Origin of the sequence: Streptomyces cyaneofuscatus (genome assembly GCF_033109485.1) — a bacterium.
In the GTDB taxonomy this organism is placed as follows: Bacteria; Actinomycetota; Actinomycetes; order Streptomycetales; family Streptomycetaceae; genus Streptomyces; species Streptomyces cyaneofuscatus.
Map to the genome: position 1 here is coordinate 1145473 of NZ_CP137002.1, position 55887 is coordinate 1201359.

Sequence of the window (55887 nt, forward strand, 5' to 3'; positions counted from 1 at the left end):
TTCCTCGCGCGGATGCTGGACGGGCCGGACGCGGCGTACACGGTGGGGCTGCCGGAGCCGGGCGAGGCGCGGCGGGCGATCCTGGACACGTACACGAAGGAGCACTCCGCCGAGTACCAGGCGCAGGCGGTCATCGACCTGGCGCGGCGGCTGCGGGAGCGGACGGGCCCGACGGAGAAGATCCGGTCGATCGTCCTGCACACCAGCCACCACACGCACCAGGTGATCGGTTCCGGTTCGGGCGACCCGCAGAAGTACGACCCGGCGGCGAGCCGGGAGACGCTGGACCACTCGGTGCCGTACATCTTCGCGGTGGCGCTGGAGGACGGTGTCTGGCACCACGAGCGGTCCTACGCCCCCGAGCGGGCGCAGCGGCCGGGGACGGTCGAGCTGTGGCAGCGGATCTCGACGGTGGAGGACCCGGAGTGGACCCGGCGCTACCACGACCCGGACCCGGAGCGGCGGGCCTTCGGTGGGCGTGCGGTGGTCACGCTGGTGGACGGCACGGTGATCGAGGACGAGCTGGCGGTGGCCGACGCGCACCCGGCGGGGGCGCGGCCGTTCGACCGTACGGGGTACGTGGCGAAGTTCCGTACGCTCACGGAGGGCATCGTCGCAGCCAAGGACCAGGACCGTTTCCTGGCGGCGGCCGAGGGGCTCGCGGAGCTGCCGGCGGACGGGCTCGACGCACTGTTCCCGGCCGTGGACACGGCGGCGGTCGCCGCCTTCGACGCGGGGCTCCCGAAGGGGCTGTTCTGATGCTGCACACGCGTACGACACCGGCCGAGCGCCGCCGCTCGTTCCGCGAACAGCTGGCCTCCGGGCGGCTGTTGCGGATGCCGGGCGCGGTCAACCCGTACTCGGCGCGGCTGATCCAGGAGGCCGGGTTCGAGGCGGTGTATCTGTCGGGGGCGGTCCTCGCCGCCGAACTGGCCCTCCCCGATATCGGTTTGACGTCCTCCACCGAGATCGCGGCGCGGGCCCAGCAGATCGCCCGGGTCACGGATCTGCCCGCGTTGATCGACGCGGACACCGGGTTCGGTGAGCCCATGAACGCGGCGCGCACGGTGCAGTTGATGGAGGACGCGGGGTTGGCCGGACTGCATCTGGAGGACCAGGTCAACCCCAAGCGGTGCGGCCATCTGGACGGCAAGACGCTCGTGGGGCGCGAGGAGATGGTCCGTAAAGTACGGGCCGCCGTGGACGCCCGCCGCGACCCGGACTTCCTGCTGATGGCCCGTACGGACGCGCGGGGCCCCGAGGGGCTCGACGCGGCGATCGACCGCGCGAAGGCGTACGTCGACGCGGGCGCGGACGCCGTCTTTCCCGAAGCTCTCGCGGACGAGGCCGAGTTCGAGGCGTTCCGGGCGGCGGTCGACGTACCGCTGCTGGCGAACATGACGGAGTTCGGCAAGGGCCCCCTGCTGGACGTGGCGACGCTGGAGAACCTCGGCTACAACATCGCCCTCTACCCCGTCACCCTCTTCCGCCTCGCGATGGGCGCGGTGGAGGACGGGCTGGCGGCCCTGGCCGCCGACGGCACCCAACAGGCCCTGCTGCCCCGGATGCAGACGCGTTCGCGGCTGTACGAGGTGCTCGGCTACGAGGAGTACGGCGCGTTCGACTCGGCGGTCTTCGACTTCACCCTGCCGCCGGGCGCCTGACCGCCAAGCCCCTCATCCACATACGCCCGGAGGTTCACCATGCCCGCACCCGCACCCGCCACCCCCGAGATCCACCGCGGTCTCGCCGGGGTCGCCGTCGACACCACCGCCATCTCCACCGTCATCCAGGAGACCAACTCTCTGACCTACCGGGGCTATCCGGTCCAGGATCTTGCCGCCCGCTGCTCCTTCGAGGAGGTCGCGTACCTCCTCCGGTACGGCGAGCTGCCCAGCCCCGCCGAGCTGACAGCCTTCGAGGCCCGTGAGCGCGCGCTGCGGCCGCTGGACCGCACCACCGCCGAGCTGCTGGCCCGGCTGCCGGAGACCTGCCACCCGATGGACGTGCTGCGCACCGCGGTGAGCTTCTTCGGCTCGGAGGACCCCACCGAGGAGGACGACAGCACCGCCGCCCACCACGCCAAGTCCCTCGCTCTGCTGGCCAAGTTGCCGGTCGTGGTCGCCGCCGACCACCGCAGGAGGCACGGGCTCGCCCCCGTCCCGCCAGACCCGTCGCTGGGGTACGCGGAGAACTTCTTCCACATGTGCTTCGGGAGCGTGCCGGATCTCGAAGTGGTGCGCTGCTTCGAGGTCTCGCTGATCCTCTACGCCGAACACAGCTTCAACGCCTCGACGTTCACCGCCCGGGTCGTCACCTCCACCCTCTCCGACCTCTACAGCGCGGTGACGGCGGCGATCGGGGCGCTGAAGGGGCCGCTGCACGGCGGGGCCAACGAGGCCGTGATGCACATGCTCAACGAGATCGGCGACCCGGACCGGGCGGAGGAGTGGCTGGACGGGGCGCTCGCGGACAAGCGGAAGATCATGGGCTTCGGGCACCGCGTCTACCGGCACGGCGACTCCCGCGTACCGATCATGCAGGAGGCCACCGACCGGCTGGTGGCGCGCGCGGGCGACCCGGACGTGACCCGGCTGGCGACCCTGCACGCCGCGCTCCGCCACGCCATGATCAGCCGCAAGGGCATCCACCCCAACCTGGACTACCCGGCCGGGCTCGCGTACCACCTGATGGGGTTCGACATCGCGGCCTTCACCCCGATCTTCGTGATGAGCCGGATCACCGGGTGGACCGCGCACATCAGCGAGCAGCTGGAACACAACGCGCTGATCCGCCCGCTCGGCGTCTACAACGGACCCGACCAGCGAGCGGTGCCCCCACAGAGCGGGGGTGATCGGAGCGAGGGATGATCGACGCCCCCGCGCGCGTTATAGCCGGATGTGTCCGGCTCATCGCCGAGCCGGGCCGAGGCAACTGGAGCTGGAGGCGGCGCTGTGCACGGTGAGTACAAGGTTCCCGGCGGCAAGCTGGTCGTGGTGGACCTGGACGTGGAGGGCGGGGCGCTGCGGAACGTCCGCGTGGCCGGGGACTTCTTCCTCGAACCGGACGAGGCGATCCTCGCGATCGACGCGGCGCTGGAGGGCGCCCCGGCCAACACCGACACGGCCGGGCTCGCGGCCCGGATCGAGGCGGCGCTGCCCGACTCCACGGTGATGCTCGGGCTGAGTGCGGAGGGCGTCGCCGTCGCCGTACGCCGGGCGCTGGCGCAGGCCACGGAGTGGAGCGACTACGACTGGCAGCTCATCCACGACGCGCCGCAGTCACCCGCGCTGCACATGGCGCTGGACGAGGTCATCACCGCCGAGGTGGCGGCGGGGGTGCGGCCGCCGACGCTGCGGGTCTGGGAGTGGGACTCCCCCGCCGTCATCATCGGCAGCTTCCAGTCGCTGCGCAACGAGGTCGACCCGGCGGGTGTGGAGCGGCACGGTGTGAACGTCGTACGCCGGATCTCCGGGGGCGGCGCGATGTTCGCCGAGCCGAGCTCCACCATCACCTACTCGCTGGCCGTCCCGCAGTCCCTCGTCTCGGGGCTCTCCTTCGCCGACAGCTACGCCTATCTGGACGACTGGGTCCTCGAAGCGCTGGCGGACATGGGCATCAAGGCCTGGTACCAGCCGCTCAACGACATCGCCACCGAGGTCGGCAAGATCGCGGGCGCGGCCCAGAAGCGGGTGGTGGGGCCGGACGGCGGGCCGGGGGCCGTGCTGCACCACGTGACGATGGCGTACGACATCGACGCCGACAAGATGCTGGAGGTGCTCCGCATCGGCAAGGAGAAGATGTCGGACAAGGGCACCCGGTCGGCGAAGAAGCGCGTCGACCCGCTGCGCCGCCAGACCGGCCTGCCGCGCCAGGTCGTGATCGAGCGCATGATCGAGTCGTTCCGCAAGCGCCACGGCCTCACGGACGGCAGCGTGACGGCGGCGGAGTTGGCGCGCGCCGAGGAGCTCGTACGGACGAAGTTCGCGACGGAGGAGTGGACGGCCCGGGTGCCGTAGCCCGGGTGCCGTAGGGGGTGTCACGCGGGCCCGCATACTGGGAGGCATGGACAGAGCGCAGCCAGGCTCCGGGGTACGGGAACGGCTCGGCCGGTCCCTGTTCTCCCGGGTGGCGGGGCCCTCCGGGCCGGAGAACCGGGCCCGGATCCACAACACCCCCGGCCCCCGCTGGTTCGGCCCGGACCGGCCGGTGCGCCGGGTGCACGGGGACGCGTCCATGTTCATCGGCGGGCTGCGCGCCCTGCTCCTCCAGTCGCTGCACCCCCTCGCCATGGCCGCCGTCGCGGGCCACTCGGGGTTCAAGGGCGATCCGTGGGGGCGGCTCCAGCGGACCAGCACGTTCCTGGCGGTGACCACGTTCGGCACGGCCGACCACGCCCAGGAGGCGGTCGACCGCGTACGGTCCGTGCACGAGCGGGTACGCGGGACCGCGCCCTCCGGGGAGCCGTACCACGCGGCCGACCCGCACCTCCTGTGCTGGGTGCACATCGCCGAGGTGGACAGCTTCCTCCGCGCCCATCAGCGGTACGGGGCACGGCCGTTGGACGGCCCCGGCTGTGACGGGTACATCCACGACATGGCGACCGTGGCCCACGCCCTCGGAATCCCCGACCCGCCGCACGACCGGGCGGAGCTGGCCGAGCGGATCGCCGCCTACCGCCCGGAGCTGCGCGCCACCCAGGAGGCCCTGGACGCGGCCCGCTTCATCCTTCTGCACCCGCCGCTGCCCTGGACGGCCCGTCCCCCGTACGCCGTACTCGCCGCCAACGCCGTCGCCGCGCTCCCGCCGTGGGCCCGGGAGCCGCTGGGGCTGCCACGGGTGCCGGGGGTCGAGGAGGTCTGCGTACGCCCTGCCGGGAAGGCTCTGACCCGGACCATCCGGTGGGCGATGACCCCGCCGCCTCCGTCCGCCTGACCCTCCGGGTGCCGAGGTCGGCCGGTGGCAGGACGATGGAGGGGACCGTACGCAGGGGGGCTGACCTGCGGGAGGCCCCCGGTGGCACGCAGCGCATCGACCGACGTACTCATCGCGGGCGCCGGCCCGGTCGGACTGACCCTCGCCGCCGAGCTGCGGCGCTCGGGCGTCTCCTGCCGGATCGTGGACCGGCTGCCCGCCCGGCTGCCGTACGCCAAGGCGGTGGGGATCCAGCCGCGCACCCTGGAGCTCTTCGACCGGATGGGCCTGGTGCGGGACGTGCTGGACGCGGCGGTCCCGATGCGTGGACAGCTGACGTACGTGAACGGGGCCGAGCAGGGCCGGATCGAGCTCGTCCTCCCGCCCGAGGTGCCGTACGGCTTCGCCGCGCTGCCGCAGTACGAGACCGAACGCGTCCTGGAGGAGTTCCTCGGGCGGTTCGGCACCCGGATCGAGCGCTCGACGGAGCTGGTGGCGTTCGCCCAGGACCCGGCGGGGGTGACCAGCCGGCTGAGGTCGTCGTCCGGCGGCGAGGAGGAGGTCCGGTCCCGGTTCCTGGTGGGGTGCGACGGGGCGCACAGCGTGGTCCGCAAGGCGCTCGGACTCACCTTCGAGGGCGGTGCGTTCCCCGAGGAGTACATGCTGGCCGATGTGGAGGTGGGGTGGGGGCTGCCGCCCGGGTACGGGGTGCGGTCCATGCACCGCGGGGAGGACGGCGCGGTCGACGACCTGCTGGTCTGCATCCCGCTGCCGGGCCGGGGCCGCTACCGGATGTCGATGCTGGTGCCGCCGGAACTGTCGGCATCCCGTCCTTCGGAGCCGTCGGCCGGGGACGGTGTGGCGCACGGCCTCGAAGGCGGTACGGCGCCCGCCCTCGCCGACATCCAGAAGGTCCTGGACCGGCTGGCGCCGGAGCCGGTCACCGCGTCCGCGCTGCGCTGGTCCTCGGTGTTCCGGATCAGCCACCGGCTGGTGGACCGGTACGGGGAGGGCCGGGTGTTCGTCGCCGGGGACGCGGCGCACATCCATCCGCCGACCGGGGCCCAAGGCATGAACACCGGGGTCCAGGACGCCTGCAACCTGGCGTGGAAGCTGGCCCTGGCCGTCGGGGACGCGGCCCACCCGCGCCTGTTGCCGAGCTACGACGCCGAACGGCACCCGGTGGGCGAGGAGGTGGTGGGCCGGACGGTCCGCCACGCCGCCGAGGGGGTCCAGGCCGATCCGGCGGACCCGGAGACGCTGATGCTCCGCGAGGCCCAACTCCTCGTCAACTACCGGGAGAGCCCGCTCGTGACGCCGCTGCCCCCGGGGGACGAGGCCGCGCTCCGGCCCGGCGACCGGGCCCCGGACTGCGGGGGCCTCACCGGGGACATCGCCGCGTATCCGGTGCGGCTGTTCGACCTGCTGCGCGGGCGCGGCCACGTCCTGTTGGTGTACGGGCACCACCCGGCCGGTGACGCGCCCGGCGATCTCGCGGCGGCGGCACGGGAGTTGACCGGCGGCCGGATGGAGACGTGCCGGATCCTGCCCGCCGGCGCGCCGCCGGACGAGGCGACGGGGATTCCTCATCACCACGACAGCCGGGGCGAGTTCGCGCGGCAGTACGGGGTGGAGGAGGGCGCGGCGTTCGTCGTACGCCCGGACGGCTACCTCGGCGCCTGCCTCCGGCCGCCCACGGTCGGGCAGTTGAAGGAGGCGCTGGGGAGGGTCTTCGCCTGGTGAGGGCAGGAGCTCCGCTGCGGGAGGGTGGCCGCCCTCCCGCAACGGAGCTGTCTTCTGCTACTTCGGCATCAGCACCGTGTCGATGATGTAGACGGTGGCGTTGGCGGTCGGCACGTTGCCGCAGACCACGCTGGCGCTGTCGTTGACCTTGTACGACTCACCGGAGCCGGCCGTGGTCAGCGTGCTCTTCTGGAGGGTGTCGAAGGTGCCGCTCTCCAGCTGCTGCGGGGTGAGCTTCTGACCCACGACGTGGTAGGTGAGGATCTCGGTGAGCTTGGCCTTGTCATTGAGGACGGCGTCCAGGTCGGCCTTCGGGATCTTGGCGAAGGCGTCGTTGGTCGGGGCGAACACCGTGATGTTCTCGGCGTTGTTGAGGGTGTCGACGAGGCCGGCCTTCTGCACGGCGGCGACGAGCGTGGAGAGCGCCGGGTTGTTGGACGCGGCGGTGGCGACCGGGTCCTTGGCCATGCCGTCGAAGCTGCCCGCACCGTCCTTCGGGACGCCGGCACAGGCCGGGCCGAACGGCTTGTCCGTCATGGCGTCGTCACCGGCGGCCGGCTTGGACTCCTCGGGGGTGGAGCCCGCGGCGGAGGAGCTGTCGGAGGCCTTGTCCGAGCCGGAGTCGGAGCAGGCGGTCAGCGTGAGGGGGAGCATCACGGCGGCGGCGACGGCGACGGCTGCACGGCGGTGGCGAAGGGCGTTCATGGAGTTCTCCTGGTTCGTACGTAAGGGGAAAGGGGAAGGAAGTGCTGCTGCTGAGAGGTCTGCTGACGTGTGATCAGTCCACGGTGACCACCACCGAGTGCCAGCCGCTGGCCCCGTCCGGGACCGTCTTGGTGCGCTTCTCGGTCTGGACCTCGCCCGTGCCGTCCGTGGCGCGGACAGTGAGGGTGTGGCCGCCGGGAATGGCCTTCCAGGGGTAGGACCACTGGCGCCAGGTGTCGACGGTGTCCTGCTCGGCCAGCTGGGCCGGGCGCCACGGGCCGTCGTCGACGCGGATCTCGACCTTCTCGATCCCGCGGTGCTGGGCCCAGGCCACTCCGGCGACCATGACCGTGCCGGCCTCGGGGCGCCCGAAGGGCTTGGGGGTGTCGATGCGGGACTGGGTCTTGATGGGGGCCTTGCGGGCCCACTTGCGCTTCACCCAGTAGGCGTCGTAGTCGTCGAACGTGGTGAGCTCGATGTCCTCGATCCACTTGCAGGCCGAGACGTACCCGTACAGGCCGGGGACGAGCATGCGGACGGGGAACCCGTGGACGAAGGGGAGCGGTTCGCCGTTCATGCCGACGGCGAGCATCGCGTCCCGGCCGTCCATGACGTCCTCGACGGGGGTGCCGAGCGTCATGCCGTCCACGGAGCGGGCGATGATCTGGTCCGCCTTTCCGCCCCGCGACGGCGGCTTGACACCCGCCTCCTTGAGCAGGTCGGCCAGGCGTACGCCGATCCACCGGGCGTGGCCGATGTAGGGGCCGCCGACCTCGTTGGAGACGCAGCAGAGGGTGATCTCGCGCTCGATCAGGGGCCGGTCCAGCAGGTCCTGGTAGGTGAACTCCAGGTCCCGGCGTACGCCCTTGCCGTGGATGCGCAGCCGCCAGGAGTTGGCGTCGACCTTGGGGACCACCAGGGCGGTGTCCACCCGGTAGAACTTGCTGTTGGGGGTGGTGAACGGGGGGAGGCCGGGCACCCGCAGCTGCGCCCCGGCCGGGATGGGCTTCGCGGGCGAGGCCGGGGCGGGGAGCCGTGCCGCCTCACGGGAGGCGACGGCGTCCTGGGCGCTGCGGCCGTTGAGGGTCCGGCCGACCGCTCCCGCCACGGTGGAGGCGGCGGCCGCGGCGGTGGCGGCGACGAGGAAGCCCCGCCGGTCCCAACCACTCTCGTCGCGAGCCTCCTCCTCCCCCGCGACCCGGCGCGGCCGGGTGAGCCGACCGATGAGGACGTACAGGAGGACAGCCCCGGCCACCGCGCCGACCAGCGACGGAAGTCCGTCGACGACGCCGGTGGAGTCGGGGCGGCTGACGGCCGAGGCGGCGCCGACCACACCGAAGGCCAGGACGGCGGCAGAGCCCGTACGACGGTGACGCAGCGCCAGCACGCCGACGACGACGGCGAAGAGGGCGAGCGTGACGACGATGCCGAGCTGCAGGACGAGCTTGTCGTTCTCGCCGAAGTTCCGGATCGCGAAATCCTTCACCGCGGCGGGGGTGCGGTCGATGGCCGCCCCGCCGACCGCTGTCACGGGGCTCGCCTCGGGCCTGACGGCGGCCGAGACGAGTTCGGCGACGGTCAGTGCGGCGAATCCCGCCAGCAGTCCGCTCAGGGCTGCGAGCGTTCCGCGGGTCAGGGCTGTCCGGGTGATCCTCACGGTCGTCATTCGGAGCCGTGGGGCGGACGGATTGGTCGATCACCCGATCACGTGAAACTCAGGCGATCACCTGCGGCGGGTACGCGTACCGGCGTAAGGGGGTGGAACGCGAACCGCCCCGGCAGGCACGGGGCCTACCGGGGCGGAGCGGAGTGAGGGCGGATGCGGCCGCCCTCACCTCACGTCAGGCGAGGCTCGCGATCGCCTTGTTGAACGTGGCGGACGGGCGCATGATCGCCTCGGCCTTGGCCGGGTCGGGCTGGTAGTAGCCGCCGATCTCGGCCGGGGAGCCCTGCACCGCGACCAGTTCGGCGACGATGGTCTCCTCCTGCTCGGCCAGCGTCTTGGCGAGCGCCGCGAACGCCTCGGCGAGCTTGGCGTCGTCGGTCTGCTGCGCCAGCTCCTGGGCCCAGTAGAGGGCCAGGTAGAAGTGGCTGCCGCGGTTGTCGATACCGCCGAGGCGGCGGCTCGGGGACTTGTCCTCGTTGAGGAACGTGCCGGTGGCCCGGTCCAGGGTGTCGGCGAGGACCTGGGCCCGCGCGTTGTCCGTGGTGGTGGCCAGGTGCTCGAAGCTGACCGCGAGGGCCAGGAACTCGCCCAGGCTGTCCCAGCGGAGGTAGTTCTCCTTGACGAGCTGCTGGACGTGCTTGGGGGCCGAGCCGCCGGCGCCGGTCTCGAAGAGGCCGCCGCCGTTCATCAGCGGGACGACGGAGAGCATCTTCGCGCTGGTGCCGAGCTCCAGGATCGGGAAGAGGTCGGTCAGGTAGTCACGGAGCACGTTGCCGGTGACGGAGATGGTGTCCTCGCCGCGGCGGATGCGCTCCAGGGAGAAGGCGGTGGCCTCGACCGGGGACTTGACGGTGATGTCCAGGCCGTCCGTGTCGTGGTCGGCGAGGTACGTCGTCACCTTGGCGATCAGGTTGGCGTCGTGCGCGCGGGTCTCGTCCAGCCAGAACACGGCCGGGTTGCCGGTGGCGCGGGCGCGGGTGACGGCGAGCTTGACCCAGTCCTGGATCGGCGCGTCCTTGGTCTGGCACATCCGGAAGATGTCACCGGCGCCGACGGCCTGCTCCAGCACGGCGTTGCCGTCGGCGTCCACGACGCGCACGGTGCCGGTGGCGGGGATCTCGAAGGTCTTGTCGTGGCTGCCGTACTCCTCGGCCTTCTGCGCCATCAGACCGACGTTGGGCACCGAGCCCATGGTGGCCGGGTCGAAGGCGCCGTTGGCGCGGCAGTCGTCGATGACGACCTGGTAGACACCGGCGTAGCTGCTGTCCGGGAGGACGGCGATGGTGTCGGCCTCGTTGCCGTCCGGGCCCCACATGTGGCCGGAGGTGCGGATCATGGCCGGCATGGAGGCGTCGACGATGACGTCGCTGGGGACGTGCAGATTGGTGATGCCCTTGTCGGAGTCGACCATCGCGAGGGCGGGGCCCTCGGCGAGCTCGGCCTCGAAGGACGCCTGGATCTCGGCGCCGACGCCCGGCAGCGAGTCGAGGCCCTTGAGGATGCCGCCCAGGCCGTCGTTCGGGGTGAGGCCGGCGGCGGTGAGCTGCTCGCCGTACTTGGCGAAGGTGTTCGGGAAGAAGGCGCGGACCGCGTGGCCGAAGATGATCGGGTCGGAGACCTTCATCATGGTGGCCTTGAGGTGCACGGAGAACAGCACACCCTCGGCCTTGGCGCGGGCGACCTGCGCGGTGAAGAACTCGCGCAGCGCGGCGACGCGCATGACGGCCGCGTCGACGACCTCGCCCTTGAGTACGGGTACGGACTCGCGCAGCACGGTGGTGGTGCCGTCGTCGCCGTGCAGTTCGATCCGGAGCGAGCCGTCCTCGGCGATGACCGCGGACTTCTCGGTGGAGCGGAAGTCGTCGACGCCCATGGTGGCGACGTTCGTCTTCGAGTCGGCGCTCCAGGCGCCCATGCGGTGCGGGTGGGCCTTGGCGTAGTTCTTGACGGACGCGGGGGCGCGGCGGTCGGAGTTGCCCTCGCGCAGCACCGGGTTCACGGCGCTGCCCTTGACCTTGTCGTACCGGGCGCGGACGTCCTTGTTGGCGTCGGTCTGCGGGTCGTCCGGGTAGTCCGGGAGCGCGTAGCCCTGCTCCTGGAGCTCGGCGATCGCGGCCTTGAGCTGCGGGATCGACGCCGAGATGTTCGGCAGCTTGATGATGTTCGCGCCGGGCGTCTTGGCCAGCTCGCCGAGCTCGGCGAGTGCGTCATCGATACGCTGCTCGGCCTTGAGGTGCTCCGGGAAACTGGCGATGATCCGGCCCGCGAGGGAGATGTCACGGCGCTCCACCGTGACACCTGCGGTCGAGGCGTAGGCCTCGATCACGGGCAGGAACGAGTAGGTCGCCAGGGCAGGGGCCTCGTCGGTGTGCGTATAGATGATGGTCGAGTCAGTCACCGGGTGCTCCGCTCCACGTCTGCAACATTGCTTGACATCAAGATATCTCGTCACCGCCCGTGGCTCCACAAGGCCCCCGCACGGCTTCACAGTCCGTACGGGGTCCGGTGAGCGTTACCTCACTCCGCGTTACGAGATCGGCGGCCGGTGCTCGTACCAGCGCAGGTCGTCCTCCAGCTGGGCGGCCAGGGCGATCAGCCGCTCCTCGCTGCGGGAGGGGCCGAGGAGCTGGGCGCCGACGGGGAGGCCGGAGCGGGTGAAGCCGGCCGGGACGTTGATGCCGGGCCAGCCGAGGACGTTCCACGGCCAGGCGTAGGGGCAGGCGGCGGCCATGGTGACGTCGGTGCGCCAGGCGCTGAGCCGGTCGAAGGTGCCGATACGGGGCGGGGGCGCGGCGGTCGTCGGGGTGAGGAGGACGTCGTACGTGTCGAAGAGGGCGCCGATCCGGCGGTGCTGGCGCACCTCGCGGGCGCGGGCCGCCCGCACCACCCGGCCGCCGAGCCGCGTCCCGGTCCGCAGGGCGCTGCGGGTGCGGGGGTCGAGGAGGGCCGGTTCGGGGTGGCGGGCGGCGAACTCGGCGATGCCGGCCGTGGCGCGGGGCACGAAGGTAAGGCCGATCAGCCCGTACCGGGGGCGGGCCTCCTCGACGTGGTGGCCGAGCCGGGCCAGGGTGTCGGCCAGTGCGGCGACGGCCCGGCGCACCTCGGGGTCGGGTCCGGCGCCGGTGAGGGTGAGCGGGGGCCGCCAGGCGAGGGCGATCCGGAGGCGGCCCGGGTCCCGGCGGGCGGCGTCGGAGGCGCGGACGGCGGGCGGGCGGTGGAAGTCGTCGGGGTGCGCGCCGGCGGCCGCGTCCAGCAGGAGCGCCGCGTCGGCCACCGTACGGGCGAGCGGGCCGTTGACCGTGAGGCCCTGGAAGGCGTCGTGGTGCGGGTGGACCGAGACGCGGCCGCGCTGTGGCTTGATGCCGACGAGGTGGGTCCAGGCGGCGGGGATGCGGACGGAGCCGGCGCCGTCCGAGCCGAGGGCGGCGGGGACGAGCCCGGCCGCGACGGCGGCGGCCGATCCGCCGGAGGAGCCGCCGGGGGTGTGGGCGGTGTTCCAGGGGTTGCGGGTGGCACCGAAGGCGGGGCCCTCGGTGAACGGCCACTGGCCCAGCTCGCAGGAGTTGGTCTTGCCGACGATGACGGCCCCGGCGGCGCGCAGCCTCCGTACCGCCTCGCTGTCGGTGGTGACCGGGGGCCGCTCGCCGTCGCAGCCGAAGTGCGTGGGCAGGCCCGCCACATCGGTGTCGTCCTTGACCGCGACCGGGACGCCCAGCAGTGGCAGCCGCTCCCCCGCCGCCAGCCTGCGGTCGGCCTCGGCGGCCTCCGCGAGGGCGGCTTCGGCCCGCAGGTGGCGGAAGGCGTTGAGGGTGGGCTGCGCGGCCTCGATCCGGGCGAGGGCGTCGGCGACGAGGGCGGTGGAGGTGGTGGCGGAGTCGGCCAGCAGGCGTGCGCTCTCCGCGAGGCCGGGCATCGGCGCCGGGGCGGGCACCCGGTCCCGGTGCGACCGTACGGCCGGGCCGGTCTGCTCCGTGGGCTCCGCTGAGGACATGGGCGTGCCGCCTCCCTCGTGGCCGCGGGGTCGGCCGGTCGTCCCGGCCACTACCCACACGTACTTACTGGAGGGTAACGAGAGGAGGCGGCACGCTCAACCGTTACGGGCCTACGGCCCCGGCGTCACGGGCGGACGTGGATCTCGCCGATGCCCGTGCCGATCTTCCCGCAGTGCGCGGTGGACTGGTCCGACTCGCCGGGCCGCACCGTGACGCGGTTGCCGTCGACGTCCGGTGCCCAGCCGCAGACCAGGTGGACCCAGAAGGTCTGCGTCTGGCTGCCGTTGTTGCGACAGAGCGCGAAGCCCGTGTACTCGTCGATGGCGTGCTTACCGGTGTGGCAGGAGAGGCCCGGCGGGATCGCGGCCGGTGCGGCGGCCGGCGTCGCCGTCGCCGAGGTGACCGGGATCGCCAGCGCGAGCGCCGTCGACACGACGGCGAGCGTCCGCAGGACGGACCGGGAGCGCGCCCCCGTGGCCGTGCCGCCCTTGCTCCTCGTCCCCGTGAACAGGTTCATGGTTCTCCTTCGTGGAAGTGCCTGCGCGTACGGGACGCGCGTGGTGCGTCCGTACGGGATCCCCGATGGGATCGCCGCAGCTCTGCCCACGCTCCGTGGCCGAAAACACCGCCGCACTTCACTCTCCGTACGCGCACCGGGCGGCGCCCCCGCTCCCGGCGTACGCTCGAATGTGCCGGTCACTCTGGTTCGCACGCCCTGACCGGGGCCTTTTCGAGGAGGCGACGTGAGCGGACACCGTTGGGCCGCCCGGGCGGCAGCGGGCGCGGCGGCCGTCGCTCTCACCGTGACGGGTGGTGCGGTCGCGCAGGCTGACGACGACATCGCCTCGCTCACCGCCGAGCAGATCGCGGACCGCTCACGCGACGCCCTGCTCGGGGTCTCGTCCCTGCATCTGAGCGCCCGGGGCGATCTCGACGGGAGCGGCGACCGGATGAGCGTCGACCTGACGCTCGACCGGGAGGGCAACTGCGCGGGCGGGGTCGACATGGGCGAGGACGGTTCCGTGGAGATCGTGAAGCGCGCCGACGATGTCTGGCTGAAGCCGGACAAGGCGTTCTGGGAGACCCATGTCCCGATCGGCGGCTCCACCTTCGACGCGATCCTCGACGGCCGCTACATGAAGGCGAAGGCGGACGACCCCCGGCTGATCACGGTGACCGAGGTGTGCGATCTCGACACCTTCCGCGAGCTGATCACCGACAACCCGGACGTCACCGAGCGCGGCACGCTGACGAAGGGCCGGGAGACCGAGGTCAACGGCACGCCCGTCATCCCGGTGACCCGCACGCAGGGGACCGAGCGGCTGACGGTGGACGTCGCCACCGAGGGCGAACCGTACCCGGTGCGGATCACCGTGCGGGGGGCGGACGAGGAGGGGACCGTCAGCTTCTCCGGCTTCGACCGGCCGGTGCCCGCCGAAACTCCGGCGGCGTCGGAGACGGTGGATGTGACGGCTCTGCTGGGCCGCAGCGTCAAGCCGGTGTGAGCACGCGTCCCGGTCGCGGGGCCGGTCCGCACACACCGCGCAGAACCGGCCCCACCGCCATCAGGCCCGCTCCCGGCGCTCCCGCCCGGTCAACGCCACGTACAGCACCAGCGAAGAGGCCAGCCCGACCGCCCAGCCGTAGTCGGCCAGCGGCTTCAGGAAGGGGATCAGCCCGTCGGCCGGGAAGGGCCCCTTGCCGGGCGCCGAGTGGGAGCCGCCCACCGCCAGGACGCCGCCCACCGCGAAGGCCGCCACCGCCCGCCAGTTCCAGCCGGCCCGGTACCAGTAGCGGCCGCCGGGCCGGTAGAGGTCGGCCAGGTCCAGGACCGTGCGGCGGACGATCCAGTAGTCGGCGATCAGGATGCCCGCCACCGTACCGAGCAGCCCGCCGACCAGCCCCAGCCAGGTGAAGATGTACAGCTCGGGCGTCTCGGTGAGCTTCCACGGCATGATGACGACCCCGACCACACCCGTGATCAGCGCCCCGCCCTTGAAGCTGATGAACCTCGGCGCGAGGTTGGCCAGGTCGTACGCCGGTGAGACCACGTTCGCCGCGATGTTCACGGAGATCGTCGCGATCAGCACGGTGACCAGGCCGAAGAGGAGTCCGAAGACGTTGTCCGTGCGGGCGACGAGCTGGACCGGGTCCCAGATGGCGACCCCGTACACCGCCTGCGAGCCGGAGGTGACGAAGACCGACAGCAGGGCGAAGAACGTCATCGTGGTCGGCAACCCGAGCGACTGGCCCCAGATCTGGGCGCGTTGGCCCGCGCCGAAGCGGGTGAAGTCGGGGATGTTGAGGGAGAGCGTCGCCCAGAAGGCGATCATGCCCATCAGCGACGGGAAGAAGACCGGCCAGAAGTCGGCACCCCAGCCGAGCGCGGACGGCTGGTCCAGCAGCGGGCCGAAGCCGCCCGCCTTGACCGCGACCCAGACGAGCAGCGCGACGGCCCCGACCAGGACGAACGGCGCCGCCCAGTTCTCGAAGCGGCGCAAGGCGTCCATCCCCCGGTAGATGATGGCCAGTTCGAGCGCCCAGAAGAGCGTGAAGCAGAGCCAGAGGGTCCACGGCTGGCCGCCGATCTCCCCGGCGTTCGCCCAGCCGCCGAAGACCTTGCCGAGCAGGGTGAAGATGCCGACGCCGCCGATCCAGGTCTGGATGCCGAACCAGGCGCAGGCGACGGCGGCCCGGATCAGGGCGGGCAGGTTGGCGCCGCGCAACCCGAAGGAGGCGCGGGCCAGGACCGGGAAGGGGATGCCGTACTTGGGTCCGGCGTGCCCGGTGAGCAGCATCGGGGCGAGCACGATCACATTGGCGAGCGCGATGGTGAACACGGCCTGTTTCCAGTCCATGCCGAGCGCCACCAGGCCGGAAGCGAGCAGCCAGGACGGGATGTTGTGGGCCATCCCGATCCACAGGGCCGCGAAGTTGTACGTCGTCCAGGTGCGCCGCTCCACGGGGACGGGCAGCAGGTCGTCGTTGGCGAAGCGGGCGTCGTCGGGGACGTATCCGTGGGCGAGTTCGACGCGGTCGGACGCGGCGGTGGCGGCCGCGCCGGGTATCGCGTCCTGCGGGGAAGGTGGCGGGGTGGGTGGGACGGTGGCGGTCATGGCGGCTGAGCCCTTCGCTCGGGAGCGGTGCCGTGCGGGGCGGTGCGAGCGGAGTTACTGAAGAGGTGTGTGGTCCTCAGGCGTTCAGCGCGGGGATGATCGTGGATCCGTACGCGTCGATGGTCGCCTCGCGGGCGTCGTGCATGTTGTAGACGGCGAACTGGTCGACGCCCATGTCCCGCAGCGCCCGGAGCTTCTCGATGTGCGCCTCGGCGGGTCCCAGCAGGCAGAACCGGTCGACGATCTCGTCCGGGACGAAGGCGGTGTCCGGGTTGCCGGTGCGTCCGTGGTGGCTGTAGTCGTAGCCGGAGCGGCCCGCGATGTACGCGGTCAGCTCGTCCGGCACCATCCCCGAGTGTTCGCCGTAGCGGGCGACCAGGTCGGCCACGTGGTTGCCGACCATGCCGCCGAACCAGCGGCACTGCTCACGGGCATGGTCGAGGTCGTCGCCGACGTAGGCGGGGGCGGCGACGCAGATGGTGACGGAGTCCGGGTCCCGGCCGGCGTCGGACGCCGCGTCCCGTACCGCCTTGATCATCCACTCGGTGAGGAACGGGTCCGCGAGCTGGAGGATGAAGCCGTCCGCCTTCTGGCCGGCCAGCGCGAGGGCCTTGGGCCCGTACGCCGCCATCCACACCGGCAGCCGCCCGTCCTTCACCCACGGGATCTGCACCGGCTGCCCGTCGACCGTGGCCTCCCGGCCCTCGGCGAGGTCCCGGATGACGTCGATGGCCTCCCCCACCCGGGCCAGCGTGTTGGGCCGGCGGCCCGCGACCCGCATCGCGGAGTCGCCGCGCCCGATCCCGCACACCGTGCGGTTGCCGTACATGTCGTTGAGGGTGGCGAAGGTGGAGGCGGTGACCTCCCAGGTGCGGGTGCCCGGGTTGGTGACCATCGGGCCCACGATCATCCGGTCGGTGTGCTCCAGGATGCGGCTGTAGATGACGAACGGCTCCTGCCAGAGCACCGCCGAGTCGAAGGTCCAGCCGTAGCGGAAGCCGTTGCGTTCGGCGCGGCGCATCAGGCCGACGACGGCGGAGGCGGGCGGGTCGGTCTGGAGGACGAGTCCGAAGTCCATGCGGGATCTCCTAGTCGAGGTACTGACTGGTGGCACGCGGGGTGTACATGCCGTGTCCGGCGCGTCCGGTGAACTTCCGCCTGTCGACGACGAGTTCACCGCGTGAGAGCACGGTCTCGACCTGGCCGGTGATCCGTTTTCCCTCGTACGCCGAGTAGTCGACGTTCATGTGGTGCGTCTCGGCGGAGAGGGTCTGCTCGGCGTGCGGGTCGTAGATGACGATGTCCGCGTCGGCGCCCGGGGCGATGGTGCCCTTCTTCGGGTAGAGGCCGAACATGCGCGCCGGGGAGGCGCAGGCGATCTCGATCCAGCGGCGGCGGGTGATGTGCCCGTCCACGACGGCCTGGTGCAGCAGGTCCATCCGGTGCTCGACGCCCGGCATCCCGTTGGGGATCTTGGAGAAGTCGCCGCGGCCCATCTCCTTCTGGCCGGAGAAGCAGAAGGGGCAGTGGTCGGTGGAGACGACCTGGAGCTCGTTGTTCCGCAGGCCCCGCCACAGGCTCTCCTGGTGCTCCTTGGGGCGCAGCGGCGTGGAGCAGACGTACTTCGCTCCCTCGAAGTCGGGCTCGGCGAGGTTGTCCGTGGAGAGGAAGAGGTACTGCGGACAGGTCTCGCCGAAGACCGGCAGCCCCTTGTGGCGGGCGGCGGCGATCTCCTCCACGGCCTCGTCGGCGGAGACGTGGACGACGTAGAGAGGTGATCCCGCGACCCGGGCGAGCTGGATGGCGCGGTGGGTGGCCTCGGCCTCCAGGGCGACCTTGCGGACGTCTCCGTGGTAGCGGGGGTCGGTCCGGCCGGCGGCGAGCGCCTGCTCGACCAGGACGTCGATGGCGATGCCGTTCTCGGCGTGCATCATGATCAACCCGCCGTTGCCGGAGGCCTGTTGCATGGCCCGCAGGATCTGGCCGTCGTCGGAGTAGAAGACGCCCGGATACGCCATGAACAGCTTGAAGGACGTGACGCCTTCGGCGACGAGGCGGTCCATCTCCTTGAGCGAGGACGGGTTCACGTCGGCGAGGATCATGTGGAAGGCGTAGTCGATGGCGCAGTTGCCGTCGGCCTTGGCGTACCAGGCGTCCAGCCCTTCGCGCAGGGACTTCCCCACGCTCTGGATCGCGAAGTCCACGATGGTGGTGGTCCCGCCCCAGGCCGCGGCCCGGGTGCCGGTCTCGAAGGTGTCGGCGGCGTACGTGCCGCCGAACGGCATCTCCATGTGGGTGTGGCCGTCTACGCCGCCCGGGATGACGTACTTGCCGGTGGCGTCGATGGTGCGGTCGGCGCTCCAGCTCTCCGCGGCGTCGGTGCCGTGGGCGGCGAGTGCGGCGATGCGCCCGCCCTCGACGAGGACGTCGGCGTGGATCTCGTCGGACGCGGTGATGACCAGACCACCGCGGATGACGGTGCGGCTCATGGGTACCTCCTCGCTGGGGCGGTACGGGGGTCCCCGCACAGGGACCCCCGTACACAGGTCAGTTGGCGCTCGTACGGTGTTCAGTCCGCGGCGTGCAGGGCGTCAGCGAGGACCGACGCGCCCTCCTCCGCCTCGGCGACGGTCAGCGTCAGGGGCGGGGCGATCCGCAGCACGCTGGTGTTGTGGCCGCCGCCCTTGCCGATGAGCAGCCCGCCCGCGCGCGCCGCCTCCAGGACGGCCGCGGCCGCCTCCGGGTGCGCCTCGTCCGTGCCGGGCTTCACCAGCTCGATGCCGATCATCAGGCCCCGGCCGCGCACCTCCCGTACGGCGGCGGATCCGGCCGCGATCCCCCGCAGCCGCTCGATGAGCAGCCCGCCCACGCGCCGCGCGTTGCCCTGGAGGTCGTGTTCCAGGTGGTACGAGAGGTTGGCGAGGCCGGCCGCCATGGTGACGGGTGAACCGCCGAACGTGGAGATGGAGTTGGCGTCCAGGCAGTTCATCACCTCCGCGCGGGCGACGACTCCGCCGATGGACATGCCGTTGCCGATGCCCTTGGCGAAGGTGAGGATGTCCGGCGAGCCGTGCTCGGCGTGCGCCTGCCAGCCCCAGAAGTGCTCACCGGTACGCCCCCAGCCGGTCTGCACCTCGTCGGAGATCCACAGGATGCCGTGCCGGTCGAGGACTTGGCGGAACGCGGCGAACAGCCCGTCGGGCGGCGAGGTGAAGCCGCCGACGCCCTGGATGGGTTCCGCGATCAGGGCCGCGGCCTCCCGGGTGTGCCCGAGGAGGTCCTCCAGGTCCGCGACGCACGCCCGGATGAATTGGGCGTCGCTCAACTCCGCGTACGGGCCACGGGATCGGACGCCCCCGTGGACGTACAGCGTCTGGAGCGGGGAGAGGGTCGTGGGCGACCAGGCGTGGTTGCCGGTGATGGAGACCGCCGAGAACGAGCGGCCGTGGTAGCTGTTGCGCATCGCCAGGATCTGGTTGGACCGGCGGTAGGCGGTGGCGAGCAGCAGCGCGGTGTCGTTCGCCTCGGTGCCCGAGGTGGTGAAGAAGACCCGGGCGTCGGGGATGCCGGAGAGGGTGGCGATCCGTTCGGCCAGCTCCACCATGGGGCGGTTGAGGTAGAGCGTGGAGGAGTGGATGATCCGCCCGGCCTGCTCGGAGATGGCCTTGGTGACCTCGGGCAGGGCGTGGGCGGTCATGGTGGTGAGGATGCCGCCGAAGAAGTCGAGGTAGCGGTTGCCGTCGGCGTCCCAGACGTACCGGCCCTCGCCATGCGTGAGTTCGATGGGGTGGCGGTAGTAGAGGGCCAGCCACTCGGGGCTGACGGCGAGGTGGCGTTCGTACAGTCCGCTCACGGCTCCACCAGCCCGTCGTAGGCGTCGGGCCTGCGGTCCCGGTAGAAGGCCCACTGCTGGCGGACCTCGTCGATCAGGCCGAAGTCCAGGTCGCGGACGACGAGTTCCTCCTCCTTGTCGCTGGCGACCTCGCCGACGAACTGGCCGCGCGGGTCGACGAAGTAGCTGGTGCCGTAGAAGTCGTTGTCGCCGTACTCCTCCTGGCCGACCCGGTTGATCGCGGCGACGAAGTACTCGTTGGCGACGGCGGACGCGGGCTGTTCCAGCTGCCAGAGGTAGCCGGAGAGGCCGCGCGAGGTGGCCGACGGGTTGTAGACCAACTGGGCTCCGTTGAGTCCGAGTTGGCGCCATCCCTCGGGGAAGTGCCGGTCGTAGCAGATGTAGACGCCGACCTTGCCGACGGCGGTGTCGAAGACCGGCCAGCCGGCGTTCCCGGGCTTGAAGTAGTACTTCTCCCAGAACCCCTTGACCTGCGGGATGTGGTGCTTGCGGTACTTGCCGAGGTACGAGCCGTCGGCGTCGATCACGGCGGCGGTGTTGTAGTAGAAGCCGGACCGCTCGACCTCGAAGACCGGGACGACGATCACCATGCCGGTCTCGCGGGCCAAGTCCTGCATCCGGCGGACGGTCGGCCCGTCCGGGACCGGTTCGGCCCAGCGGTAGTGCTCGGGGTCCTGGACCTGGCAGAAGTAGGGGGCGTTGAACACCTCCTGAAACCCGATGATCTTCGCCCCCTGCCGGGCGGCCTCGCGCGCATGGTCCTCATGCTTGGCGATCATGGATTCGGTGTCGCCGGTCCAGGTCGCCTGGACGAGTGCGGCGCGTACGACGTGGGACATGAGCTGCTCCTTCGACGCGGCGTCAGAGAGCCTCTACGCGTTTTCTACGCACGTAGATCGGTGCATGGATGGAGAACGTAAGCCCCTCCGTCCGGCGGGGCAAGACCATCGCCGTGAACCGGCTGAGTCGATCATGTTTCGCACCCGAGCGGTCCACAACAGTCACGGTAGGCATCACTCCGCGCACGCGCGGCACGTCCGTGAAGAACCGCGAGAGGTTGCCCTGAAGTGCGCTCCAGCTCATAGCCTTCTGGCGTCTCCGGGCGTCTCCGGGCGTCCCCGGACGTCTCTGGGCGTCACACGGCATCGGTCGAGCGAAAAGGATCCTTCATGCGCTGCACACTCTTCGGCAGGACCGGTCTGCGCGTCAGCGAGCTCGCGCTCGGCGCCATGACCCTGGGCCGCCACGAATCCGGCCACGCGGCCGTACGCGAGACCTCCGGACGGATCCTCGACGCCTACCTGGAAGCGGGCGGGAACTTCCTGGACACGGCGGACGTGTACGCGGGCGGCACCTCCGAGACGGTCCTCGGCGAGCTGCTGGGCGACCGCCGCGACGCGCTCGTCCTCGCCACCAAGTACACCTGTGCGACCCGGCCGGGCGACGTCAACTCCGGGGGCAACCACCGCAAGAACCTGGTGCAGTCCGTGGAGGCGAGCCTGCGGCGGCTGCGGACGGACCGGCTGGATGTCCTCTGGGTGCACGCCCGGGACAACTTCACCCCGGTCGAGGAGGTCATGCGCGCCCTGGACGACCTCGTCCGCGCGGGCAAGGTGCTGTACGTGGGGGTGTCCGACTGGCCCGCCTGGGAGATCGCCCAGGCCAGTACGGTCGCCGAGCTCCGCGGCTGGACGCCGTTCACCGGTTCGCAGCTGCGCTACAGCCTGCTGGAGCGCACCCCCGAGCGTGAACTGCTCCCGCAGGCCCGCGCGTTCGACCAGGCCGTGTTCGCCTGGAGCCCGCTCGCCCGGGGCCGCCTGACCGGCCGCCAGGAGGAGGCCGCGGTGGGCGCGGCGGACGAGGCGGAGCTGCGCGCGCGGGAGACCGTGCGGGCCGTGGTGGAGATCGCCGGGGAGGGCGGCTGGAGCCCGGCCGCGGTGGCGCTCGCCTGGCTGCGCGGCCGCCCGGGCAACATCGTCCCGATCCTCGGCCCGTCCACCCCGGACCAGCTCAGCGACGCGCTCGGCTGCCTGGAGGTGGAGCTGGACGTGGACGCCGTGGACCGGCTGGACACGGTGAGCCGGGTGCCGCTGGGCTTCCCGCACGACTTCCTGCGGGACGAGGGGGTGCGCGAGACGGTGTACGGGGACCGCTGGACGGCCATCGAGGACCGGCGCTCGACCTATCGGCGTACGACCTCCGAGGTGCTCTGAGCCCTGACCGGCCGAAGAGGGCGCGAATGCCGCCTCACACCCCCGGCACCCCCGCCACCCGCAGCGCGTGGACCAGGTCCCACTCCCGCTCCACCGACACCTCACGGGCCGCCGCCAGCAGGTTCGGCAGGACGCGGTCCCCGCCGCCGCCCGCGAGTTCGGCCGCCTCCTGCGGCGTACGTACGCGGACGAAGGCACCGAGCAGCGCCCGCGCCTCGCCCTCGCGGCCCGCGCCGTCCAGGGCGAGCACCGCCTCGGCGACCTCGGCGGCGGGCCTGGCCACCCCCTGCCGGAGCAGCAGCCCGCAGTCCTCGTCCCGGCCCGCCGCGGCCAGCGCCCCCGCCGCCGCGGCGAACCCGGCGGGCGGCAGCGAGGACGCCTCCCAGAGCAGGGTCGTCCAGTCGGCGGCAAGGCCGGCCCGGTACAGGGCGACCGCCAGCACCGGCAGCCGGGGCGCGGGCCAGGCCGCCACCTCGCAGAGCACGACATGGGCCTCGCCGCTGCGGCCTTCCGCCCGCAGCCGGACCAGCCGCCCGACGGCCGCGGCCACGGCCTCTCCGGCCCCCGGGTCCGGCAGGGCGGCCGGGGCGGGGGCCTCCTCCGCCGCCTCCGCAGGCCCGCCGCCGAACCGGGCGCCGCGCGGGGCGGAGCCGCCCTCCGACGGGGGCGCGGGCAGGGCGGGAACGGGCGAGGGGGCGTACACGGTCTCCTCCTCGTCGTCCACATCGAGACCGGCGAACCGGGCGCCGCGCGGCTTCTTGCGCCGGGGCGCGGGCTCGGGGGCGGGACCGGAACCGGCGGCGGGTCTGCGGGACCGGGACCACCCCGGCGCTTCACCGCCGCCCGACGCGGGCGCGGACTCCGGCACAGGGTTCGGTACGGGCTCCGGGGCGCGCTCCGCGACAGGCCCGCCGGCGCGCTCCGGCACCCGCTCCGGGGCGGGCCCCGGTACCCGCTCCGGGTCCGCCCCGGCGCGCGGGCGCGGAACCGTCACCGCCGCCAGCCGCTTCCGCAGCTCCGCGCACCGGGCCGAGGCGCGCCGGTGGTCGTCGTGGGCCCAGGCCAGCGCCTCCGGGTCGGCCGGGTCCACGCCTCCCGCCCCGGCCGTGCGCAGCCGCTCCGCCGCCCGGCCCTGTTCGCGGATCATCAACTCCAGCCGGTGGACGAGCTCCTGGCGTCCGCCGGGGCGCCGGTCGTGGGCGGCCGCGGAGGCGGAGTACAGCGCGGCGGCCCGTACCGAGACCTGCTCGGCGAAGTACGCGCCGTGGACCTCGGCCAGATCGGCGAGCAGGGACTCCACGACATCCCAGGGCGGGATCTCCACCCCGTCGAGACAGGACCGCATCCCCTGCGGATCGCGCCGGGTGAAGACCCCGTACCACCCGCGTCCGGGGTCGAGCCGTGCCGTCATCTCCCGTAGGTATTGCGCGAACGTGCCTACATCCACCGCATGCTGATGCACCGTCATCGTCGCCCTCGCCGACCGTCGACTGGAGCCTTCCAGTCCGCAGGCATTCGACCGCAGGCGTGTTACGGGGCGGCTACGCGCAGCTTTCGTCCGCGCTGCGGCGGGTGCACGGGGGCCGGCGCCGTGCGCCCCCGTACGCGGCCGGCGGCCGGGGTCAGAAGGTGACGGCGATCCCGGTGTGCGGGCGCTTGCCGAGGCGGGCGATGGTGGCGGGCCAGTCGACGAGCCAGAACTTCCAGGTGTACTTGCGGGCCAGCAGCTTGCGCACCGCGCGGGTATCGTCCGCGTCGAGGAGGCGTGCGGTGCCCTCGGCCTTCGGGGCGTCCTCGGCGATCCTGCCGCGTACATCGCAGACGGTGACGACCACGTCGGTGTTGTTGCGGAGCCGCTTGACCTTCCACGAGTCGGAGCGGGTCCACACGTAGAGCACCTCGCCCTCGGCCGCCGCCCACACGGGGGTCGCGACGGGCGTGCCGTCCCTGCGGAAGGTGGTCAGGCTGACGTATTCGCTGCGCGCGAAGTCCTGGAGAGTCACGGACGCGACCCTACGCACCGCACGCCCGTTACGCGATCAGGGGTACGACGGCGGGTTCGGCGGACGCCTCGGACTCGACGGACCCGGCAGGCTCCAGGGCGCAGCGGCCGAGCAGCTCGTCCATGGAGAGGCCGAGCGCCCCGGCGAGCGCGGCGACCGTGAAGAAGGCGGGGGTGGGGGCGCGGCCGGTCTCGATCTTGCGGAGGGTCTCGGCGGAGATTCCGGCGCTCGCCGCGACGGCGACCATGCTGCGCTCCCCCCGCGCCTCGCGGAGCAGCCGGCCGAGCCGTTCGCCTCGGAGGCGCTCTTCAGGGGTGAGAGGGGTGCGGACCATGAGGCCACTCTACTACGGTTCACCATTCTTATACCGTCATTACTATACCGCTTCGACCGGTATAGTAATGGGCATGGTGCACATCAAGACCGACACATCCATCGAAGCCATGCGCGAGTCCGGACGCGTCGTCGCGCGGATCCTGGCCCGCGCCCAGGAGGTCGCGGCCATCGGCGTGACGCCGCGCGAGCTGGACGAGGCGGCGCGCGAGGTGCTGCGCGAGGCGGGGGCCTCCTCACCGTTCCTGGACTACAAGCCGCACTTCGCGCCCACCCCGTTCCCCGCCGTCATCTGCGTCTCCGTGAACGACGCGGTCGTCCACGGCATCCCCTCCGCCGAACCCCTGCGCGACGGGGACCTGGTCAGCGTCGACGCGGGCGCCCTCCTCGGCGGCTGGGCGGGCGACGCGGCGGTCAGCTTCACCGTCGGTGAGGCCCGCCCCGCCGACACCGAGCTGATCGACGCGGCCACCACCGCGCTGGAGGCGGGCATCGCGGCGGCCGTCGTCGGCAACCGCATCGGCGACATCGCCCACGCCATCGGCACGGTCTGCCGCAAGGCGGGCTACGGCATCCTCGACGGATACGGCGGCCACGGCATCGGCCGTTCGATGCACGAGGACCCGTCCGTGCCGAACGAGGGACGGCCCGGGCGCGGCATGCCGCTGCGCCACGGGATGGTCCTCGCGATCGAGCCCATGCTGCTCGCCGGCGGCCTCGACGAGTTCCGCCACGACCCGGACGGCTGGACGCTGCGGACGACCGACGGCAGCCGGGCGGCGCACGCCGAGCACACGGTGGCCATCACGAAGGACGGCCCCCGCGTCCTCACCGCTATCTGACCCGCCCGGCCCGTCACCCCCGTCCGACGAACGCCCTCGCCAGTGCCTCGCCCCGGCGCTCCGCCTTGGCGCGGCTCTCGATCGGGGAGATACGGGAGTCCTTGAACGCGATGTACGTGACACCGGACGCGGCCCCGCCGGTCGTCGGGTGGGGGTCGATGGACAGCTCCTGAGCCAGCGCGTACGACCCCTCGCCGATGATCCCGGCGGGCCCGGTGTCCCCGATGACGGCGTACCGCACCTCGCCCTTGTGGATCACGGCGACGACGCTGCCGCCGGTCAGCCCGGACTTGCGGTAGTCCCAGATCCGGCCCGGCGCGGGCACCACCACGAACGGCAGCCGGGCCGAGTCCAGGGGTTTGCCCCGGGAGGTCTGGAACGCGGTCTGCGGCTGGAAGTAGGGGTCGGACGTCGTGTTGCAGACCTTCGTCCTCCGGCCGTCGCAGTCGATGTCCATATCCGCCTTCCAGAACACGGCGTCCGTGGTGCCGCAGACGGGGACGGTGGCCTTGGAGCGGTTCGCGTCCGTGCGGTACTTGCCGCGCGAGATCTGCCGGCAGGAGCGGACCTCGGCGAGCAGTTCCTCCGCGCTCACCGTCGGGTCCTGGACGTCCCCTGGCGCGTGACCCACCCGGGTATCCGGCGGTGTGTCAGGTACGGGGACGTCGGCGGTGGCGGGCAGGGCCGCCGGGCCGAGCAGGGCGGCGCCGCAGGCGACGGTGGTGACGGCGGTCAGAGCGAACGTTCGGGTGCGCATGGTGGGGGACGGCCCTTCCAGTCGACCGGAGGGACCCGTCCGGGCCCCTCCCCGTGCCGGCGAACGGTCACCGGCACTCCCCTCCCCCGGCGGCGGGCCGGTCGTACGCGCACGCACCGCGTACGACCGGCCCGCCGCCCCTGCTGCGTGAGGCCGGGTCAGCTCCTGCCGCCCGGCTGCACCACCATGGCCGAGCCGCCGCCCCGCCGCACCTTTTCCGCGGCCGCCAGCCAGCGGCCGTCGGGGAGCCGCTGTACGCCGGTGGCGGCGCCGATCTCCGGGTTCTGCCGGAAGGCGTGGCCGAGCGCTTCGAGCTGGGCGCGGACCGGGCTGTTCCACAGGTCCGGCTCGATCTCGGTGGTGGCCGCGTTGCGCTGGCTGGCGCGGGGGGCGGCGATCGCGTCGACGAGCGGGAGCCCGCGGTCGAGGTGGCCGGTGAGGGACTGGAGCACGGTGGTGATGATCGTGGCGCCGCCCGGCGAGCCGAGGGCGAGGAGCGGCTTGCCGTCCTTGAGCACGATGGTCGGGGACATCGACGAGCGGGGCCGCTTGCCCGGGCCCGGCAGGTTCGGGTCGTGCACGGCCGGGTTGGCCGGGGCGAAGGAGAAGTCGGTCAGCTCGTTGTTGAGGAGGAAGCCGCGCCCGGGGACCGTGATGCCGCTGCCACCGGTGGACTCGATCGTCAGGGTGTAGGAGACGACGTTGCCCCACTTGTCGGCCGTCGTCAGGTGCGTGGTGTTCTCACCCTCGAACGTCGTCGGCGCGGCCGTACCGCCGCTCCCGCACCGGGCCGGGTTCCGCGGGTCACCGGGCGCCACCGGACTGGTCAGCACCGCGTCGTCCCTGATCAGGCATCCGCGCGCGTCCGCGAACCGCTGGCTCAGCAGCTCCTTGGTCGGCACGTCCTCGAAGGCCGGGTCGCCGACCCAGCGACCCCGGTCGGCGAAGGCAATACGGCTCGCCTCGATGAGCCGGTGGAGGTAGCGGGTCTGGCTCGCCCGCGAGAGGTCGGTGCGCTCCAGCATGTTGAGGGCCTGGGCCACCGTCGTACCGCCGGACGAGGAGGGTGCCATGCCGTAGACGTCCAGGCCCCGGTAGCCGGCCTTCGTCGGCTTCTGGTCCAGCGTGCGGTAGGAGAAGAGGTCCTTGCGGGTGAGGTCGCCGGGGCGGACGGTCCGGGTGGCCTGCGGGTCGACGGGCGGCTTGCGGACCGTACGGACGATGTCGTCCGCCAACTCGCCCCGGTACAGCTCCCCGACCCCCTTGCGGCCGAGCTTCTCGTACGTACGGGCCAGGTCGGGGTTCTTGAACACCGAGCCGACGACGGGCAGTTCACCGCCGGGCAGGAACAGCTTCGCGGAGGCCGGGAAGTCGGCGAACCGGGCCTGGTTGGAGGCCGTCTGGGAGCGGAAGGTTCCGTCCACCACGAAGCCGTCCCGGGCCAGGCGTTCGGCCGGTTTCAGCAGCGTACGAAGGGACTTGGAGCCCCACGCGTCGAGCGCGCGCTCCCAGGTGGCGGGGGTGCCGGGGGTGCCGACGCCGAGGCCGCTGGTGACGCCTTCCTCGAACGGGATGGGCTTGCCGTTCTCCAGGAAGAGGGAGGCGTCCACGCTGCGGGGTGCGGTCTCGCGGCCGTCGATGGTCCGCACCGTGCGCTTCTTGGCGTCGTAGTGGACGAAGTAGCCTCCGCCGCCGATGCCCGCCGAGTACGGCTCGGTCACGCCGAGCGCGGCGGCGGTCGCCACGGCCGCGTCCACCGCGTTGCCGCCCTGGCGCAGCACCTCGATCCCGGCCGCCGACGCGTCCCGGTCCACGCTGGCCACCGCTCCCCCGTACCCCACCGCCACCGGGGACTTGGGTGGGACGGGGTGCCGGTGGGCGGGTTGCGCGGAGCCCGCGGGGGCGGTGGCCCCGAGCGAGGCGACCACGGCAAGGGCGGCCACTATCGACATGTTCCGGCCGACGGAACGGTGCATACGAACCTCCAGTCAACGGATCTCCGCGCAGGCTAGCCCGCGGGCACCCGGATCGTCAGGACCGCCTCGAACGGTTACCCGAATGACCGATAACATGCCCGGCCATGACGGACGACGTGCGCAACATCGTGCTGGGCGTGATAGCCGCCGGAATCAGCGGATCGCTGGGCTGGCTGGCCCGTACCTACCTCCTGCGGCGCAAGCTCCGCCGTAAGCAGGCGTTCTTCGGACTGCCGGCCCACTCCGAGTGCCTGCTGGTGGTCAACCGGTACGCGGGCGCCGAGGGGTCCGTGCACCGGTACGACGTGTTCGCGCTGCTGGAGCTCTCCGCGCTGATCAAGGACTGCGCGGCCAACGCGCAGATCGTGACGCACGACGTGGCTCAGCAGGGTTTCGGGGAGCGTACGGAGTTCTGCGTCGGCGGCCCGACCTCCAACCAGCGGATGGCGGCCCATCTGCGGACCCTGCTCCCCGGGGTACGGATCAACACCGACCCGGAGCCCGGCCCGGACCGGGTAGCCTTCCAGATCGGTTCGGAGCGCTACCGGCTGGAGCCGGGGATCTCGGAGTACGTGCTGCTCGCACGGCTGACGGGCGGTCAGGAAGCGCGCCCGGTCTTCCTGTTCTGCGGGCAGCGGGCCATCACCAACCAGGCGGCGACCCGTTATGTGTCGCGCCACTACGAGAAGCTGCTGCGCAAGCACGGCAACAAGTCGTTCGCGCTGCTGCTGAAGGTGGTCAACTCCCAGGCGTACGGCCCCGATGTGGTGGAGGTCGTCGGCGATGTGACCCGCGCGGCGCAGGCGCCCGTACCGACGGCCCCGCCCTCCCACCGGGCGGGCGGCAGCTGAGCGGGTACGGGCTCAGCGCCGCAGCCGGGCCCGGCCGCCGTCCACCATCGCGGTGATCTCACCGATCCTCAGCGGCCGGGCCAGCAGCACCACCGTGAGCAGCAGCGCGAGGGTCCCCGCCCCGACGGCCGCGATGTCCCCCGCGCCCTCGGCCGCGCGGGCGGCCCCGTAGGCGAGCGCCCCGGCTGGCAGGCAGGCGGCGATCAGCCTGAGGTGGGCGCCGAGGGTGGGTGAGCGCAGCAGGGTCCCGGTCCCGGTGGCCGAGATCCGCCGGGAGAGCACGTACCCGGTGACGGCGAAGCCGACGACGAAGGCCACCGTGCTCGCTCCGGCCATCCCGGTCACGGCCCAGCGGGCGGGCAGCACCCAGTAGGCGGCCGCCGAGAGACCGGCGTTGACGGCGGCGACCACGAGGTTGAGCAGGAACGGTGTGCGGGTGTCGCTCATCGCGTAGAAGCCGCGGGAGAGGACGTACTGCCCGGAGAAGGCGATGAGCCCGGGGGCGAACGCCATCATGATTCCGGCCATCACCGTGATGTCGGCGTCGGTGGTGCGCCCGTACCCGAAGACGGAGCCGATCAGCCAGGGCGCGAGGACCAGGAACACGGTGGCGGCGGGCACGACGACGGCGGCGCTGGTCCGCAGCGCGTACGCGACATCGCGACGCACCCCGGCGAGGTCCCCGTCGGCCGCCGCCCGGCTCATCCGGGGCATCAGCGCGGTGACGAGGGAGACGGTGATGATGCCCTGCGGGACGACCCAGAGCTGGTAGGCGTAGCTGTACGCGGCATACCCCGCCCCGCCCGCCACCTGCTGCTCGAACGCCTGCTGACCGGCGGTGGTGGAGAGCCGGGTGACGACCCAGTACGCGAGCTGGTTGGTGAGCACCAGCAGGACGAGCCAGCCGGCCGCGCGCATCGGCCGGGTCAGGCCGCTGCCGCGCCAGTCGAAGCGGGGCCGCCAGCGGAACTTCGCGGCCCGCAGCGTGGGCAGCAGCGCGAGGGTCTGCACGGCGATCCCGGCGGTGGTGCCCCAGCCGAGGAGATGCGCGTGCGCGTCGGTGAGGGCGCCGCCGGAGTTCGCGGCGACGGCGATGTAGAGGCCGAACACCCCGATGACCACGAGGTTGTTGAGGACCGGGGTCCACATCATCGCGCCGAACCGGCCCCGGGCGTTGAGGATCTGGCCGAGCAGGGTGAAGAGTCCGTAGAAGAGGATCTGCGGCAGGCAGTAGCGGGCCAGCGCGATCGTCAGCTCGGCCTGGCGGCCGTCGTAGTCGGTGTAGAGGCCGACGATCAGGGGCGCCGCCGCCACGGCGAGCGCGGTGAGGGCGAGGAGGCCGACGGTGCAGAGGGTGAGCAGCCGGTCGGTGTAGGCGGCTCCGCCGTCGGCGTGTTCCTTGGCGGCGCGGACCAGTTCGGGGACGAAGACCGCGTTGAGCGCGCCGCCGATGAGCAGGATGTAGAGGATGTTGGGGACGGTGTTGGCGACCGTGTAGCCGTCGGCGCTCAGCCCGGTGCCGAGTGCGGCGATGACGACCGCCGAGCGGACGAAGCCGGTGGCGCGGGAGACGACGGAGCCCGCCGCCATCACGGCACCGCTGCGCAGGACGGAGGCGGACCGGGCCGGGGGTATCCCGGGCTCGGTCGTGGCTTCTTCGGGCACCGCGGACCCGTCGGGCGCCACCGCGGACTCCGCCGGTCCATCGGACCCTTCTGCCTCCTCGGGCTTGACGGTTCCGCTCACTGGTCTCTCCCGCGCTCCGAGGTACTGGCCGACGGTGGAGGGTACTCCGCAGGGTCGGCCACGGGTCGGGCGGGGCCCCGGCGGAATCCGACATGGGGGAAACGGAACCCGGCCGGGGGGAAATCGCCTCTCCCCTGTCGAGCCCTGCAGCCCTGGAGGTTTTTCCGTTGAGTTCCGCACGCCCGCGCATCCACCGCCGTACCGCCCTGACCGCCGTCCCGGCGGCGCTGCTCGCCGCCGCGCTCACAGCCTGTTCGGGCGGTGGTGCGGCCGGCTCCGCCGCACAGGAGGGCGGGGACGGCAAGGCGCCCGCGACCAGCATCTCCGTGAACCTCCAGGGCAAGGCGGCGGCCCCCGGTGAACCGGTGAAGGTCACGCTGGCGGAGGGGAAGCTGAAGACGGTCTCGGTGACGGCGAGTGAGGGCGGCGCGCTGGCCGGGAAGATATCCGCCGACGGCCGGACCTGGATATCCGAGCGGGTCGCCGCGCCCGGCACCGCGTACACGGTCGAGGCGAAGGACGCGGACGGCGGCAGCGACACCGCCACCTTCTCGACCGCCGAGGCGGAGAAGGTCAACAAGCTGTCGCTCGCGCCGGGCAAGAACACCACGGTCGGCATCGCCCAGCCGCTGTCGGTCGTCTTCGACCACCCGGTGAAGAACAAGGCGGCGGTGGAGAAGGGGCTGAAGGTGTCCACCTCGAACGACACCGAGGGTTCCTGGGGCTGGCTGCAGGACTACTCGGGCAAGGACCGCGTCGACTGGCGGCCCAAGGATTACTGGAAGCCGGGTACGAAGGTCACTCTGGCCGCCGAGCTGAACGGCATCGACACGGGCGCGGACGGCGGCTGGTTCGTCCGTGACTACCTGACGACGTTCACCATCGGCGCGGCCCAGGTGGTCAAGGTCGACCTCGACGGGCACCGCCTCTCCCTGCACCGCGACGGCAAGCAGGTGTTCCAGGCGCCGATGTCGGGCGGTACGCCGGGCGGCGACAAGGCGTCCTGGCGGGGCACGGCCGTCCTGATGTCGAAGGAGGGCACGATCAACATGCGCTCCGAGACCGTGGGCCTGGGCGACGCCTACGACAAGATGGTCGACTTCTCGATGCGGCTGACCTGGTCGGGGATGTACGCGCACGCCGCCCCGTGGAACTCCGGCTACTTCGGCAACGCCAACCGCAGCTCGGGCTGTCTCGGGATGAGCGACGCGAACGCGTCCGCGCTGTACGGACAGGTGCGGGTGGGCGACCCGTTCGAGATCACCGGCGCCGACGCCAAGGGCACGGTCACCGAGGGCAACGGGTACGGCGCGTGGAACGTGTCGTGGGCCGACTGGCAGGCGAAGAGCGCGCTGAAGTGAGCCGCGCGCTCACCTCCGTACGACGGAAGGGCTACTGACACCACGTCCAACAATCGTTACCTTCACGCAACACACCCGGTAGTTACCAGCGGTAAACATCCGGGGTTACCGTCGGGTCACTTTGCACTGACACGCGTGAGGAGTGACCCGTGGTACGTCCGAAACCGGCACTGCGCACCACCGCTTCGATCACCACCGCCGCCGTCCTGCTGACCGGAGCCGCCCTCGGCGCGGCTCCGGCGGCGGGAGCCGCGCCCGCAACCGCCCCCGCGAGCGCCGCCTCCGCGCCGGGCCTGACGTTCCACGACATCCCCGGCTCCGGGGGCATCACGCTCAAGGGCAATGTGTTCAGACCGGCCGGAGCGCCGGCCGGGGCGAAGCACCCCCTCATCGTCTTCCCGACCAGCTGGGCCATGCCGCAGATCGAGTATCTGGCGCAGGCCCAGAAGCTCGCCGACTCCGGTTACGTGGTGGTGAGTTACACCTCGCGCGGCTTCTGGCTCTCCGGCGGGAAGATCGAGGTGGCGGGCCCGCCGGACATCGCGGACGCCTCCGCCGTCATCGACTGGGCGCTGGCCAACACCTCGGCCGACCCGGACCGGATCGGCATGGGCGGGGTCAGTTACGGAGCGGGCATCAGCCTGCTGGCCGCCGGACACGACCCCCGTATCAAGGCGGTGGCCGCGCTCAGCGGCTGGGCCGACCTGATCGACTCGATCTACAGCGGCCGGACCCAGCACCTCCAGGCAGCGGCCCTGCTCGGCGGCGCCGGGCTGATCACCGGCCGCCCCAGCGACGAACTCTCCCAGACGCTCAAGGACTTCCTCGGCTCCAACCTGGACAAGGAACCGGAGATGATCGCCTGGGGCGCCAAGCGCTCCCCCGCGACCCACCTCGACAGGATCAACGCCAACGGCGCCGCCATCATGATGGGCAACGCCTGGGGCGACACGATCTTCCCGCCCAACCAGTACGCCTCGTTCTACGAGAAGCTCACCGGCCCCAAGCGGCTGGAGTTCCGCCCCGGCGACCACGCCACCGCCGAGCTGACCGGCCTCTTCGGGCTGCCCAACGACACCTGGACGAGCACCCGCCGCTGGTTCGACCGCTACCTCAAGGGCGAGCGCAACGGCATCGACACCGAGCAGCCGGTCCAGCTCAAGTCCCGTACCGACAAGGGGTACGAGGGCTACGCGGACTGGAAGTCGGTGGGCGCGGCGAAGAACCGTATCCAGCTCGACGGTACGAAGAAGGTGTGGGCGAACGTCGATTCGGGCGCCAACGGGGGCATCACCCTGCTCTCCAACGCGCTGGACCAGTTCCTGAAGCTGCCGCCGACCGTCTCCGTACCCCTTCTGCCGCGCACCTTCGCGAGCGTGTGGCAGTCGGAGCGGTACGGCTCCGAGCAGCGCGTCCGGGGTACGGCGGAGCTGCACACCACGGTCACCAGCACGAAGTCGAGCGGCACCTTCGTCGCGTACCTCTACGACGTCGGCCCGCTCGGTGTGGGCAAGCTGGTCAGCAACGCCCCGTACACGTTCCACGGGCAGACGCCGGGCCGGCCGTTCCCCGTCGACCTGGAGCTGTTCTCCACGGCCTACGACGTCCCGGCCGGTCACCGGCTCGCCCTGGTGATCGACACCGTCGATCCGCTGTACATCGAGCACAACCCGACCGGCGCGCAGCTGACCTTCTCCTCGCCCGCCTCGGACCCGAGTCATCTCTCGGTCCCGCTGCGCGAGAAGTGATCACCGACTGCTGCCGGGCGGGGCATGCTCCGCTACTGCCCTCCCGGCAGCAGCTTCCCCGGCTCGGCCGGGGCCACCCCCACCGCCTCCGTCTTCGGATTGCGCCGCTGCCTTCGCGCCACCCAGGTGGCGAACCACGAGAGCAACATGCACATGCCGATGTAGATCGGAGAGATCACCATCACGACAGGGATGAAGGGGAGATCGTAGTCGAGATTCGACGCGATCAGCTTTCCCGCGTGGAGGAATTCCTCGTAGGTGATCAGGTAACCCAGTGAGGTGTCCTTGAGGGCGACCACCAGCTGACTGATGATGGTCGGCAGCATCGCGCGCACGGCCTGGGGGGCCAGGACGAACGTCGTGACCTGGGTCTTGCGCATCCCGAGGGCGTACGCGGCCTCCCGCTGGCCCCGGTCCACGGAGTTGATCCCGGTGCGGAAGACCTCCGCGAGGACCGAGCCGTTGTAGAGGGTCAGCCCGGCGACCAGGGCGGGCAGGGCCTGCACCTTCAGCGCGACGAAGATGAAGAAGATCATCACCAGCACCGGCATGGCCCGGAAGAACTCGACCAGCAGGGTGGCGATCCAGCGCACCGGGCGGTGCACGGAGAGCCGGCCGACCGCGAGGACCGCGCCGAGGGCGAGGGAGAGGACGGCGGCGTACGCGAACGCCTTGAGCGTGTTGCCGAGGCCCCGCAGGAGCAGTTCCTGGATGCCCTTGTATTCGAAGGGGCGCCACTTCTCGGCGGTGAACTGGTCGGTGTCGAAGAGCAGATAGATGATCCAGCCGACGAGGGCGAGGATCACGGCCGTCGAGGCGATCCCGTACAGGAGATGCCGTTTACGGGCCTGCGGCCCCGGGATGTCGTAGAGCGCGGTGGCCGAGGGGACATGGGTCATCGTGCGACTCCCCAGCGCTTCTCCATCACGTTGAAGAGCGCACTGATGGTGAGGGTGATGATCAGGTAGCCGACAGCGATCCAGATGAACGTCCAGATGATGCTGTAGCCCAGCTCGTTGAGCGTCCGGTAGGTGCCGAGGAGTTCGGTGACGCTGAACGCGCCGGCGATCGCGGAGTTCTTGGCCAGCGCGATCAGGGTGGAGCCGACCGGCGGGATCACCGAGCGGAAGGCCTGCGGCAGGACGACCTGGCTCAAGGTCTGACCGAAGGTCATCCCGAGGCTGCGGGCGGCCTCGCCCTGGCCGGTGGGCACGGTGTTGATGCCGGAGCGCAGCACCTCGCAGATGAACGCGGAGGTGTAGCAGCCGAGCGCCAGGACGGCGAAGAGCTGGAAGGGCAGCACGAGGCCGAAGCGGGGCAGGCCGAGGAGGACCGCGAAGAACAGCAGCGTCAGCGGGGTGTTGCGCAGCACGGTCACCCAGACCGTGCCCAGCACCCGCAGTGAGCCGACGGGCGCGACGCGGAAGGAGGCCATCACGAAGCCGAGGGCGAGGGCGAGAGCCGAGGAGTAGACCGTCAGCTCGACGGTGCCGAGGAAGCCCTCGCCGTAGAGGGAGAAGTTGTCTGTCAGTACGTCCATGGGTGGCGCCGTCCCCTCAGTTCGCCGGGTAGCGGTCGATGGGCGGCGGGGTCGGCGCGGGCACGCCGGAACGCCCCAGAGTCGCCTCGAACGCCTTCTTCCAGTTGCCGTTCTTCTCGTCGGCCTCCAGCGCGTCGTTGAGGGCGCCCCGCAGCGCGTTGTCGTTGCGCGGTACGCCGATGCCGTACGGCTCCTCGGAGAACGGCTTGCCGACGACCTTCATCTCGTCGGGCGCCTTGGCCGCGAAGCCCAGCAGGATCGCGTCGTCGGTGGTGACGGCGTCGACCTGGTAGGTCAGCAGGTTGTCGACGCAGATGGAGTACGTGTCGTAGGCGACGAGCACCGCCTTGGGGAAGTCCTCGGCGATGCGCTGGTAGGGCGTGGAGCCGGCCGCCGAGCAGACCGTCCTGCCGTCGAGGTCCTGGGGGCCCTTGATGTCGTTCTCGTCGGTACGCACCAGGAGTCCCTGGCCCGCCATGTAGTAGGGCCCGGCGAAGCCGACGAGCTTCTTGCGCATGTCGTTGATGGTGTAGGTGCCGACGTAGTAGTCGATCTGGCCGTTCTGGAGGGCGGTCTCGCGGTTCGCGGAGGCGATGGTCCGGAAGCGGATGGTCTTCGGTTCGAAGCCGAGGGAGGCCGCCATCATCCGGGCGATCTCGATGTCGAAGCCGGAGTAGACGCCGCTGGCCGGGTCCTTCTCGCCCAGGTAGGGCTGGTCCTCCTTGGCGCCGACGACCAGGTAGCCGCGCCGCTCCGCCTTCCGCCAGGTGGGCGACGCGGGCAGTTCGAAGCCCTGGTTCACCTGGTAGACGGGCAGCGCCTCGGGCGCCGGCCCCTTGACCGGCGGGCTGCCGTCCTTGCCGCAGGCCGCGGCGAGGACGGTGAGCAGGAGGCAGAGGGCGAGGGCGGCGCCACGGCGGCGGGCACTGCTGGTGGGCAAGGTGTGGGTACGCGACACGAAGGGCCCCCGTCAGTGCTTGAGGATCTTGGACAGGAAGTCCTTGGCACGGTCGCTCTCCGGGGCGGTGAAGAAGTCCTCCGGGGTGCGGTCCTCGACCACGCGGCCGTCGGCCATGAAGACGACGCGGTTGGCGGCGGACCGGGCGAAGCCCATCTCGTGGGTGACCACGACCATGGTCATGCCCTCCTGGGCGAGCTGCTGCATGACCTCCAGCACCTCGTTGATCATCTCCGGGTCGAGCGCCGAGGTGGGCTCGTCGAAGAGGAGCGCCTTGGGGTCCATGGCGAGAGCGCGGGCGATCGCCACGCGCTGCTGCTGGCCGCCGGAGAGCTGGGCGGGGAACTTGTCGGCCTGGGAGGCGAGGCCGACCCGCTCCAGCAGCTCCCGGGAGCGCCGGTCGGCCTCCTCCTTCTTGCGCTTGCGGACCTTGAGCTGGGCCAGCGACACATTCGCCAGCACGGTCTTGTGGGCGAAGAGGTTGAACGACTGGAAGACCATGCCGACTTCGGCGCGGAGCTGGGCCAGGCCCTTGCCCTCCGCGGGGAGGGGCTTGCCGTCGATCAGGATGGAACCGGACTCGATCGTCTCCAGCCGGTTGACCGCCCGGCACAGGGTCGATTTCCCGGAGCCGGAGGGGCCGATGACCACCACCACCTCCCCGCGGCCGACGGTGAGATTGATGTCCTGAAGTACGTGCAACTCTCCGAAGTGTTTGTTGACGTCCCTCAGTTCGATCAACGGATCGACGGCCATGCGCTGCCCTACCCACTTGTCGCTGTGTCGAGGTCAGCGCAAACTATGCAGCCCGGAAAGGGACTTCGCACCCGACACGCTCAAATGGCACATAAGGCTGTTTATCGCTACGGGAGCTCAGTTCTCGGCCGACTCCGCGTACACCTGCGAGAGCTCGGGGCTGCCGCTCATGGCCCAGTCCAGCCCGGCGGCGACGACGTCGATCTCCCGCCCGGACTCCAGCCGCACCACGGGCTGCCCGCTCGGCCAGATGTCCCACGCCGCCCCCGGGACGGTGCGCACGATGACGGTGCCCAGGTAGAGACCGGCGTCGTTGCCCAGCCAGGGCAGCTCCTCGGCGTCGTCGCGCCAGCGCGGCGACAGCTGGTCGAGCGCGGACAACGAGGCCGGGCTGTCGTCGAGTTCGAGTCCTTGCTGCCCCGCCCGGGCACGCAGCAGTTCGCATTCGGCGAGCAGCTCGGCCACGCCGTCGGGATCCGCTTCGACGGCGGCCGCGAGCGCGTGCCCCTGCGTACTGCCCTGACGCTTACGCCAGTTGTCCAAGAAAGGGATGTTCATACCACTAGGGTCCCACCCTTGCCAGGTTCCGCACCACAGGGCGCGCGGACCCCGCCGGGGACCGGGGCGGCGACCACCGCGGAAAGCCTCCGCCCACCCCGGACCGCAGGTGGCACCGAGCGGCCGGAAACTGATGCCCTAGGGTACGAACATGAGTGCTCAGAGCTATGTTTCCGGCCTGTTCTCGCTGGCCGGCCGGGTCGCCGTCGTGACCGGCGGCAGCTCCGGGATCGGGCGGGCCATCACCGGGGCGCTCGCCCGGGCCGGGGCGCGTGTGGTCGTGGTGGCGCGCCGGGAGAGCGAACTGAAGTCGACGGTGGACGAGTTGGAGGCCGCCGGGTGCCGGGCCGCCTGGGTGAGCGCCGATCTGGGGACCGGTGAGGGGGTGCGGGCCGCCGCCGACGGGGTGGTGGCCGCCTTCGGGGAGCCGGACATCCTCGTCAACTGTGCCGGGATCAACCTGCGGCCGCCCATGGACGAGCTGGGCGAGGACGTGTGGGACACCACCATGGCCGTGAACCTCAAGGCGCCGTTCCTGCTGGGGCAGCGGTTCGGGCCCGGGATGGCCGAGCGGGGGTACGGGCGGATCATCCATGTCAGCTCGCAGCAGGCCCACCGCGCCTTTGTGAACAGCGGTGCGTACGGGGTGTCCAAGGGCGGGCTGGAGTCGCTCGCCCGGTCCCAGGCCGAGGCGTGGTCCCCGTACGGCGTCACTGTGAACACCCTGGTCCCGGGGTTCGTGCTGACCCCGCTGAACGCGCGGCTCCAGTCGGACCCGGAGAAGGTGGCGGCGCTGGCCGCCCGGACGATGGTCGGCCGCAACGGGCTGGCGGAGGACTTCGCGGGCGCCGCGGTGTTCCTGGCCGGGCCCTCCTCCGCGTACGTCACCGGGCAGGCGCTCCACGTCGACGGCGGGTTCTCGGTGCACTGAGCCGCCGGACGGCAGCGACCCGGCGGCGAGCCCCCATGCACCGGGCCCGCCGCCCTCCCCCGAGCAGGCCGTCAGGAGCTCTGCTGCCGGAGCGCGGCGGCCGCCTCCGCCACCGCCGACTCGACCGCCGCCGAGGTCGCCTCCTTGGTGAGCCCCAGGCCGTTCAGCAGACCCGAGCCGTCCTCGAACTCCAGCAGGGCCAGCAGGATGTGCTCCGTGCCCACGTAGTTGTGGCCCAGGCGCAGGGCCTCACGGAAGGTCAGCTCCAGGACCTTCTTGGCGTCCGCGTCGTACGGGATCAGCTCGGGCACCTCGTCGGCGGCGGCCGGCAGGGCGAGGGTCGCCGCCGTGCGGAGGGCGTCCGGGGAGACGCCCTGGCCGGTGAGGACCCGGGCGGCGACGGACTCGGGCTCGGCGAGGAGGCCGAGGGCCAGGTGCGCCGGGAGGATCTCGGCATGCCGCGTGGTCTTGGCCTCGTTGTGGGAGGCCATGACCACGTTCCGGGCGCGCTGGGTGAAGCGGCCGAAGCCCTGGCTCGGGTCCAGGTCGGAGGCCTCGTCGCTCTTCTTGGCGACGAAGCGCTTCTGGGCCGCCTGGCGGGTGACCCCCATGCTCCGGCCGATGTCGGTCCAGGAGGCGCCCGAGCGGCGCGCCTGGTCGACGAAGTGGCCGATCAGGTGGTCGGCCACATCGCCGAGGTGGTCGGCGGCGATGACCGCGCCGGAGAGCTGCTCCAGCGCGTCGGGGTTGGACTTCTTGATGGCCTCGATCAGATCGTCGAGGCGCACGGACGGCGTCGCGGGAAGTGGCTGCGTCATGCGTCAACCTTAGGTTGACACCCTGTTGGGTGTCAACCTTCGGTTGTCAATCGAGTCGCCGAGCGGTCGTCAGAGGTCGAGGTCCACCACCACCGGCGCGTGGTCGGACGCGCCCTTGCCCTTGCGCTCCTCGCGGTCCACATAGCTGTCCTTGACGGCGGCGGTGAACGCGGGGTTGCCGAAGGTCAGGTCGATCCGCATGCCCTTGTTCTTGGGGAAGCGCAGCTCCCGGTAGTCCCAGAAGGTGTACGCCCGGTCGTACTTGAGCGGGCGGGGCAGCACCTCGCCCAGCCCCTCCCCCTCCAGGGCCGCGAGAGCCGCGCGCTCGGCGGGCGTCACATGCGTGGCGCCCTCGAACAGCGCCGGATCCCAGACGTCCTCGTCGGTCGGGGCCACGTTGAAGTCGCCCAGGACCGCGAACGGCCGGGCCCCCGCCGCGTCGGCCGCGACGGCCTTCCGCAGGGCCTCCAGCCAGGCCAGCTTGTACGCGTAGTGGTCGTGCTCGACCTCGCGGCCGTTGGGAACGTAGACCGACCACAGGCGCAGCGGGCCGCAGGTCGCGGAGATCGCGCGGGGCTCCTGCACCCCCTCGTACTCCGGGCCGCCCGGCAGCCCGGAGACGACGTCGGTGAGGCCGACCCGGGAGAGCAGCGCGACCCCGTTCCACCGGCCGGTGGCGTTGACCACGGATTCGTAGCCCGCCTCGCGGAGGGCTTCGGCGGGGAACTGCTCGGCCGTGCACTTGGTCTCCTGGATGCACAGCACATCGGTGCCGCTGCTCTCCAGCCAGGCCAGGAGCCTCGGCAGCCGGGCGGTGATCGAATTGACGTTGTAGGTCGCGATGCGCATGGCAGCCAACCTAGCGGCTCCCACTGACAGCGGCCGCCGGGCTCACAGCTCGGTGGTGCCGCCCGGGGCCAGCCGGCCGTGGTCCGCGCCGCCGAGAGCGCCGATCTGGTTGTCGTAGATCGGCCGCGCGAGGTCCGTGAGCAGGGCGTCGTGGACGTCGATCGCGCGGCGCGGCTTCACCTCGCGTACGTAGTCGATGACCTCGGAGATCTTGCTCCAGGGGGCCATCACCGGCAGCAGCAGGGTGTCCACGGGACGCTCGGGGACGGTGAGCGCGTCGCCGGGGTGGAAGACCGAACCGTCCACCAGGAAGCCGACGTTGGTGATCCTCGGGATGTCCGGGTGGATCACCGCGTGCAGCTCGCCGTGCACGGTGACGTCGAACCCGGCCGCCGAGAGCGCGTCCCCGTCGCCGACCGTGTGCACGCGCCCCGGGAAAGCGGCCGAGAGCTGGTCGGCCACGCTGCGCAGGGTCCAGATCTCCGCAGCCGGGTTCGCCTCCAGACCCGCCCGCAGCCTGGCCTCGTTGAAGTGGTCCGGGTGCTCGTGCGTGACGAGCAGGACGTCGGCGCCGAGCGCCGCGTCGTCCTCGGAGAAGCCGCCCGGGTCGATGACCAGGACGCGCCCCTCCTTCTCGATCCGCACGCAGGAGTGGGTCTTCTTGGTGAGCGTGAGTGCCTGAGGCGATGCGTTCATGGCTCCATCCTGCTACGCGGGCGGGGTGGTTTCCTCCTGGATCACGGACTGCGCGATGGTGAAGGCCGCGCCTGCCGCGGGGATGCCGCAGTAGACGGCGGTCTGGAGGAGAACCTCCTTGATCTCGGCGGGCGTCAGGCCGTTGCGCAGGGCGGCACGGGTGTGCGCGGCGAGGCCCTCCAGGTGGCCGGAGGCGACGAGCGCGGTGAGCGTGACGCAGCTGCGGGTACGGCGGTCGAGCCCGTCCCGGCTCCAGGCCTCGCCCCACTCGTACCGGGTGACCAGCTCCTGGAAGTCCTCGGTGAACGGGTCGGCGGAGGCGTTCACCGCGTCGACATGGGCGTCCCCCAGCACCTCGCGGCGCACCTTCACCCCGCGCTCGTGGCGGCTTTCCCGCTGCGGGCCCACGGCTTCGGGCGCGCCGGGCGCCGGGGCGATCTCGGCGAGGGGCGCGAACGGGGCGGCGGGCGTGGCCGGTCCGGGGACGAGCGGGGCGGCGGGGGCGGCGGTGGGCGCGTCCTGCCAGGCGGTGGAGAAGTGCGTCAGGAGCAGGTCGCAGACGGCCGCGGGCTGCTCGACCGGGGCCAGGTGCGAGGCGCCGGGGACGAGCGCGAGGCGGGCGTCCGGGATCCCGGCGACCAGCGTGCGGGCCTCGGCGGGCCCGGTGACCTGGTCCTCCGCGCCGACGAGGACGAGGGTCGGGACGCCGATCCGGCCCAGGTGGTCGCGGATGTCGAACGCGGCCAGCGCTTCGCAGGCCGCGATGTAGCAGCCGGGGTCGGTGGTGCGGACCATCTGCACGGCCCACTCCACGATGGCGGGCTGCGCGGCGGCGAAGCCGGGGGTGAACCAGCGTTCCGGCGCGGTGCGGGCCATCGGCTCCAGGCCGTTGGTACGGACGATCACCCCGCGCTGCCGGAACTCGTCGGCCGTGCCGAACCGGGGCGAGGAGGCCACCAGCGCCAGCGAGGCCACCCGGTGCGGGTGACGCAGGGCCAGGTCCGCCCCGACGGCCCCGCCGATCGAGCAGCCCGCGTACCCGAACCGCTGGACACCGAGCCCGTCGAGGGTGGCGATCAGCCGGTCCGCGAGCTCGGCGACGGAGGGCGCCGCGTGGGCGGGGGCCCCGCCGTGGCCCGGCAGGTCGTAGCGGAAGACCCTCCAGTGCTGGGCCAGCTCAGGTATCTGGCGGTCCCACATGTGCCAGGTCGTCCCGAGGGAGGGCCCGATCACCAGGACCGGGGCGCCCTCAGGACCGTCGAACCGGTACTGGAGGGTACGCGGGGCCTCGGTGGCGGGCTGCGGGGCGGCGGTCTGCGGGGTGGGAGTCCGGGGCGTGGGGGGCTGGGGTGCGGGGGGCTGGGGCGTGAGGTGCTGGGGCTGCGGGGCGGCCGGGTGGTCCGCCGCCGGGGGGTGCGGAACAGGGACCGGCTGCTGTACGGGGGTGGCCGGCGGCGCCACGGGCTGCGGGAACCCGGGTCCCGTCAGCTGCGGGGCCGGGGGCCCCGGGACCGGAGTCGCCAGGAGCGGGGGTCCGGGGTGCGGGGGTCCCGGGTGCGGGGCGGGTCCGCCGAGGTGGGGGGCGTGCGGGGGCTGCGGGGTCGTCTCGCTCACTTCGCTCACTCGCTCCAGGTTAGTGAGCGCCCCTCCGGGTCCCGGTCAGGGGGTCGCCGCGGAAACGACATAAACGACAGGACTGGCCGGGTCGGTCATATTGACCGTGATGGTCTGGGTGGGGCGCGGCTTCTTGTTGGTGTGGGTGACGCTCGCCCAGTTCTCGTTCGGGCTGAAGTACCACCCGGTGATGGTGATGTCCCGGGAACTGATGTTGACCTTCCCGGGCTCCAGGGCCGCGCGGCCGGTGCCGATGCCGCTCAGGAAGCGGTCGAGGCCGGCGGAGGTCGTCCGGAACTTGGCGTACATCCGGCTGGCTTTCCAGTTGTTCGTCTCGTAGTACTGGACCCCGATCCCGTTGCCGGGGATGGGGATCTCGAAGATCCGGCGCTGCATCTTGGAGGGCCAGCCCTCGCGGAGGCCCACGGCGGCCGCCTCGGCCTCCTTGTCCTTGCCCGAGCGGCGGCTCTGGCCCGCGGAGACGAGGAGGTAGCCCGCCGGGATGCCGATCAGCAGGACGATGATCGTGGCGGTGATGAACCGCCGCCGGAAGACCCGCCGGGGACTCTCGGGCGGCTTGCCCTCGCCGTCGCCCGGCGAATCGGACTGGGGCGGCGCCACGGGGTGGTCGGCTGCGATCATGATCAGGAGGTCCCTCGTGCTGCGGAGCGGAGTACGTCAGGCGCGGAGGCCGGTCGGGTACGGGGTCGGGTACGGGCCGAAGGCGCGTACGGAGCTGAGACGCCGGGCGGGCGGTTGCGGTTCAGTCGACCGTACGGGTCGAACGGGTGTTGCGGATGGTGCTCGCCGCCTGGTCGTAGATCTGCGCGTACCGCTCGTACCGCTCGACGCGGCGCCGGTTGGCCCGGCGGAAGCGGCGGGCCACCAGCCGGGCGAGGTCCGCGGCGCCGACCATACCCGCCTCGGGTCCCAGCTGCGCCTTGGCGATCTTGGCCTCGGGGCGGTAGCCGCGGCCGGTGAGGTGGCGCTTGAAGGCGTCCCGGGCGGGGTTGATCAGGAGGTCGTCGGCGGCGCTGACACCGCCTCCGATGACGAAGCAGGAGGGGTCGAGCGCGGCGGCCAGGTTGGCGATGCCGACGCCGAGCCACTGGCCGATGTCCTGGAGTAGCTCGATGCACATGGCATCGCCCTCGCGGGCCAGTTCGGTGATGAGCGGGCCGGTGATGTCGGCGACGTTGCCCTTCACCCGGTCCAGCAGATAGTGCGCGACCGGGGAGTCGGCGGCGGCCAGCTCCTTGGCCTCGCGGACCAGGGCGTTGCCGGAGCTGTACTGCTCCCAGCAGCCCCGGTTGCCGCAGGGGCAGCGGTGGCCCGAGGGCACGACCTGCATGTGGCCGAACTCACCGGCCACGCCGTACTTGCCGCGCTTGACCTGGCCGTCCTCCAGGATCGCGCCGCCGATCCCCGTACCGAGCGTGATCATGACGAGGTGGTCCTCGCCGCGCCCCGCGCCGAAGCGCCACTCCGCCCAGGCGGCGGTGTTGGCGTCGTTGTCGACCATGACGGGGACGACGAGCCGGGAGGCGATCGCGTCGCGCAGGGGTTCGTCGCGCCAGGCGAGGTGCGGGGCGAACAGGACCTTGGAGCGGTCGGCGTCCACCCAGCCCGCCGCGCCGATGCCCACCGCGTGGACGTCGTGCCGGTCGGAGAGGTCCAGGACCAGCTCGACGATGGTGTCCTCGACGACTTTGGGGCTCTTGGACTTGTCGGGCGTCTCGGTGCGCAGCTGTTCCAGGATGTTGCCGTCGGCGTCGACGACGCCTGCCATCACCTTCGTGCCGCCGATGTCGATCCCGACCGTGGGGACGCGGGGGGCGGTGAGGTGCGAGCGGCGCTCCTTGGTGCCGACGGTCTTGAGGACGGTGGCGCGGGCGGAGCCGCGGTCTGCGAAGTCGCGGTACGTGCTCATCGTCCCTGCGGGGTCAAAGGGGCCGGGCCGCTGTCACGGTCGGCGGCGGACGGCGCCCGCCGCGCCCGATTCTGCCACTGCCCGGCCCCCGGAGCGGTCGGCCGGGGTCGGCCGCGCCGGGGCGGGTCGCCGGTCAGGATCCTTCTGTCGCCGGTCAGGATCCTTCTTCGGTCGCGGCGGAGGTGCCGGGAAGGGTGGGCGCCGGGGTGCGTTCCAGCTCGTGGCTGAGCTCCTCCAGCTCGCTGCCGCCCGCCATCTGCCGGGTCAGCTCGTCGAGCGTGACGTCGTCCTTGGTGTGGCTGCCGGACATCGCCCCGCGCTTGAGGAGGACGAACCGGTCGCCGACGAGGTGGGCGTGGTGCGGGTTGTGCGTGATGAGGACCACGCCGAGGCCGGCGTCGCGGGCGGCGGCGACGTACTTGAGCACCACCCCGGACTGCTTGACGCCGAGGGCGGCGGTCGGCTCGTCGAGGACGAGGACCTTGGCGCCGAAGTAGACGGCGCGGGCGATCGCCACGCACTGGCGCTCACCGCCGGAGAGCGTGCCGATGGGCTGGTCGACGTCGCGCAGGTCGATGCCCATGCGGAGGAGTTCCGTACGGGTCGTCTCGCGCATCTTCTTCACGTCGAGGCGCTTGAAGGGGCCGACGCCGGTGGTGGGTTCGGAGCCGAGGAAGAAGTTCCGCCAGACCGGCATCAGCGGGACGACGGCGAGGTCCTGGTAGACGGTGGCGATGCCCCGGTCCAGGGCGTCGCGCGGGTTGGCGAGGGTGGTCTCCTCGCCCTCGATCAGGAACCGGCCGGCGTCGTGCCGGTGCAGCCCCGCGATGATCTTGATGAGGGTGGACTTGCCGGCACCGTTGTCGCCGAGGACGCAGGTGATCTCGCCCGCGTGGACCTCCAGCGAGACGTGTTCCAGGGCTTTGATGTTGCCGTAGAACTTCGATACGTCGTCCAGCTCGACGAGGGGACCGGCGGTCTTCCCGGTCGTGTCAGAAGTGGCCGTCATGACGTCGCCTCCGCGCGCTTGCGCACCCACGCGTTGAGCAGGGTGGCCAGGAGCAGCATCGCTCCCAGGAAGAACTTGAACCAGTCCGGGTTCCACTCGGCGTACACGATGCCCTTGCTGGTCATGCCGAAGATGAAGGCACCGACCGCCGAGCCGATCGCGGAGCCGTAGCCGCCGGTGATCAGGCAGCCGCCGATGACGGCCGCGATGATGTACGTCAGCTCGTTGCCGACGCCCTCGCCGGACTGGACGACGTCGTAACTGAAGAGCAGGTGCTGTCCGGAGATCCAGGCGGCGAACGCGACGCCCAGGTAGAGCCCGATCTTCGTACGGATGACGGGGACGCCGACCGCGCGGGCGGCGTCGGCCTCGCCGCCGACGGCGAAGATCCAGTTGCCGAAGCGGGTACGGAGCAGGATCCAGGTGGCCAGCGCGACGAGCGCCGCCCACCACAGGATGGTCACCTTGTACTCGACGCCACCGAGGGTCAGCGTCGAGGCGAACAGGGCGCGGGCTGACTCGAAGCCCTCCATGTCGCCGATGGCCTTGGTGGAGACCGTGCCGCTGATCAGCTTGGTGAAGCCGAGGTTCAGACCGGTGAGCATCAGGAACGTGCCGAGCGTGATGATGAAGCTCGGCAGTTTGGTGCGGGTCAGCATGAACCCGTTGAACGCGCCGATGGCGAGCGTTACCAGCAGCGACACGAAGACGCCGACCCAGACGTTGGCCGTCATCTGGTAGCTGAACATCGAGGAGATCAGCGCGGAGCTGGTCACCAGGACCCCGGCGGAGAGGTCGAACTCGCCGCCGATCATCAGCAGCGCGACCGGGGCGGCCATGATGCCGAGGACGGAGGCCGCGTACAGGACCGTGCCGAAGCTGGAGGCCTGGAGGAAGCTGTCGGCGACGATCGCGAAGAAGAGGAAGACCGCTGCCGCGCCGACGACCGAGCCGAGCTCGGGGCGGCCGAGCAGCTTGCGCAGCGGCGAGGTGCGGACGAGGCGCTCGTCCACCTGTTCCGGCGTGGCGGTGGAGCCGCTCATCGGGTGCCGCGCTTGGTGAAGTCGGCCAGAGCGTCGGCGTCGTCCTTGGTGATGATCTGCGGGCCGGTCAGGACGGGCAGGCCACCGCCGAGGACGTTGCGGTTGTAGCGGTAGAGCCAGAGCAGGTCGACGGCCTCGTACCCCTGGAGGTAGGGCTGCTGGTCGACGGCGAAGCCGAGCTTGTCGGTCTGGAGGCCGGTGGCGACCTTGGCGTTCAGGTCGAAGGTGTCGATCTCGGCCTTGCTGCCTGCCGTCTGCTTGGCCTGGACGGCGGCGTCGGCGAAGGGGGCGCCGAGGGTGACGACCGCGTCGATGCTCTTGTCGGACTGGAGCTTGGCCTCGATGGACGCGGTGACGTCGGGCATGTTGGTGCCGTCGACGTACAGGTTCTGCATCGTGCCGTCGAAGGTCTTCTTCGCCCCGGCGCAGCGCTGCTCGTGGCCCACGTTGCCCTGCTCGTGCAGGACGCAGAGCGCCTTCTTGCGGTCCCGCTTGTTCAGCTCGTCGCCGACGGCCTCGCCGGCGATCGCCTCGTCCTGGCCGATGTGGGTCAGGGCGCCGAACTCCTTGGACTCGGCGGAGCCGGAGTTCACCGTGACGACCGGGATACCCGCCTTGACGGCCTTGGCGATCACGGACTTCATGGCATCGGGCTTGGCCAGCGAGACGATCAGCCCGTCGACCTTCTTGTCGATCGCGGTCTGGACGAGCTGGGCCTGCTGGTTGGCCTCGTCGTTGTGCGAGTAGAGGAAGTTGATGTTGTCCTTGACGGCCGCCTGCTCGGCGCCCTTCTGGACGATGTCCCAGAAGGTGTCGCCGTCGCCCGAGTGGGTGACCATGGCGAAGGTCCAGCGGGGCGTGTTCACCGCGGCCCGGCCCTCGGCGGCCTCGGCCGCGCGCTCTTCCGCCCGCTTGCCGCCGGTGCTGCTGCATCCTGCGGCGGCCAGCACCACTGCCAGGACGGCGCCCAGCGCGCGTACCCCTGTCCGAACCCTTGCCACGACGCTGTGCCCTTCTGCTGCTGCTCGCTGTGCGCTTGACGGGGCCGGGGAGTGTACGGGGCCCCGGGCCGACTGCCCAGTATCCCCGAGCCCTGCCCGCTCCCGCCCGGGGGCCCGCGTCTTCAGCCCGTCCGGGGGCTCACCCTCAGCCTGTCCGGGGCTCACCCTCAGCCTGTCCGGGGCTCACCCTCAGCCTGTCCGGGGCTCACCTCCAGCCCGTCCGGGGCTCACCTCCAGCCCGTCCGGGGCTCACCTCCAGCCCGTCCGGGGCTCACCTCCAGCCCGTCCGGGGGCTCACCTCCAGCCCGTCCGGGGGCTCACCTCCAGCCCGTCCGGCGTTTGAGGACGGAACCGTCGATGGGGTGGTCGGTCGCCCCCGGGGAAGCCCGTGCCCCAGGATCCTCTGCCTGCGGGCGCACCAGCGCAAGGGTTCCGTCCTCAAACGCCGGACGGGCTGGAATGGGCGGGCCCGCACGGGTCGGGGTCAGCGGACCAGGAGTTGGAAGTCGAACTTGTAGCGCGACGCCCGGTAGACGTGGGAGCCGAACTCGACCGCCCGCCCCGTGTCGTCGTACGTCGTCCGCTCCATCGTCAGCAGCGGCGCCCCCGGCTCCTCGTCCAGGGCCCGGCCCTCCCCCACCGTGGCGGCGCGGGCGCCGACGGACTGGCGGGCGCTGTGCAGCGTGATGCCCGAGGCCCGCATCAGCCGGTAGAGCCCGGTGGACTCCAGCTCCTGCGCCGTGAGGGCGAGCAGGTCCGGGGGGAGGTGGTTGCGCAGGAGGGCCATCGGCTCGTCGTGGGCGTAGCGCAGCCGCTCGACGACGTGGACCTCGGTGCCCTCGGCGACACCGAGCGCGGCGGCGATCTCGGCGGTGGCCGGTTCCACGGTGGTGCGCAGGACCTTGGTGGCGGGGCGCTGGCCGGCCGCCTCCAGGTCCTCGTAGAGCGAGCTGAGCTCCAGCGGCCGGCGGACCTGGCTGTGCACGACCTGGGTGCCGACGCCCCGGCGGCGGACCATCAGCCCTTTGTCGACGAGCGACTGGATGGCCTGGCGGACGGTGGGCCGGGAGAGGCCGAGACGCGCGGCGAGCTCGATCTCGTTGCCGAGCAGGGTGCCGGGGGCCAGCCGGCCCTGTTCGACGGCGGCCTCCAGTTGCTGCGCCAGCTGGAAGTAGAGCGGCACCGGGCTGGTGCGGTCCACACTCAGCGGCAGCGGCTGCGGCGGCTGATCGGCTCCTGGTGCGGTCACGGGCCGAGCCTAGTTCGATTGTCCGGACAAAGCCATGGTGACGTTTCGTTTGTCAGGACAAACGCTTGACATGATGACCGGGCAACGCCACCTTGGGGCCATGCGCATCGGACTCATCGGAACGGGACGTATCGGCACTTTCCATGCGGAGGTGCTGAGCCGTCACCCCGCCGTGGACTCCCTGCTGGTGGCGGACGCGGACCCGGAGCGCGCCGCCGTGGCGGCCACCCGGACCGGAGCATCGGCCGTCCCGGTGGACGCGATGTTCACCGGCGAGGGCCACGGCCTCCCCGACGCGCTGGTGATCTGTTCGGCGACCGCCGCCCACGCCCCGCTCATCGCCCGCGCCGCGCGGGCCGGGCTGCCCGCGTTCTGCGAGAAGCCGATCGCCCTGGACCTGCCCGGCACCCTCGGCGCCCTCGCGGAGGTCGAGGCGGCGGGCAGCATCCTCCAGCTGGGCTTCATGCGCCGCTTCGACGCCGGGTACGCCGAGGCGAGGGCGGCGGTACGGAAGGGCAGGCTCGGGCGGCTGCACACCGTACGGGCGGTCACCTCCGACCCCGCTCCCCCGCCCGCCGACTACCTCCCGCTCTCCGGCGGGCTGTACCGGGACTGCCTGGTCCACGACTTCGACATCCTGCGGTGGGTGACGGGCCGCGAGGTGCGCGAGGTGTACGCCACCGGGTCGGACGCCGGTCCCCCGATGTTCCGGGAGGCGGGCGACGTGGACACCGCAGCCGCCCTGCTCACCCTGGACGACGGCACCCTCGCCACCGCCACGGCGACCCGCTGCAACGGCGCCGGGTACGACGTCCGCATGGAGCTGGCCGGGGAGCTGGACCAGATCGCCGTCGGCCTGGACGACCGCACTCCGCTGACCTCGGCCGAGCCGGAGGGCTCGGGCGCCCCGCCGAAGCCGTGGCCCGGGTTCCTGGAGCGGTTCGCCCCGGCGTACGAGGCGGAGCTGGACGCCTTCCTCCGGGTCGCCCGGGGCCAGCTGACCAACCCGTGCGACGGCCGGGAGGCCCTGCACGCGCTGCGGATCGCCGAGGCCTGCGAGATCTCGCGCCGCGAACGCCGCCCGGTGGCGATGGAGGAGATCCCGGGCGGCTGAGGCCGGCGGACCGCGTCGGGACAGCGGCCTCACCAGCGCACCGGCAGCCGCCGTACCCCGCGCATCAGCAGGCCGGGCAGCCAGTCCGGGTCGCCGCCCGCCGGGTCGCGGGCGAGGTCCGGGCAGCGCTCCAGCAGGGCCCCGATGGCGATGCGCGCCTCCATGCGGGCGAGCGGGGCGCCCAGGCAGTAGTGCGCCCCGTGGCCGAAGGCCAGGTGCCCCTGGGGGGCGCGGCGGATGTCGAAGGTGTCCGGGTCCTCGAACCGCTCGGAGTCGCGGTCGCCCGAGGCGAGGGCGACGAGCACCACCTCACCGCGCGGGATCACGGTGGAGCCGACCGTGGCGTCCTCCTGGGTGAAGCGGAAGGTGGCGGTCTCCACCGGGCCGTCGTACCGCAGCATCTCCTCCACCGCCCCGTCGAGCAGCCCGGGATCGGCACGCAGCAGGGCGAGTTGGTGCGGGTGGTCGAGGAGGGCCCGCACCCCGTTGGAGATGAGGTTGACGGTGGTCTCGTGCCCGGCGACGAGCAACAGGAAGGCCATGCCGACCAGTTCGTCGGCGGAGAGCCCGTCGCCGCCCTCGTCGCGGCTCCGGATCAGCGCGCTCAGCAGGTCGTCGCCGGGCGAGCTGCGCTTGTCCTCGATCAGTTGGACGAGGTAGGCGCCCATCGCGCCGACCACGTCGGCCTCCCGCTGGGCCGGGGTGGGGGTGACGACGCCGTTGGACAGCGTACGGAAGGTGTCCCGGTCGATGTCGGGGACGCCGAGCAGCTCGCAGATGACGGTCATCGGGAGCGGGAAGGCCAGCGCGTCGACCAGGTCGGCGGAGCCGGCCGGGACCATCGCGTCCAGGAGCTCCGTGGTGATCTCGGTGACGCGGGGCCGCAGGGCCTCGATCCGGCGGGCGGTGAACTCACGGACGACGAGCCTGCGCAGCCGGGTGTGGTGCGGGGCGTCCAGCTCCAGCATGTTGGCGCTGAGGGCGTTCGACGCGGCGGTCCAGCGCTCGGTGGTCCGCCAGTCCTTGCCGAACCGCTGGTCGGCGAGGGCCGAGCGGGCCTCCTCGTAGCCGACGATCAGGTGGAGGCGCTCGATGTGCTCGGTGCGCACGGTGTGCACCGGTCCCTCGGCGCGCAGCTTCGCGTAGTACGGGTAGGGGTTCGCCGTGAAATCCGGCAGATCTCGCAGATCGAGCACAGCCATCGTGGTCAGCCCCCTCTTCCGGTCCGGACCGCTCAGCGTAGGGCCGGCCAGGTCCGGTCGGCGTAAGCCGGTCCCGGTCACGCGCGTAAGCCGGTCCGGGCCGGTCCTGTCCACTCGCCGTGAGCAGGTCCCGTCCACTCAGCGTAGGCCGTCGCTCTCCTCGTCGTCCGTGTCGAGCAGCCCGGCATCATGGACCAACAGGGCGATCTGAACCCGGTTGTTCAGGTCGAGTCTGGCGAGAATCCGCGAGACCTGGGTCTTGACGGTGGCGACGCTGAGGTAGAGCTCGCCCGCGATCTCCGCGTTGGAGTGTCCGCGTCCGACGGCCACCGCCACCTCCCTCTCCCGCTCCGCCAGCTCCGCGAACCGCCTGCGGGCCCGCTCGGTCCGGCTGGTGCGGTCGTCCGGCGCCCCGCCGGCGGCCCGGGCCATGAGCTGCCGGGTGACGGCGGGCGAGAGCACCGGGTCTCCTGCGGCGACCCGGCGGACGGAGTCCACGATCTCGGCGGGCGGGGTGTCCTTCAGGACGAATCCCGCGGCTCCGGCGCGGATGGCCCGCAGGACCTGTTCGTCGGCGTGGAAGGTGGTGAGGACGACGACTTCGGGCGCGCCGGGGCGGCGGCGCAGCTTCTCGGTCGCGGTGAGCCCGTCCATGCCGGGCATCCGGATGTCCATCAGGACGACGTCGGGGCGCAGCCGTTCGACCAGGGCGGCGACCTCGCTGCCGTCCGCGCCCTCACCCACGATGTCGATGTCGTCGGCCCCGCCGAGCATCAGGGTGAGTCCGGCGCGCACCAGCGGGTCGTCGTCGACGATGAGCAGCCGGACGGGCGGGGAGGCGGAAGGCGTCGGGGAGGCCGGGGTGTTCATGACAGCCACCGTAACCAGTCGGTCCCGGCCGGCCGGCTCCCCCGCCTCACGCGGCGGGCCAGGGCAGCCGGGCGCGGACCACGAAGCCGCCGTCCGGCGTGGGGCCGTGTTCCAGCCGGCCCCCGGCGAGCGTGGCGCGTTCGGTGAGGCCGATGAGACCCTGGCCGGAGCCGGGGACCCGTTCGAAGGGTTCGGTGGGGGCCGGGTTGGCCACCTCGATGGTGAGCCCGTCCCCGGGTCCGCCGGTCACGGTGAGGGTGACCTCCGCACCGGGGGCGTGTTTACGGGCGTTGGTCAGGCACTCCTGCGCGATGCGGTACACCGTGCGGCCGGTGGCGGCGGGGGCGTCCTCCGGGGCGGCGACGCGCTGGTCGACGGTGACCTTCATACCCGCCCGGCGGGACTCCTCGACCAGCCCGTCCAGGGTGGCGAGGGTGGGCTGGGGCCGCTCGCCCTCGCCGGTGTCCCCGGGGCCGCGCAGCACCCCGATGATCTCCCGTAGGTCCTGGAGGGCCTCGTGGGCGCTGTCCCGGATGACCCCGGCGGCCCGGGCGATCTCGGCGGTGGGGGCGTCGGGCCGGAATTCGAGGGCCCCGGCGTGGACGCTGAGCAGGGTGAGCCGGTGGGCGAGGACGTCGTGCATCTCGCGGGCGATGGCCTCCCGGGCCAGCCGCTGGGCCTGTTGGGCGCGGAGTTCCGCCTCGGCCTCGGCGCGGCGGGCCCGTTCGCGGAGCGTGAGGACGAGCTGGCGCCGGGACCGTACGACCATCCCCCAGCTGAGCACCAGCAGGATCAGCAGGACCCCGAAGATGACCGAGGTGAGGTAGCCCGTCTCCGGGTCGGGGCGCAGCCAGGGCTGGAGGGGCGCCACGATCAGCGCGCCCGCGCCGACGATGGCCGCCGGCTTGAAGGGGCGGTGGACGGCCAGGCTGAACAGGGCCACCATCATCGCGCCGCCCGCGACGGGCTCCACGATGGACAGAACGGTCAGGGCGGCGGCGAGCCCGACGGGCCAGCGCCGCCGGAACCAGAGGGCGCAGCAGGCGGCGGCGCCGATCACGGAGTCGACGACGAGCACGGCGTCCGGGGTCGACCCTTCGTTCTCGATCGCGGCAAGGGCGATGAGGGCGATGCCCGCCGCGATGAGGAACGCCGTGATGTCGACGACCCAGTCGCGTACGGTCCGCCGCGCCCGGGATCCCGCCCGGGCCCGGTCGCCGGGCAGCTCGGCGTCGGCCATCGCCGAGGGGAGCAGCCAGGGGTACTCGGTGCGCGTCATATCGACAAAGTTACGCAGCCGGGCGCCCGGGACGGGCGCTGCGCGGCGAGGGAGCGACCAAAGTCGCGGGACCCGCTACTTTCGGCGCGGCGTTCGGGCCCTGTGGCCGACGCGGCGGGAACGGGCCGGCCAGGAAGCTCGGCGTATGAAGAAATTCATCGAGGCGGTCGGGTTCATCATCTTGCTGCAGGGCCTGGGAGGGCTGGTCTACGAGTGGACGGGATGGCTGCGGCTGTGGACGCTGGCCCAGCACATCGACTACTTCGGTGACCGCGCGCTGTTCGTCAGCATCGTGCTGATCGTGACGGGCTTCGCGATCATGATCGCGCCGGACGCGGTCACGAAGAAGTAGCGCCGCCTCCTCCGCCCGCTCCTCGGACCGCTCCCTCCGCGCTGCGGCGCCCCCACGCGGTGCCCGCCAGGACGAGGACGGCCCCGGCCACCCCCAGGACGCCGAGCCGTTCGCCGCCGAGGCTGATGCCGACGGCGGCGGCCCACAGCGGTTCCGTACCGAGGAGCAGGCTTACCCGGGACGGCGAGGTGCGGCGTACCGACCACATCTGCACGAAGAACGCGAACAGCGTGCAGAACACGGAGAGGAAGATCAGCCCCGCCCACTCCCGGGGACCGAAGTCCGCCGCCACGCTCCACGGCGAGGCGCCCGTCCCCGGGAGCGCGGCGAGGACGGCGAAGACGGCGACCGCGCTGCCGAGCTGGACGGTGGTCAGGGAGAGCGAGTCGGCCGACCGGACCGCCTTCATCCGGGCCATGGCCAGGACGTGCACGGTCCGGGCGAGGGCGGCGAGCAGCATCAGCAGGTCCCCGGCCGAGGGGCTGGTGAACCCGCCGCCCTGGGTCAGGAGGATCACTCCGGCGACGGAGAGCCCGGCGGCGGCGACGAACGAGGCCGGGGGCCGGACCCGGGTCACGGCGGCCTCGGCGAGCGGCGTGAAGACCATGGTGAGGCTGATGATCAGCCCGGCGTTGGTGGCCGAGGTGTGGACGACCCCGTACGTCTCCAGCAGGAAGATCCCGCTCAGCACCAGGCCCAGCAGCCCGGCCCCCCGCCACTGCGCGCCGGTCAGCGCCCGCAGCTTGCGCCACCCGGTGGCCACCAGGACGGGCAGCACGATCGCGAAACGCAGGACGAGGACGGCGATGACGGTGTGGGTGGTGGTGATGCCCTTGGCGGCGAGGTAGCTCGCGCCCCACACAACGGCGACCGCCAGCACGGGCAGATCGGTCAGCCAGGCCTGGCGGGGTGGTACGAGGGCGGGCGCGGGCGCGACGGCAGCGGACACCTGGTGCTCCTGGTTCTCCACAGGGGACAGATGGTGGAGACCACACCGGCTCACACACGGAAACGATCACGCTACTCGCCGGGCGTGGCGGAAAGGAACACCTGTCTCACGGACCGGATCCCGCCCGGATCCTCCGCCGGTATCACCCGTGGTCAGGGCCGGACACACCGCTGAACGGGGTGGCGGACCGGCCGCCGGGTGGTCGGGCGGTGCCTCCGGCCGTCCCTAGAATGACGCCTCGATAACTCTGAGGTACGGAGTGGTCACATGGCGGCAGTACGGCTGGACGGGCGGATCGAGCGGGGCAACCAGACGCGGCAGCTGATCCTGGGCCGCGCGGTGCAGATCGCCTCGGTGGAGGGGCTGGAAGGTCTCTCCCTGGGGCGGCTGGCGGCCGAGCTGAAGCTCAGCAAGAGCGGTGTGTTCGCCCTCTTCGGCTCGAAGGAGGAGCTGCAGCTCGCCACGGTGCGCGCCGCGGTCGCGGTCTACGTCGACCATGTGCTGCGCCCGGCCCGCTCGGTCCCGCCGGGGATCGGCCGGGTCTGGCGGATGTGCGAGGCGTGGATCGCGTACTCCCGGGAGCGGGTCTTCCGGGGCGGCTGCTTCTTCTACGCGGCCACCGCCGAGTTCGACGCCCGCGGCGGCAAGGTGCACGACGCCCTGGCCGCCGCGCAGACCGGCTGGGTCACCTTCGTCGAGGAGACCATCGAGGAGGCCCGGGCCGCGGGCGAACTGGCCGGGGACACCGACGTACGGCAACTGGCCTTCGAGGTCATCGCCTTCCTGGAACTGGCCAACGCGGAGTCGGTGCTGCAGAACAACAGCCTCGGGTACGGCAAGGCGGCACGCGCGATCCTGGGGAGGCTGCGGGCGGTTGCTACCGAGGGCGCGACGCTGCCGGTGCTGTGAGCCTCCCGGGGCCGGAGCGCATCGGAATATCGCCATGCAGGTGACCCTAGAAGTGGGGAGTGACAATCACGCGATTCGTGCGCAGTACGCCGTGACCAACAGTGCCCGGCCCTCCGGTGGAAGGCTCCATGGCCGACCCTTGCGGACCGTATCCGCGCCCGCCCGACGCGGAACCGTCATCAGCTTGCCGAACTGCCGCGGGCTCGAACCCGGGAACGGGGCTGTCCAGACACCTCACGGTGCCAAGCCGTCAAGTCAGGACAGCGGGCACGAGTTCACCGTTCGGCTTCGAGGGCCCTGCCGGTGGTCATCAGAAAGCGTCCTTGGTGTGGCTTCGGGCGAAGTCCCATGGGGCGGGTGCATGGGCGGCCGCGTACTCGTCCGCGATGCCGAAGACGCTCCCGCATTCTGGGCATTCCGCCCGGCCGAACAGGTGCGTCA

At 71.9% G+C, this 55887-nt stretch carries 52 protein-coding genes and 1 pseudogene (2 of these 53 cut by a window edge); 16 read left to right on the plus strand and 37 right to left on the minus strand.

Features of this window, described 5'->3' with window-relative positions:
* From R2B67_RS04735 to R2B67_RS04760, 6 genes are all read left to right on the plus strand, one after another.
* Positions 1 to 759, plus strand: partial view of an MmgE/PrpD family protein gene (locus tag R2B67_RS04735; RefSeq protein WP_317816578.1) — the 3' end only. The gene continues 762 nt to the left of window position 1, outside the view; only the last 759 of its 1521 coding nucleotides appear in the window; its start codon lies off the left edge, out of view; its stop codon occupies positions 757 to 759.
* Positions 759 to 1664 (plus strand): methylisocitrate lyase, encoded by a 906-nt coding sequence (gene prpB, locus R2B67_RS04740; RefSeq protein ID WP_317816579.1) that lies wholly within the window; start codon positions 759 to 761, stop codon positions 1662 to 1664. The genes R2B67_RS04735 and prpB overlap by 1 nt, the downstream gene beginning before the upstream one ends.
* A gap of 39 nt (positions 1665 to 1703) precedes the next feature.
* Entirely contained in the window at positions 1704 to 2870 is a 1167-nt protein-coding gene (locus R2B67_RS04745) for a bifunctional 2-methylcitrate synthase/citrate synthase (RefSeq protein ID WP_317816580.1), read from the plus strand.
* 84 nt (positions 2871 to 2954) lie between these two features.
* Positions 2955 to 4019 (plus strand): lipoate-protein ligase LplAB, encoded by a 1065-nt coding sequence (locus R2B67_RS04750; RefSeq protein ID WP_317816581.1) that lies wholly within the window; start codon positions 2955 to 2957, stop codon positions 4017 to 4019.
* A 46-nt stretch (positions 4020 to 4065) separates the two neighbouring features.
* Positions 4066 to 4935: an oxygenase MpaB family protein gene (locus R2B67_RS04755; RefSeq protein ID WP_317816582.1), complete on the plus strand. Its 870-nt coding sequence runs from the start codon at positions 4066 to 4068 to the stop codon at positions 4933 to 4935.
* A gap of 81 nt (positions 4936 to 5016) precedes the next feature.
* Positions 5017 to 6657, plus strand: coding sequence for an FAD-dependent monooxygenase (locus R2B67_RS04760; RefSeq protein ID WP_317816583.1), 1641 nt, complete (start codon positions 5017 to 5019; stop codon positions 6655 to 6657).
* A gap of 57 nt (positions 6658 to 6714) precedes the next feature.
* On the opposite strand, the gene R2B67_RS04765 is transcribed toward R2B67_RS04760, so the two are convergent.
* From R2B67_RS04765 to R2B67_RS04785, 5 genes are all read right to left on the minus strand, one after another.
* Positions 6715 to 7362 carry a fasciclin domain-containing protein gene (locus R2B67_RS04765; protein WP_164240618.1) on the minus strand — a complete coding sequence of 216 codons (648 nt, stop codon included), beginning with the start codon at positions 7360 to 7362 and terminating at the stop codon, positions 6715 to 6717.
* Positions 7363 to 7435: 73 nt separating this feature from the next.
* Positions 7436 to 9028, minus strand: a complete 1593-nt coding sequence (locus R2B67_RS04770) for a molybdopterin-dependent oxidoreductase (protein WP_317816584.1) — start codon at positions 9026 to 9028, stop codon at positions 7436 to 7438.
* A gap of 175 nt (positions 9029 to 9203) precedes the next feature.
* The gene (locus R2B67_RS04775; RefSeq protein ID WP_317816585.1) at positions 9204 to 11426 is read right to left on the minus strand and encodes an NADP-dependent isocitrate dehydrogenase; all 2223 of its coding nucleotides are present in this window, start codon (positions 11424 to 11426) and stop codon (positions 9204 to 9206) included.
* A gap of 129 nt (positions 11427 to 11555) precedes the next feature.
* Positions 11556 to 13019 (minus strand): amidase, encoded by a 1464-nt coding sequence (locus tag R2B67_RS04780; RefSeq protein ID WP_317816586.1) that lies wholly within the window; start codon positions 13017 to 13019, stop codon positions 11556 to 11558.
* Between the two features lie 125 nt (positions 13020 to 13144).
* Positions 13145 to 13537 carry a hypothetical protein gene (locus tag R2B67_RS04785; RefSeq protein ID WP_109980220.1) on the minus strand — a complete coding sequence of 131 codons (393 nt, stop codon included), beginning with the start codon at positions 13535 to 13537 and terminating at the stop codon, positions 13145 to 13147.
* Positions 13538 to 13763: 226 nt separating this feature from the next.
* Here R2B67_RS04785 and R2B67_RS04790 point away from each other — a divergent pair, with 226 nt between their 5' ends.
* A complete protein-coding gene (locus tag R2B67_RS04790; RefSeq protein ID WP_317816587.1) occupies positions 13764 to 14525 on the plus strand; it encodes a hypothetical protein in 762 nt (253 codons plus the stop codon).
* Between the two features lie 60 nt (positions 14526 to 14585).
* Here the strand turns inward: R2B67_RS04790 and R2B67_RS04795 are convergent, their stop codons facing one another.
* The 5 genes from R2B67_RS04795 to R2B67_RS04815 form a co-directional block, all read right to left on the minus strand.
* Positions 14586 to 16136, minus strand: coding sequence for an NCS1 family nucleobase:cation symporter-1 (locus R2B67_RS04795; RefSeq protein ID WP_317816588.1), 1551 nt, complete (start codon positions 16134 to 16136; stop codon positions 14586 to 14588).
* A gap of 76 nt (positions 16137 to 16212) precedes the next feature.
* A complete protein-coding gene (locus R2B67_RS04800; RefSeq protein ID WP_317816589.1) occupies positions 16213 to 17214 on the minus strand; it encodes a TIGR03842 family LLM class F420-dependent oxidoreductase in 1002 nt (333 codons plus the stop codon).
* Positions 17215 to 17224: 10 nt separating this feature from the next.
* Positions 17225 to 18625, minus strand: coding sequence for a dihydropyrimidinase (gene hydA, locus R2B67_RS04805; protein ID WP_317816590.1), 1401 nt, complete (start codon positions 18623 to 18625; stop codon positions 17225 to 17227).
* Positions 18626 to 18705: 80 nt separating this feature from the next.
* Positions 18706 to 19989, minus strand: coding sequence for an aspartate aminotransferase family protein (locus R2B67_RS04810; RefSeq protein ID WP_317816591.1), 1284 nt, complete (start codon positions 19987 to 19989; stop codon positions 18706 to 18708).
* Positions 19986 to 20828, minus strand: coding sequence for a nitrilase-related carbon-nitrogen hydrolase (locus R2B67_RS04815; RefSeq protein WP_317816592.1), 843 nt, complete (start codon positions 20826 to 20828; stop codon positions 19986 to 19988). Before R2B67_RS04815 ends, R2B67_RS04810 begins: the two co-directional genes overlap by 4 nt.
* A gap of 330 nt (positions 20829 to 21158) precedes the next feature.
* Here R2B67_RS04815 and R2B67_RS04820 point away from each other — a divergent pair, with 330 nt between their 5' ends.
* Positions 21159 to 22202 (plus strand): aldo/keto reductase, encoded by a 1044-nt coding sequence (locus tag R2B67_RS04820; protein ID WP_317816593.1) that lies wholly within the window; start codon positions 21159 to 21161, stop codon positions 22200 to 22202.
* 34 nt (positions 22203 to 22236) lie between these two features.
* Here R2B67_RS04820 and R2B67_RS04825 read toward each other — a convergent pair whose 3' ends face one another.
* From R2B67_RS04825 to R2B67_RS04835, 3 genes are all read right to left on the minus strand, one after another.
* Positions 22237 to 23670 carry a hypothetical protein gene (locus R2B67_RS04825; protein WP_317816594.1) on the minus strand — a complete coding sequence of 478 codons (1434 nt, stop codon included), beginning with the start codon at positions 23668 to 23670 and terminating at the stop codon, positions 22237 to 22239.
* Between the two features lie 154 nt (positions 23671 to 23824).
* The gene (locus R2B67_RS04830; RefSeq protein ID WP_317816595.1) at positions 23825 to 24205 is read right to left on the minus strand and encodes a PPOX class F420-dependent oxidoreductase; all 381 of its coding nucleotides are present in this window, start codon (positions 24203 to 24205) and stop codon (positions 23825 to 23827) included.
* A 28-nt stretch (positions 24206 to 24233) separates the two neighbouring features.
* A complete protein-coding gene (locus tag R2B67_RS04835) occupies positions 24234 to 24539 on the minus strand; it encodes a helix-turn-helix domain-containing protein (RefSeq protein WP_018514755.1) in 306 nt (101 codons plus the stop codon).
* A gap of 73 nt (positions 24540 to 24612) precedes the next feature.
* Between R2B67_RS04835 and map the strand changes: the two genes are divergently transcribed.
* Positions 24613 to 25380, plus strand: a complete 768-nt coding sequence (gene map / locus R2B67_RS04840; RefSeq protein WP_317816596.1) for a type I methionyl aminopeptidase — start codon at positions 24613 to 24615, stop codon at positions 25378 to 25380.
* 13 nt (positions 25381 to 25393) lie between these two features.
* On the opposite strand, the gene R2B67_RS04845 is transcribed toward map, so the two are convergent.
* Positions 25394 to 26137: a glycoside hydrolase family 75 protein gene (locus tag R2B67_RS04845; RefSeq protein WP_317816597.1), complete on the minus strand. Its 744-nt coding sequence runs from the start codon at positions 26135 to 26137 to the stop codon at positions 25394 to 25396.
* 158 nt (positions 26138 to 26295) lie between these two features.
* A complete protein-coding gene (gene ggt, locus R2B67_RS04850; RefSeq protein ID WP_317816598.1) occupies positions 26296 to 28113 on the minus strand; it encodes a gamma-glutamyltransferase in 1818 nt (605 codons plus the stop codon).
* Positions 28114 to 28217: 104 nt separating this feature from the next.
* Between ggt and R2B67_RS04855 the strand changes: the two genes are divergently transcribed.
* Entirely contained in the window at positions 28218 to 28964 is a 747-nt protein-coding gene (locus R2B67_RS04855; protein WP_317816599.1) for a hypothetical protein, read from the plus strand.
* A gap of 12 nt (positions 28965 to 28976) precedes the next feature.
* On the opposite strand, the gene murJ is transcribed toward R2B67_RS04855, so the two are convergent.
* Positions 28977 to 30650 (minus strand): murein biosynthesis integral membrane protein MurJ, encoded by a 1674-nt coding sequence (gene murJ, locus R2B67_RS04860; RefSeq protein ID WP_381074847.1) that lies wholly within the window; start codon positions 30648 to 30650, stop codon positions 28977 to 28979.
* Positions 30651 to 30877: 227 nt separating this feature from the next.
* Here murJ and R2B67_RS04865 point away from each other — a divergent pair, with 227 nt between their 5' ends.
* Positions 30878 to 32071: a L,D-transpeptidase gene (locus tag R2B67_RS04865; RefSeq protein ID WP_317816600.1), complete on the plus strand. Its 1194-nt coding sequence runs from the start codon at positions 30878 to 30880 to the stop codon at positions 32069 to 32071.
* 149 nt (positions 32072 to 32220) lie between these two features.
* On the plus strand, positions 32221 to 33819 hold the full coding sequence (locus R2B67_RS04870; protein WP_317816601.1) for a CocE/NonD family hydrolase: 1599 nt from the start codon (positions 32221 to 32223) through the stop codon (positions 33817 to 33819).
* 32 nt (positions 33820 to 33851) lie between these two features.
* On the opposite strand, the gene R2B67_RS04875 is transcribed toward R2B67_RS04870, so the two are convergent.
* From R2B67_RS04875 to R2B67_RS04895, 5 genes are all read right to left on the minus strand, one after another.
* Positions 33852 to 34718, minus strand: a complete 867-nt coding sequence (locus tag R2B67_RS04875) for an amino acid ABC transporter permease (protein ID WP_018514747.1) — start codon at positions 34716 to 34718, stop codon at positions 33852 to 33854.
* A complete protein-coding gene (locus R2B67_RS04880; protein ID WP_317816602.1) occupies positions 34715 to 35359 on the minus strand; it encodes an amino acid ABC transporter permease in 645 nt (214 codons plus the stop codon). Before R2B67_RS04880 ends, R2B67_RS04875 begins: the two co-directional genes overlap by 4 nt.
* Before the next feature lie 16 nt (positions 35360 to 35375).
* Positions 35376 to 36299 carry a glutamate ABC transporter substrate-binding protein gene (locus tag R2B67_RS04885; RefSeq protein ID WP_317816603.1) on the minus strand — a complete coding sequence of 308 codons (924 nt, stop codon included), beginning with the start codon at positions 36297 to 36299 and terminating at the stop codon, positions 35376 to 35378.
* 30 nt (positions 36300 to 36329) lie between these two features.
* Positions 36330 to 37073, minus strand: a complete 744-nt coding sequence (locus R2B67_RS04890) for an amino acid ABC transporter ATP-binding protein (protein ID WP_018514744.1) — start codon at positions 37071 to 37073, stop codon at positions 36330 to 36332.
* Between the two features lie 117 nt (positions 37074 to 37190).
* Positions 37191 to 37631, minus strand: coding sequence for a DUF6278 family protein (locus R2B67_RS04895; RefSeq protein WP_317816604.1), 441 nt, complete (start codon positions 37629 to 37631; stop codon positions 37191 to 37193).
* A gap of 151 nt (positions 37632 to 37782) precedes the next feature.
* Here R2B67_RS04895 and R2B67_RS04900 point away from each other — a divergent pair, with 151 nt between their 5' ends.
* The gene (locus R2B67_RS04900; protein ID WP_317816605.1) at positions 37783 to 38562 is read left to right on the plus strand and encodes an SDR family NAD(P)-dependent oxidoreductase; all 780 of its coding nucleotides are present in this window, start codon (positions 37783 to 37785) and stop codon (positions 38560 to 38562) included.
* 71 nt (positions 38563 to 38633) lie between these two features.
* Here the strand turns inward: R2B67_RS04900 and R2B67_RS04905 are convergent, their stop codons facing one another.
* The 10 genes from R2B67_RS04905 to R2B67_RS04950 all read right to left on the minus strand — a co-directional run bounded on the left by R2B67_RS04905 (position 38634) and on the right by R2B67_RS04950 (position 48771).
* Entirely contained in the window at positions 38634 to 39380 is a 747-nt protein-coding gene (locus R2B67_RS04905) for a Clp protease N-terminal domain-containing protein (RefSeq protein WP_317816606.1), read from the minus strand.
* Between the two features lie 69 nt (positions 39381 to 39449).
* On the minus strand, positions 39450 to 40229 hold the full coding sequence (locus R2B67_RS04910; RefSeq protein ID WP_317816607.1) for an exodeoxyribonuclease III: 780 nt from the start codon (positions 40227 to 40229) through the stop codon (positions 39450 to 39452).
* A gap of 42 nt (positions 40230 to 40271) precedes the next feature.
* Positions 40272 to 40925 (minus strand): MBL fold metallo-hydrolase, encoded by a 654-nt coding sequence (locus R2B67_RS04915; RefSeq protein ID WP_317816608.1) that lies wholly within the window; start codon positions 40923 to 40925, stop codon positions 40272 to 40274.
* Between the two features lie 12 nt (positions 40926 to 40937).
* The gene (gene pcaDC / locus R2B67_RS04920) at positions 40938 to 42548 is read right to left on the minus strand and encodes a bifunctional 3-oxoadipate enol-lactonase/4-carboxymuconolactone decarboxylase PcaDC (RefSeq protein ID WP_455679972.1); all 1611 of its coding nucleotides are present in this window, start codon (positions 42546 to 42548) and stop codon (positions 40938 to 40940) included.
* Positions 42549 to 42584: 36 nt separating this feature from the next.
* Positions 42585 to 43181 carry a hypothetical protein gene (locus R2B67_RS04925; RefSeq protein WP_018514737.1) on the minus strand — a complete coding sequence of 199 codons (597 nt, stop codon included), beginning with the start codon at positions 43179 to 43181 and terminating at the stop codon, positions 42585 to 42587.
* A gap of 121 nt (positions 43182 to 43302) precedes the next feature.
* Positions 43303 to 44469, minus strand: coding sequence for an ROK family glucokinase (locus R2B67_RS04930; RefSeq protein WP_018514736.1), 1167 nt, complete (start codon positions 44467 to 44469; stop codon positions 43303 to 43305).
* A gap of 154 nt (positions 44470 to 44623) precedes the next feature.
* Positions 44624 to 45478 carry an ATP-binding cassette domain-containing protein gene (locus tag R2B67_RS04935; protein WP_109980200.1) on the minus strand — a complete coding sequence of 285 codons (855 nt, stop codon included), beginning with the start codon at positions 45476 to 45478 and terminating at the stop codon, positions 44624 to 44626.
* The gene (locus tag R2B67_RS04940; protein WP_317816609.1) at positions 45475 to 46521 is read right to left on the minus strand and encodes an ABC transporter permease; all 1047 of its coding nucleotides are present in this window, start codon (positions 46519 to 46521) and stop codon (positions 45475 to 45477) included. Before R2B67_RS04940 ends, R2B67_RS04935 begins: the two co-directional genes overlap by 4 nt.
* Entirely contained in the window at positions 46518 to 47522 is a 1005-nt protein-coding gene (locus R2B67_RS04945; protein WP_455679973.1) for a sugar ABC transporter substrate-binding protein, read from the minus strand. The genes R2B67_RS04940 and R2B67_RS04945 overlap by 4 nt, the downstream gene beginning before the upstream one ends.
* 484 nt (positions 47523 to 48006) lie before the next feature.
* On the minus strand, positions 48007 to 48771 hold the full coding sequence (locus R2B67_RS04950; RefSeq protein ID WP_317816610.1) for a GntR family transcriptional regulator: 765 nt from the start codon (positions 48769 to 48771) through the stop codon (positions 48007 to 48009).
* Between the two features lie 100 nt (positions 48772 to 48871).
* On the opposite strand from R2B67_RS04950, the gene R2B67_RS04955 reads away from it, so the two are divergent.
* Entirely contained in the window at positions 48872 to 49885 is a 1014-nt protein-coding gene (locus R2B67_RS04955; RefSeq protein ID WP_317816611.1) for a Gfo/Idh/MocA family protein, read from the plus strand.
* Between the two features lie 29 nt (positions 49886 to 49914).
* On the opposite strand, the gene R2B67_RS04960 is transcribed toward R2B67_RS04955, so the two are convergent.
* From R2B67_RS04960 to R2B67_RS04970, 3 genes are all read right to left on the minus strand, one after another.
* A complete protein-coding gene (locus R2B67_RS04960; protein ID WP_317816612.1) occupies positions 49915 to 51087 on the minus strand; it encodes a cytochrome P450 family protein in 1173 nt (390 codons plus the stop codon).
* A 138-nt stretch (positions 51088 to 51225) separates the two neighbouring features.
* Positions 51226 to 51957 carry a response regulator transcription factor gene (locus R2B67_RS04965; RefSeq protein ID WP_109980197.1) on the minus strand — a complete coding sequence of 244 codons (732 nt, stop codon included), beginning with the start codon at positions 51955 to 51957 and terminating at the stop codon, positions 51226 to 51228.
* 46 nt (positions 51958 to 52003) lie between these two features.
* Complete coding sequence (locus R2B67_RS04970) at positions 52004 to 53236, minus strand: sensor histidine kinase (protein ID WP_317816613.1); 1233 nt, start codon at positions 53234 to 53236, stop codon at positions 52004 to 52006.
* A gap of 145 nt (positions 53237 to 53381) precedes the next feature.
* Here R2B67_RS04970 and R2B67_RS04975 point away from each other — a divergent pair, with 145 nt between their 5' ends.
* Positions 53382 to 53588: a hypothetical protein gene (locus R2B67_RS04975; RefSeq protein ID WP_018514727.1), complete on the plus strand. Its 207-nt coding sequence runs from the start codon at positions 53382 to 53384 to the stop codon at positions 53586 to 53588.
* On the opposite strand, the gene R2B67_RS04980 is transcribed toward R2B67_RS04975, so the two are convergent.
* Positions 53575 to 54537 carry a DMT family transporter gene (locus R2B67_RS04980; RefSeq protein WP_317816614.1) on the minus strand — a complete coding sequence of 321 codons (963 nt, stop codon included), beginning with the start codon at positions 54535 to 54537 and terminating at the stop codon, positions 53575 to 53577. The two genes, R2B67_RS04975 and R2B67_RS04980, sit on opposite strands and share 14 nt — an antisense overlap.
* Positions 54538 to 54804: 267 nt before the next feature.
* On the opposite strand from R2B67_RS04980, the gene R2B67_RS04985 reads away from it, so the two are divergent.
* Positions 54805 to 55446 (plus strand): TetR/AcrR family transcriptional regulator, encoded by a 642-nt coding sequence (locus tag R2B67_RS04985; RefSeq protein WP_237328643.1) that lies wholly within the window; start codon positions 54805 to 54807, stop codon positions 55444 to 55446.
* Between the two features lie 84 nt (positions 55447 to 55530).
* Here R2B67_RS04985 and R2B67_RS35965 read toward each other — a convergent pair.
* Both R2B67_RS35965 and R2B67_RS04995 read right to left on the minus strand, forming a co-directional pair.
* Positions 55531 to 55674 (minus strand): annotated as a pseudogene (locus tag R2B67_RS35965) (IS5/IS1182 family transposase); the annotation flags it as partial.
* Between the two features lie 82 nt (positions 55675 to 55756).
* Positions 55757 to 55887: the end of a hypothetical protein gene (locus tag R2B67_RS04995; RefSeq protein WP_317816615.1), read on the minus strand. Its footprint extends 637 nt past the window's final position; only the last 131 of its 768 coding nucleotides appear in the window; its start codon lies off the right edge, out of view — the gene reads right to left on this strand; its stop codon occupies positions 55757 to 55759.

Coding starts and splice junctions, on each gene's coding strand:
- R2B67_RS04910 (WP_317816607.1), bottom strand. CDS start 40,229: ATGCGCATCGCGACCTACAACGTCAATTCGATCACCGCCCGGCTGCCG.
- R2B67_RS04970 (WP_317816613.1), bottom strand. CDS start 53,236: ATGACGCGCACCGAGTACCCCTGGCTGCTCCCCTCGGCGATGGCCGAC.
- R2B67_RS04895 (WP_317816604.1), bottom strand. CDS start 37,631: ATGAACATCCCTTTCTTGGACAACTGGCGTAAGCGTCAGGGCAGTACG.
- R2B67_RS04905 (WP_317816606.1), bottom strand. CDS start 39,380: ATGACGCAGCCACTTCCCGCGACGCCGTCCGTGCGCCTCGACGATCTG.
- hydA (WP_317816590.1), bottom strand. CDS start 18,625: ATGAGCCGCACCGTCATCCGCGGTGGTCTGGTCATCACCGCGTCCGAC.
- R2B67_RS04900 (WP_317816605.1), top strand. CDS start 37,783: ATGAGTGCTCAGAGCTATGTTTCCGGCCTGTTCTCGCTGGCCGGCCGG.
- map (WP_317816596.1), top strand. CDS start 24,613: ATGGTGCACATCAAGACCGACACATCCATCGAAGCCATGCGCGAGTCC.
- R2B67_RS04880 (WP_317816602.1), bottom strand. CDS start 35,359: ATGGACGTACTGACAGACAACTTCTCCCTCTACGGCGAGGGCTTCCTC.
- R2B67_RS04780 (WP_317816586.1), bottom strand. CDS start 13,019: ATGTCCTCAGCGGAGCCCACGGAGCAGACCGGCCCGGCCGTACGGTCG.
- R2B67_RS04925 (WP_018514737.1), bottom strand. CDS start 43,181: ATGATCGCAGCCGACCACCCCGTGGCGCCGCCCCAGTCCGATTCGCCG.
- R2B67_RS04965 (WP_109980197.1), bottom strand. CDS start 51,957: ATGAACACCCCGGCCTCCCCGACGCCTTCCGCCTCCCCGCCCGTCCGG.
- R2B67_RS04825 (WP_317816594.1), bottom strand. CDS start 23,670: ATGACGGTGCATCAGCATGCGGTGGATGTAGGCACGTTCGCGCAATAC.
- R2B67_RS04770 (WP_317816584.1), bottom strand. CDS start 9,028: ATGACGACCGTGAGGATCACCCGGACAGCCCTGACCCGCGGAACGCTC.
- R2B67_RS04845 (WP_317816597.1), bottom strand. CDS start 26,137: ATGCGCACCCGAACGTTCGCTCTGACCGCCGTCACCACCGTCGCCTGC.
- R2B67_RS04930 (WP_018514736.1), bottom strand. CDS start 44,469: ATGAGCACGTACCGCGACTTCGCAGACCGCGGCTCCGCCCGCGCCACC.
- ggt (WP_317816598.1), bottom strand. CDS start 28,113: ATGCACCGTTCCGTCGGCCGGAACATGTCGATAGTGGCCGCCCTTGCC.
- R2B67_RS04855 (WP_317816599.1), top strand. CDS start 28,218: ATGACGGACGACGTGCGCAACATCGTGCTGGGCGTGATAGCCGCCGGA.
- R2B67_RS04915 (WP_317816608.1), bottom strand. CDS start 40,925: ATGAACGCATCGCCTCAGGCACTCACGCTCACCAAGAAGACCCACTCC.
- R2B67_RS04975 (WP_018514727.1), top strand. CDS start 53,382: ATGAAGAAATTCATCGAGGCGGTCGGGTTCATCATCTTGCTGCAGGGC.
- R2B67_RS04960 (WP_317816612.1), bottom strand. CDS start 51,087: ATGGCTGTGCTCGATCTGCGAGATCTGCCGGATTTCACGGCGAACCCC.
- R2B67_RS04935 (WP_109980200.1), bottom strand. CDS start 45,478: ATGACGGCCACTTCTGACACGACCGGGAAGACCGCCGGTCCCCTCGTC.
- R2B67_RS04800 (WP_317816589.1), bottom strand. CDS start 17,214: ATGGACTTCGGACTCGTCCTCCAGACCGACCCGCCCGCCTCCGCCGTC.
- R2B67_RS04940 (WP_317816609.1), bottom strand. CDS start 46,521: ATGAGCGGCTCCACCGCCACGCCGGAACAGGTGGACGAGCGCCTCGTC.
- R2B67_RS04835 (WP_018514755.1), bottom strand. CDS start 24,539: ATGGTCCGCACCCCTCTCACCCCTGAAGAGCGCCTCCGAGGCGAACGG.
- R2B67_RS04815 (WP_317816592.1), bottom strand. CDS start 20,828: ATGTCCCACGTCGTACGCGCCGCACTCGTCCAGGCGACCTGGACCGGC.
- R2B67_RS04890 (WP_018514744.1), bottom strand. CDS start 37,073: ATGGCCGTCGATCCGTTGATCGAACTGAGGGACGTCAACAAACACTTC.
- R2B67_RS04745 (WP_317816580.1), top strand. CDS start 1,704: ATGCCCGCACCCGCACCCGCCACCCCCGAGATCCACCGCGGTCTCGCC.
- R2B67_RS04875 (WP_018514747.1), bottom strand. CDS start 34,718: ATGACCCATGTCCCCTCGGCCACCGCGCTCTACGACATCCCGGGGCCG.
- R2B67_RS04955 (WP_317816611.1), top strand. CDS start 48,872: ATGCGCATCGGACTCATCGGAACGGGACGTATCGGCACTTTCCATGCG.
- prpB (WP_317816579.1), top strand. CDS start 759: ATGCTGCACACGCGTACGACACCGGCCGAGCGCCGCCGCTCGTTCCGC.
- R2B67_RS04795 (WP_317816588.1), bottom strand. CDS start 16,136: ATGACCGCCACCGTCCCACCCACCCCGCCACCTTCCCCGCAGGACGCG.
- R2B67_RS04765 (WP_164240618.1), bottom strand. CDS start 7,362: ATGAACGCCCTTCGCCACCGCCGTGCAGCCGTCGCCGTCGCCGCCGCC.
- R2B67_RS04820 (WP_317816593.1), top strand. CDS start 21,159: ATGCGCTGCACACTCTTCGGCAGGACCGGTCTGCGCGTCAGCGAGCTC.
- R2B67_RS04985 (WP_237328643.1), top strand. CDS start 54,805: ATGGCGGCAGTACGGCTGGACGGGCGGATCGAGCGGGGCAACCAGACG.
- R2B67_RS04755 (WP_317816582.1), top strand. CDS start 4,066: ATGGACAGAGCGCAGCCAGGCTCCGGGGTACGGGAACGGCTCGGCCGG.
- R2B67_RS04785 (WP_109980220.1), bottom strand. CDS start 13,537: ATGAACCTGTTCACGGGGACGAGGAGCAAGGGCGGCACGGCCACGGGG.